This is a genomic window from Acinetobacter sp. YH12131, from assembly GCF_013418635.1.
GTDB lineage: Bacteria > Pseudomonadota > Gammaproteobacteria > Pseudomonadales > Moraxellaceae > Acinetobacter > Acinetobacter towneri.
Window position 1 is genome coordinate 57,672 of record NZ_VPBQ01000010.1, and the last position, 40,579, is coordinate 98,250.

General features: G+C 40.8%; 45 protein-coding genes and 1 pseudogene (1 of these 46 running past the window's edge). 26 read left to right on the forward strand and 20 right to left on the reverse strand.

What is annotated here, in order from left to right:
- From FTU66_RS08800 to gmk, 3 genes are all read right to left on the reverse strand, one after another.
- Positions 1-281: the start of a bifunctional (p)ppGpp synthetase/guanosine-3',5'-bis(diphosphate) 3'-pyrophosphohydrolase gene (locus FTU66_RS08800; protein WP_180112677.1), read on the reverse strand. Its footprint begins 1,822 nt before the window's first position; 281 of the gene's 2,103 nt are visible here — the first part of the coding sequence; it begins with the start codon at positions 279-281; its stop codon lies beyond the left edge, outside the window.
- 223 nt (positions 282-504) lie between these two features.
- A complete protein-coding gene (rpoZ, locus tag FTU66_RS08805) occupies positions 505-786 on the reverse strand; it encodes a DNA-directed RNA polymerase subunit omega (RefSeq protein WP_004809957.1) in 282 nt (93 codons plus the stop codon).
- A gap of 76 nt (positions 787-862) precedes the next feature.
- On the reverse strand, positions 863-1,486 hold the full coding sequence (gene gmk, locus FTU66_RS08810) for a guanylate kinase (RefSeq protein ID WP_004974513.1): 624 nt from the start codon (positions 1,484-1,486) through the stop codon (positions 863-865).
- A gap of 133 nt (positions 1,487-1,619) precedes the next feature.
- Here gmk and ispH point away from each other — a divergent pair, with 133 nt between their 5' ends.
- From ispH to rplS, 12 genes are all read left to right on the forward strand, one after another.
- Positions 1,620-2,570, forward strand: a complete 951-nt coding sequence (gene ispH / locus FTU66_RS08815; protein ID WP_180112678.1) for a 4-hydroxy-3-methylbut-2-enyl diphosphate reductase — start codon at positions 1,620-1,622, stop codon at positions 2,568-2,570.
- A 163-nt stretch (positions 2,571-2,733) separates the two neighbouring features.
- Positions 2,734-3,219, forward strand: coding sequence for a Tfp pilus assembly protein FimT/FimU (locus FTU66_RS08820; protein ID WP_180112679.1), 486 nt, complete (start codon positions 2,734-2,736; stop codon positions 3,217-3,219).
- On the forward strand, positions 3,216-3,719 hold the full coding sequence (pilV, locus tag FTU66_RS08825) for a type IV pilus modification protein PilV (protein WP_180112680.1): 504 nt from the start codon (positions 3,216-3,218) through the stop codon (positions 3,717-3,719). Before FTU66_RS08820 ends, pilV begins: the two co-directional genes overlap by 4 nt.
- Before the next feature lies 1 nt (position 3,720).
- Positions 3,721-4,719 (forward strand): PilW family protein, encoded by a 999-nt coding sequence (locus FTU66_RS08830; protein WP_180112681.1) that lies wholly within the window; start codon positions 3,721-3,723, stop codon positions 4,717-4,719.
- Between the two features lie 10 nt (positions 4,720-4,729).
- Complete coding sequence (locus FTU66_RS08835; RefSeq protein WP_180112682.1) at positions 4,730-5,485, forward strand: hypothetical protein; 756 nt, start codon at positions 4,730-4,732, stop codon at positions 5,483-5,485.
- Between the two features lie 9 nt (positions 5,486-5,494).
- Positions 5,495-9,460: a hypothetical protein gene (locus tag FTU66_RS08840; RefSeq protein ID WP_180112683.1), complete on the forward strand. Its 3,966-nt coding sequence runs from the start codon at positions 5,495-5,497 to the stop codon at positions 9,458-9,460.
- A 5-nt stretch (positions 9,461-9,465) separates the two neighbouring features.
- On the forward strand, positions 9,466-10,101 hold the full coding sequence (locus FTU66_RS13725) for a type IV pilin protein (RefSeq protein WP_180112684.1): 636 nt from the start codon (positions 9,466-9,468) through the stop codon (positions 10,099-10,101).
- Positions 10,095-10,529 (forward strand): type IV pilin protein, encoded by a 435-nt coding sequence (locus FTU66_RS08850; protein WP_180112685.1) that lies wholly within the window; start codon positions 10,095-10,097, stop codon positions 10,527-10,529. The genes FTU66_RS13725 and FTU66_RS08850 overlap by 7 nt, the downstream gene beginning before the upstream one ends.
- 138 nt (positions 10,530-10,667) lie before the next feature.
- Entirely contained in the window at positions 10,668-10,925 is a 258-nt protein-coding gene (gene rpsP, locus FTU66_RS08855) for a 30S ribosomal protein S16 (RefSeq protein ID WP_004974526.1), read from the forward strand.
- Between the two features lie 27 nt (positions 10,926-10,952).
- Positions 10,953-11,501, forward strand: coding sequence for a ribosome maturation factor RimM (gene rimM, locus FTU66_RS08860; protein ID WP_180051418.1), 549 nt, complete (start codon positions 10,953-10,955; stop codon positions 11,499-11,501).
- A 42-nt stretch (positions 11,502-11,543) separates the two neighbouring features.
- Positions 11,544-12,284, forward strand: coding sequence for a tRNA (guanosine(37)-N1)-methyltransferase TrmD (gene trmD, locus FTU66_RS08865; protein ID WP_180112686.1), 741 nt, complete (start codon positions 11,544-11,546; stop codon positions 12,282-12,284).
- Between the two features lie 181 nt (positions 12,285-12,465).
- The gene (gene rplS / locus FTU66_RS08870) at positions 12,466-12,837 is read left to right on the forward strand and encodes a 50S ribosomal protein L19 (protein WP_004974529.1); all 372 of its coding nucleotides are present in this window, start codon (positions 12,466-12,468) and stop codon (positions 12,835-12,837) included.
- 68 nt (positions 12,838-12,905) lie between these two features.
- Here the strand turns inward: rplS and FTU66_RS08875 are convergent, their stop codons facing one another.
- From FTU66_RS08875 to FTU66_RS08890, 4 genes are all read right to left on the reverse strand, one after another.
- Positions 12,906-13,886, reverse strand: a complete 981-nt coding sequence (locus FTU66_RS08875) for a triacylglycerol lipase (protein ID WP_180112687.1) — start codon at positions 13,884-13,886, stop codon at positions 12,906-12,908.
- 102 nt (positions 13,887-13,988) lie between these two features.
- Positions 13,989-14,957 carry a triacylglycerol lipase gene (locus tag FTU66_RS08880; RefSeq protein WP_180112688.1) on the reverse strand — a complete coding sequence of 323 codons (969 nt, stop codon included), beginning with the start codon at positions 14,955-14,957 and terminating at the stop codon, positions 13,989-13,991.
- A gap of 208 nt (positions 14,958-15,165) precedes the next feature.
- Complete coding sequence (locus FTU66_RS08885) at positions 15,166-16,086, reverse strand: triacylglycerol lipase (protein ID WP_228278957.1); 921 nt, start codon at positions 16,084-16,086, stop codon at positions 15,166-15,168.
- 398 nt (positions 16,087-16,484) lie between these two features.
- Complete coding sequence (locus tag FTU66_RS08890) at positions 16,485-17,516, reverse strand: lipase secretion chaperone (protein WP_180112689.1); 1,032 nt, start codon at positions 17,514-17,516, stop codon at positions 16,485-16,487.
- A gap of 142 nt (positions 17,517-17,658) precedes the next feature.
- On the opposite strand from FTU66_RS08890, the gene truB reads away from it, so the two are divergent.
- Both truB and FTU66_RS08900 read left to right on the forward strand, forming a co-directional pair.
- Positions 17,659-18,564: a tRNA pseudouridine(55) synthase TruB gene (truB, locus tag FTU66_RS08895; RefSeq protein ID WP_168460794.1), complete on the forward strand. Its 906-nt coding sequence runs from the start codon at positions 17,659-17,661 to the stop codon at positions 18,562-18,564.
- A 203-nt stretch (positions 18,565-18,767) separates the two neighbouring features.
- Entirely contained in the window at positions 18,768-19,226 is a 459-nt protein-coding gene (locus tag FTU66_RS08900; protein ID WP_168418489.1) for a hemerythrin domain-containing protein, read from the forward strand.
- A 20-nt stretch (positions 19,227-19,246) separates the two neighbouring features.
- Here the strand turns inward: FTU66_RS08900 and FTU66_RS08905 are convergent, their stop codons facing one another.
- Both FTU66_RS08905 and serA read right to left on the reverse strand, forming a co-directional pair.
- On the reverse strand, positions 19,247-20,125 hold the full coding sequence (locus FTU66_RS08905; RefSeq protein WP_180112690.1) for a DMT family transporter: 879 nt from the start codon (positions 20,123-20,125) through the stop codon (positions 19,247-19,249).
- 159 nt (positions 20,126-20,284) lie between these two features.
- The gene (gene serA, locus FTU66_RS08910; RefSeq protein WP_168418491.1) at positions 20,285-21,517 is read right to left on the reverse strand and encodes a phosphoglycerate dehydrogenase; all 1,233 of its coding nucleotides are present in this window, start codon (positions 21,515-21,517) and stop codon (positions 20,285-20,287) included.
- A 341-nt stretch (positions 21,518-21,858) separates the two neighbouring features.
- On the opposite strand from serA, the gene FTU66_RS08915 reads away from it, so the two are divergent.
- From FTU66_RS08915 to FTU66_RS08930, 4 genes and pseudogenes are all read left to right on the forward strand, one after another.
- Entirely contained in the window at positions 21,859-23,268 is a 1,410-nt protein-coding gene (locus tag FTU66_RS08915; protein ID WP_154320282.1) for an FAD-binding oxidoreductase, read from the forward strand.
- Positions 23,269-23,467: 199 nt separating this feature from the next.
- A complete protein-coding gene (locus tag FTU66_RS08920) occupies positions 23,468-23,839 on the forward strand; it encodes a hypothetical protein (RefSeq protein WP_180112691.1) in 372 nt (123 codons plus the stop codon).
- A 138-nt stretch (positions 23,840-23,977) separates the two neighbouring features.
- Positions 23,978-24,088: pseudogene (locus tag FTU66_RS08925) on the forward strand (pirin family protein); the annotation flags it as partial.
- 181 nt (positions 24,089-24,269) lie between these two features.
- Positions 24,270-25,499 carry an MFS transporter gene (locus FTU66_RS08930; protein WP_180112692.1) on the forward strand — a complete coding sequence of 410 codons (1,230 nt, stop codon included), beginning with the start codon at positions 24,270-24,272 and terminating at the stop codon, positions 25,497-25,499.
- 123 nt (positions 25,500-25,622) lie between these two features.
- On the opposite strand, the gene FTU66_RS08935 is transcribed toward FTU66_RS08930, so the two are convergent.
- The 4 genes from FTU66_RS08935 to FTU66_RS08950 all read right to left on the reverse strand — a co-directional run bounded on the left by FTU66_RS08935 (position 25,623) and on the right by FTU66_RS08950 (position 28,858).
- On the reverse strand, positions 25,623-25,919 hold the full coding sequence (locus FTU66_RS08935; protein ID WP_179989060.1) for a DUF3817 domain-containing protein: 297 nt from the start codon (positions 25,917-25,919) through the stop codon (positions 25,623-25,625).
- A 340-nt stretch (positions 25,920-26,259) separates the two neighbouring features.
- Positions 26,260-26,802, reverse strand: coding sequence for a superoxide dismutase family protein (sodC, locus tag FTU66_RS08940; RefSeq protein ID WP_179989059.1), 543 nt, complete (start codon positions 26,800-26,802; stop codon positions 26,260-26,262).
- Positions 26,803-26,965: 163 nt separating this feature from the next.
- Complete coding sequence (locus tag FTU66_RS08945; protein ID WP_131260611.1) at positions 26,966-28,105, reverse strand: AI-2E family transporter; 1,140 nt, start codon at positions 28,103-28,105, stop codon at positions 26,966-26,968.
- A 108-nt stretch (positions 28,106-28,213) separates the two neighbouring features.
- On the reverse strand, positions 28,214-28,858 hold the full coding sequence (locus tag FTU66_RS08950; protein ID WP_004974554.1) for a ParA family protein: 645 nt from the start codon (positions 28,856-28,858) through the stop codon (positions 28,214-28,216).
- A gap of 115 nt (positions 28,859-28,973) precedes the next feature.
- On the opposite strand from FTU66_RS08950, the gene FTU66_RS08955 reads away from it, so the two are divergent.
- Positions 28,974-29,447 (forward strand): Holliday junction resolvase-like protein, encoded by a 474-nt coding sequence (locus FTU66_RS08955; protein ID WP_004974557.1) that lies wholly within the window; start codon positions 28,974-28,976, stop codon positions 29,445-29,447.
- On the opposite strand, the gene FTU66_RS08960 is transcribed toward FTU66_RS08955, so the two are convergent.
- A complete protein-coding gene (locus tag FTU66_RS08960; protein ID WP_179989058.1) occupies positions 29,444-30,070 on the reverse strand; it encodes a class I SAM-dependent methyltransferase in 627 nt (208 codons plus the stop codon). The two genes, FTU66_RS08955 and FTU66_RS08960, sit on opposite strands and share 4 nt — an antisense overlap.
- A gap of 171 nt (positions 30,071-30,241) precedes the next feature.
- Between FTU66_RS08960 and FTU66_RS08965 the strand changes: the two genes are divergently transcribed.
- On the forward strand, positions 30,242-30,808 hold the full coding sequence (locus FTU66_RS08965; RefSeq protein WP_179989057.1) for a hypothetical protein: 567 nt from the start codon (positions 30,242-30,244) through the stop codon (positions 30,806-30,808).
- 166 nt (positions 30,809-30,974) lie between these two features.
- Here the strand turns inward: FTU66_RS08965 and FTU66_RS08970 are convergent, their stop codons facing one another.
- On the reverse strand, positions 30,975-31,307 hold the full coding sequence (locus FTU66_RS08970) for a HopJ type III effector protein (RefSeq protein WP_179989056.1): 333 nt from the start codon (positions 31,305-31,307) through the stop codon (positions 30,975-30,977).
- A 181-nt stretch (positions 31,308-31,488) separates the two neighbouring features.
- Here FTU66_RS08970 and crcB point away from each other — a divergent pair, with 181 nt between their 5' ends.
- Positions 31,489-31,866: a fluoride efflux transporter CrcB gene (crcB, locus tag FTU66_RS08975; RefSeq protein ID WP_131260607.1), complete on the forward strand. Its 378-nt coding sequence runs from the start codon at positions 31,489-31,491 to the stop codon at positions 31,864-31,866.
- 213 nt (positions 31,867-32,079) lie between these two features.
- On the opposite strand, the gene FTU66_RS08980 is transcribed toward crcB, so the two are convergent.
- The gene (locus tag FTU66_RS08980) at positions 32,080-32,328 is read right to left on the reverse strand and encodes a type B 50S ribosomal protein L31 (protein WP_180112693.1); all 249 of its coding nucleotides are present in this window, start codon (positions 32,326-32,328) and stop codon (positions 32,080-32,082) included.
- A gap of 278 nt (positions 32,329-32,606) precedes the next feature.
- On the opposite strand from FTU66_RS08980, the gene FTU66_RS08985 reads away from it, so the two are divergent.
- Positions 32,607-32,888: a type II toxin-antitoxin system RelB/DinJ family antitoxin gene (locus FTU66_RS08985; RefSeq protein WP_136144463.1), complete on the forward strand. Its 282-nt coding sequence runs from the start codon at positions 32,607-32,609 to the stop codon at positions 32,886-32,888.
- On the forward strand, positions 32,888-33,208 hold the full coding sequence (locus tag FTU66_RS08990) for a type II toxin-antitoxin system PemK/MazF family toxin (protein WP_004974601.1): 321 nt from the start codon (positions 32,888-32,890) through the stop codon (positions 33,206-33,208). The genes FTU66_RS08985 and FTU66_RS08990 overlap by 1 nt, the downstream gene beginning before the upstream one ends.
- Positions 33,209-33,366: 158 nt before the next feature.
- Here FTU66_RS08990 and FTU66_RS08995 read toward each other — a convergent pair whose 3' ends face one another.
- The 3 genes from FTU66_RS08995 to FTU66_RS09005 form a co-directional block, all read right to left on the reverse strand.
- On the reverse strand, positions 33,367-34,665 hold the full coding sequence (locus FTU66_RS08995; RefSeq protein ID WP_180112694.1) for an AarF/ABC1/UbiB kinase family protein: 1,299 nt from the start codon (positions 34,663-34,665) through the stop codon (positions 33,367-33,369).
- A 145-nt stretch (positions 34,666-34,810) separates the two neighbouring features.
- Positions 34,811-36,175, reverse strand: a complete 1,365-nt coding sequence (locus FTU66_RS09000; RefSeq protein WP_131260604.1) for an MATE family efflux transporter — start codon at positions 36,173-36,175, stop codon at positions 34,811-34,813.
- A 38-nt stretch (positions 36,176-36,213) separates the two neighbouring features.
- On the reverse strand, positions 36,214-36,675 hold the full coding sequence (locus tag FTU66_RS09005) for a DMT family transporter (protein ID WP_131260603.1): 462 nt from the start codon (positions 36,673-36,675) through the stop codon (positions 36,214-36,216).
- A gap of 122 nt (positions 36,676-36,797) precedes the next feature.
- Here FTU66_RS09005 and hemW point away from each other — a divergent pair, with 122 nt between their 5' ends.
- The 3 genes from hemW to FTU66_RS09020 all read left to right on the forward strand — a co-directional run bounded on the left by hemW (position 36,798) and on the right by FTU66_RS09020 (position 40,275).
- Positions 36,798-37,952 (forward strand): radical SAM family heme chaperone HemW, encoded by a 1,155-nt coding sequence (hemW, locus tag FTU66_RS09010; RefSeq protein WP_180112695.1) that lies wholly within the window; start codon positions 36,798-36,800, stop codon positions 37,950-37,952.
- 141 nt (positions 37,953-38,093) lie between these two features.
- The gene (locus FTU66_RS09015; protein WP_004974609.1) at positions 38,094-39,203 is read left to right on the forward strand and encodes a DNA cytosine methyltransferase; all 1,110 of its coding nucleotides are present in this window, start codon (positions 38,094-38,096) and stop codon (positions 39,201-39,203) included.
- Entirely contained in the window at positions 39,187-40,275 is a 1,089-nt protein-coding gene (locus FTU66_RS09020) for an HpaII family restriction endonuclease (RefSeq protein ID WP_131260601.1), read from the forward strand. The genes FTU66_RS09015 and FTU66_RS09020 overlap by 17 nt, the downstream gene beginning before the upstream one ends.
- Before the next feature lie 35 nt (positions 40,276-40,310).
- Here FTU66_RS09020 and FTU66_RS09025 read toward each other — a convergent pair.
- A partial coding sequence (locus tag FTU66_RS09025) for a transposase (RefSeq protein ID WP_306669751.1) occupies positions 40,311-40,579 on the reverse strand: 269 nt, incomplete at its 5' end.

Here is a 40,579-nt window from a genome sequence, read left to right on the forward strand (position 1 = left end):
TTTTCTGTGATGTCATCTTTGCTGTAGTCGGTATCTTCTATGACATCGTGCAATAGCGCAGCAATGAGCGTGTCGGCATCCAAACGCATGTGTGCCAAAATACAACTCACCGCAATCGGGTGTAACACATAAGGTTCACCACTTTTACGGGTAACGCCATCATGCGCATGCTCAGCATAATCGCAAGCCGTAAGCACCTGTTCGACTTCACTTACGTTAAGGTAAGGTTCGATCATGGCTTGAAGCTGTTGTTTGGCTTGGCTGACCATCGTGCCTGGCATATAACACCCTTTAAAATACAAGTGATAACGAATCTAGAGTTAGACCTTATAATGAAAAGCATATTGCATGACTTGTCAATTTTTTTTCATGCCAAAATAGTGATAAATTTGGCACTAATAAACAGGGTCTTACTCCTTATGTTATAACGGTTTTTGGCCCAAGATTAAAGTTCAGGCAACAAAAAAGCCTAGTAAAAAACTAGGCTTTTTCAGAAAGTTGTTCTTATTGGAAAGAAAAACCATCTAAATTCAAATTATTTGCAGAAAGTGCAAGGTCAAGACTCGAAGTTTGATAGTCTTGATCACGTTGTTTCAAAATGTCTTTAGAAACGTGACCTTCTGCAATTTCACGTAAAGCAACAACGGTAGGTTTGTCGTTGTCCCACTCAACGGTAGGTTCTATGCCTTGACGTGCCAATTGACGCGCGCGCTTGCTTGCCACTAGTACAAGCTCAAAGCGGTTGTCTACATGGTCTAAACAATCTTCAACGGTAACGCGTGCCATAAGAATTCTCGTTCGAATAATAAATTTAAACAGACTGTGCAGTATAAGGTGCTTTGCTTATAGACTCAAGTTTTAATCACGCGCTTGGCGGGCTAATTAACTTTTGAATCAAGGCTTGATGACGATGTGCCTGCTGCGCCATCACCAAACGATTAGCCGTAATCACCGATTCTAAATCGTGCAGAGCCTTATTAAAGTCATCATTAATAATCACATAGTCAAAATTGACATATTGTTGCATGTCTTCAACTGCGCAGCCTAGACGATGCTCAATCACATCGACAGCATCGGTGCCACGGTTAGATAAACGCTCGCGTAAATCAAACTGACTTGGTGGAAGAATAAAAATTTGCTTCGATTCAGGAAAAAGATTGCGTACTTGCTGAGCGCCTTGCCAGTCAATTTCAAGTAACACATCGTGACCTTTGGCTAACTGCTCTTTAACCGTGGCTTGCGCGGTACCATAATAGTTGCCAAACACTTCTGCATACTCAATAAAACCGCCTTGCTCTACCAAGTCGATAAAATCTTGTTTTTGCGTGAAGTGATAATGCACACCATCGAGTTCGCCGGGACGTTGACCACGTGTTGTGTGAGAAACTGAAACGTGTAAATTATTCACACGCTCAAGCAGGGCTTTAACGAGGGATGTTTTGCCTGTTCCTGAAGCGGCAGAAACGACAAACAATAGACCCGACATGATATTTTTCCTGATATGATAAAATATCTTCTCTATTTTAGAGTAGACGCCCCTTAAACAAAATAGCCAAGATGGCTTTTGTTGGCATAAATTTTAAAACATCCCACCTATTAACTTCAACATAGAGGGTTCTATGGAAATTGTATTGGCGAATCCACGTGGTTTTTGTGCAGGTGTAGACCGAGCAATTGCGATTGTAAATCGTGCCCTTGAGTGTTTTAACCCACCTATTTATGTGCGTCACGAAGTGGTTCACAACAAATTTGTGGTAGATGACTTGCGTCAGCGCGGTGCAATTTTTGTCGATGAGCTAGATGAAGTGCCAGATGACAATATCGTGATTTTTAGTGCACATGGCGTATCTAAAGCGGTGCAGCAAGAAGCGGAGCGTCGCGGCTTAAAAGTATTTGATGCCACTTGTCCGTTGGTCACCAAAGTACATATTGAAGTCACCAAATATGCGCGTGAAGGCACAGAGGCGATTTTAATTGGTCACGAAGGACACCCCGAAGTTGAAGGGACGATGGGGCAGTACGATAAGAAAAATGGCGGTGACATTTATTTGGTGGAAGATGAGGATGATGTGGCTGCACTTACGGTTCAGCATCCAGATAAAGTGGCTTTTGTGACGCAAACTACTTTGTCGATTGATGACACTGCCAAAGTGATTGATGCCTTGCGCCAAAAATATCCAAATATTCAAGGACCGCGTAAAGACGATATTTGCTACGCCACTCAAAACCGTCAGGATGCAGTGCGTGACTTAGCCAATCAGTGTGATGTGGTGTTGGTGGTTGGTTCTCCAAACTCATCTAACTCTAATCGTTTACGCGAACTTGCAGAGCGTATGGGGAAACAAGCCTACTTGGTGGATAATGCCGATGAATTAAACCAAGCATGGTTTAAAGCAAATACAAAAATTGGTGTGACTGCGGGCGCATCTGCACCTGAAATTTTAATTAAACAGGTGATTCAACGCTTGCAGGATTGGGGCGCAACAGCACCTGAAGAGTTGGCTGGACGTGAAGAAAATATTACCTTTAGTTTGCCCAAAGAGTTACGTATTCCTGTAACACAGGCTTAAACTGCGAAGCATATAACACTTTAAAAAACTGATTAAAAATAGGCAGATAACCGTTGAATGACGGTTATCTGCTTTTTTATGCCTTTTATCCTGAAGTGTGAGGGTTTTGTAAAGTTGTTGGTTACTATTTTTAATAGGGCAAAGTCTGTGTCTTGGGGGGAGTATGCGAAAAAAAGAAAACGGGTTCACCTTAATTGAGTTGATGGTGACGATTGCGGTGATGGCGATTATCGCGATGATAGCGGCTCCTTCGTTTGGGGATTTGATTGCAAAACGACATTTAGATACCTCAATTCGTGAGCTGTCTTTGGTGCTAAGTGATGCACGAGCGCAAGCTACAACTTTAAGAAAAAATGTGACGGTAAAATTTGAAAGTGGAACAAACACAGCAGAAGTTCGTTACTGGATACCCAAATATGACGATGTGGATATGAATTCAAATGCCATGGATGTTGATTTTTCTGATGTTGTTTATAGTCCAGTCGGGATTCCACAGCAGAGAACTAAAACGATTAATAATCCAGGAACATTACAGGTGTTGTTACCGCTCAAATTTGAATTATGTAATTCAAAAATAAATCAAAGTCGAACGATTACACTTTCAATGAATGGCACTGTAGAAAAAATCGAATTAGGAGTGTGCTCATGAGCAATATGAATACACAAAAAGGTGTTGGCTTAATGGAGGTCTTGGTTGCCTTGCTTTTGTTAGCTATTGGTATTTTAGGCTTTGTTGGTTTGCAGTTGAGAGCTATGGATGCAGCAAATGAGGCAACCGATCGCACAGTTGCTATTAATATTGCGCGTGATTTAGCTGAACGTATGAGGGTAAATAGGTTGGCCTTACCTGAGTATAAAGCAGCAATCAATGCCAAGACTGAAAAAAGTGGCTGTGTAGGAAGTGAGCAAGACTATTTGCCGAATTGTTCTAGTGAAGAAATGGCAGAGGTTGATTCTAGTCAGATTACTGAGAAAGCAGCTGAAGTTGGCCATACTGTAAAAATCAATAATTGTGTTGGTAGTAGTTTGAACTGTATTTATGTTGCTTGGGGCGATACCAATATAGACAGTAACTTAGATGCTTGTATTGATGCTTCGACTGGAGCATATGTAGCGAATTCTAAATGCTTGGTTATGGAGGCTTTTTAAAATGAGTTTGAATAAAAAGCTTTTTTCATTTTCCAAACAAAGCGGCTTCACTCTTTTAGAACTTATGATTGCGCTTACCCTAGGGCTGATTGTTAGTGCAATTGCGATTCAGTTGGCTTTAACAGGGCAAAAAGGTGTATCTACTCAACAGGCACTTTCTGACTTGCAGAATGATTCATTGTTTGGCTTGGAAACATTTGTTCGTGAAATACGCTTGGCTAATTTAAATGCGGTTGAACCAATGATTAACGATACGGTTCTTCATGGGGGAATCGTGTTAGACGCACGCAACTATACCCAAAAAATTAAAATTGATGAGGATGGCAAACCTACTACAACTTTAGACATTACACTTAAAAATGCTTTGTCTGAGGGTGCGGTAAGTGAATCATCTAACTTAGTGGGGCAAGCAAGTGACCAATTGGTGATCCAATATAAAAATTCAATGGGTAATCAATTTGATTGTGAGGGTCGCCAAATTGTAAAAGATGCGTATGTGGTACAACGCTATTTTTTAAGAAATGACACGAATAAGGGAGACCCAAATAAACCATTGGCTTTGGCATGTAAAGCTTTTAGCTATATGGGGGACGAGCCTGCAGAAATTGATTTATCTGGTGATGGCCAAATTATGATTCCTAGAGTGGATCATTTAAGTGTGCAATTGGTTGTTGCAAGAGATGGAATGAATAGCACTTGTTCGGCAGATGCAGATGCAGATGGGCAGTTAGATTGTTTTGGTCAAATTTCAATTGATGATTATAAAAAGCTTACGGGTGCCGTGAAACCGCAGATTGTCGCAGTCAAAGTAGGGCTGTTAGTTCGTTCTAAGAATACCGTGGGAAATAATGACTTATTTAATGCTGATAAAGAATATCAAGTTTTAAATACCGGGGATACCGGGGCGAAATTAATTCCACATGACAAAAATAAGTTGTATATGCGAAATGTAGTTACACAAACCATTGCGATACGTAATGGTTTCGGTATCGCGAAGTAAGGAGTTGAGAATGAATCTACCAAAAGTAAATCATAGACACTCCCAAAATGGTTCAGTACTCATTGTCGTGCTGGTCATGTTGATTGTGATTGCAATTGCGGGTACATGGGCAATTCGTTCCAGTATTACCTCTTTAAATATTTCAACCAATGCCCAAGCGAGTGCATTATTGGTTCAAAACAGTGACTCTGTTTTTTTTACTTTAGAGAACAAAACCAGTAATGCTTTGCAATTTGCTGAAATGCGTATTGGTGATGGTATGTTGGCTTATGCGCTACGTCCTGAAAATAAAGGTAAAGAATTAGTATTTTGTGTACGAGGCAATGTGACAGATAACTTTTCTGGGAGTCGTATTGCCAGCGCTGTGTATTGGCAGAATAAGAAAATTGTAAATACCGATTTGGGACAAAATGGTTTTTGTCAAACAACTCGTGGTGATTTTATCAGTGGTCGCCAAGCTGTAATGACTCAGGTTACTGTGCGTGCAGCAGATACAGATCGAGATTGGGAACACATGATGGAAGGCGATGACAAAGAAAGCTCAAAGAGTACGGGAATTCAGCGTGTGGTGATTACTGCAACCTCTTTACTTCCAAATTTAAGTTCAGCCAGTGTTCAACAAGTCAATAATTGTTTGAAAAATCACACCAGTTTTGTTGATCCTTTGGTTGAAAACGATACCGTGACCGATTGTTTGGCAAGAAATAATGTTCCATATAGTACTCAAGATATGGAATACAGTTTGCGTTCACTGAAAGCCTCTTAGGAGATGAATATGAAAACTTTAAAAAATCATCAGGCTAATGTGCTAGATGTGAAGGCACGAGCTAAAGAATTTGGACATCAGTTCAAGTTAACTACTTTGGCAGGTGCAATGACCTTGCTTATTGCTCAAAGCAGTACCAGTTACGCCAGTGATATTGAAATCTATACTAAGCCAAGCGAGTCATCCGCTTCTGGTGTAGTAGTTATGATGTTGGATACATCTGGTAGTATGGATGTATCTGAAGCAGGAAGCAGCGCATGTGATTATCCTGAAGGTTCTACAGATAAAAAGTATTCAAACACAGCATCATATAGAGAAACATTGTCGGCATCTGCTGGTGGTTACACACGGAGATTTTGTACAGCTGATGTAAAAACTTATTATTATCGACAAATACCTAAAAAGACATGTAGTTGGTATGACTACTGGTGCACTCCTGTACCTGTCGAAAAGTGGTACTCATGCGGTGAAAATGGTTCATTTAAAACCTCTGTATGTACAACAGAAATTCCTAAACCTGAAATCCCTTCTAATATGTTGAAGGATGGTAGTAATTATTATTATAAGCAAGAAAATGATAAAAAAATTTACGATCGTTTAAGTCGTCTAAAAGATGCTTTATATACGCTAGCGACTATGCCTGTATATGATCCTACTACAGAGGAAGGTGAAAAAGGAATTAAAAAAGATGTCAAGATAGGTATAGGGTTATTTCCGTATATTGGTACAGGAATAGATATTAATAGAAGAGGCTATATTCGTATTCCTGCAAAAGCTTGGGGTGACCTAAATTCTCCACAAAGACAGGCTGTTATTAATCTAATTAAAAGTAGTGACTTTAAAGGAGGAGGAGGGACGCCTACATCGGCTGCATATGCTGAAGCGGCTGCCTATTTGTTAGGCACTACTACTGGTGGAGGGGCTTATAGTGGAATTGATATTTCTAAACTCCAAGATGCTACTTTAGTAGATATACATAATAATTATGTATCGCCATTAGATAAATCTGCAAGCGCTGCAGAATGCAGTGGTCAGGGAATTTATTTTTTAACTGATGGTAAGCCTCAAACACCTCAATCTACAGACACATCTAATCTAATGGCAAAAGCCTTAAAGCGTACAAGTTATAGTTTCAGTAGTGGACTTTCTGGAGGAGAAAATGAAAACGCTTATTTAGGCAGTGGATATGGATATGCGAAATCTGATTGGCAAGCTATTGGTTCATTTTCCAAGTCTTTAAATGATCCACAAGTTATTAAAAATGCTTTAGGTGTTGATGAAGCTAAACGTTCTGTACTAACGGCAGTAGTTGGTTTTGGTTCAGACTTTGATGGCTCTTATGATGAAATGAATCAAGATGCTAAAAATGCCTATGACTGGGGTACCCAAGGTCGTGGTTATGGTGAGGGTGGATTTATTGCTGCAAAAGAGTCTGAGGAAATTGTTGAAAGCTTAAATGAATTTATTGGGAATGTCAGTGGCACAATTGGCGGTATTAGTACAGGTTCTTCCACTATTCCGACGGATGCTTTAAACCCAGAATCGCTTCAGGCATTTTCATATTTCCCTCAATTTGAACCTAAAGTGGATGATGGAGATGATCAACAACTTTGGTTTGGTAATTTAAAAAAATACTATGTGGTTAATAATGGTGTTTATGCCTCAGAAGCAGGGTCTGCTAGTTCATTAGTAGTCAAAAAAAGTGTTTTACAGGATTTAAAAGATATTTGGGGGGATAGCACCAGTTACCCTTCAGGAACAGCGACCTTTGCGAAATGGGGAGCATTATCTAAACTTCCGCTGGGTACACAGCAAAATGATGATACATTTACAGGACGTAAACTGTTAACCGATTATGATTTTAATGAGGCTGCTTCTGGTACAGAAAAAGTTTCTCAAAATTTACAGCTAGTAAGAATTACCCATCAATACACCACAGATGAAAAAACCAAAACAGACAACCCAGAACGCATTAAAGGTTTAATGAGCTTGTTAGGTTATAACATCGCTTCAGCAAGTGAAAACTTGGAAGGCGCAACAGCAAACTTAAGACAAATGGGCAGTATTTTACACTCATTGCCAGTGTTACTTACCCAAAGTGGTAAAGCCGTTGCTGTGAAAGATGCAACATCAGGTAATGTCTATGTCGATACTACAGACCGTAAAGACTATGTGCTATTTGGGACAACACAAGGTTTACTGCACGTTGTAGACGCCAAAACCGGGGTAGAAAAATTTAGCTTTTTACCTAAAGAAATGGCTGAAAAACAATATGAATTGTTTAAGTCAGGGGCTGGTGCTTGGGATAATGGTAAAAATGCTCTTTATTATGGGGTAGATGGTGAATGGGCAGCCCATACCGTTTATGTGAGTAAAGATGATGGAACTCTAACCGTTGATGGGGTTGTGCGCGATGTTGCAGGCGGTTTAGAAGGGGAAAAAGAAAATTTACAAGGTAAACAGTGGGTTTATGGTGGTCTGCGGATGGGAGGACGTAGTTATTACGCTTTAGATTTAACCGGTTTAGATGATTCATCCAGCAGCAGTCCTAAAATTAAATTCCATATTGATCCTACATCAAGTTCAGTCAAACGTTTGGGGTATGATGAAGATGGCAACCCGGTTGTGATCACAAAAGAATATGCTGCTTTGGCTAAAATGGGGCAAAGTTGGTCTAAGCCAAAACTTGATTACGTGAACTGGAATGGAGAGCGTAAATTAGTCATGTTTGTGGGCGGTGGTTATGATGCTGGCGGTGATGATGGTGATGGCCTGTATGATGGTGATGGTGTAAGAACAGGCTATGCGGGTTATGAGCACTATAATTATAAACAAGACAATGAAATCGGTGCGGGTGTGTATATGTTTGATGCCGATAATGGCGAGTTATTATGGTATGCCAGTAAAACAGAAGCGAATGGTGATGTGGAGCATACACAACATGACGCTTTGAAATATAGTGTCGTGAGTGAAATTAAAACCATTGACCGTAATAATGATGGTGTTGTCGATCATGTTTACTTTGGTGATTTGGCTGGACAGGCGTTTCGTGTTGACTTAAATCAACCTCAAGGTGATGGTTCTTTTGTGTTTAATCCTCAGATTACCCGTATTTTAAATTTACATAAAGATGATAAAGGTACCAGTCCTCGCTTTTACTACCCGCCAGTCTTTACTGCTCACCATAGCGCAGGGGGAACCGAAGGGGGGAATATTGTCGTAGCATCCTTCCTTTCAGGAAATAAAAGCTCTCCTTTATTAGCCACTAACGATTCACCGACGACTACAGGAACGACTAGTTCTTCAGGATTGGAGTTCGATGGTGTTTATGCGTTGTATGAATATGATATCCATCCGACGGGTACATATTATCCAGCTTCATCACGCGCAGATAAAACTATAGCAGCAGCGGGTGAAGGTATAAGTCTAGATAAGTTAATGCCTTTATCTGTCTTGGTAAATAGTAAAACTGCAACGACGAATCGTGGTGCAGCCATTAGCCCGACCAGTGGTTGGGGAGGGTGGTATTATAAATTTGAGCATAAATTTGAAAGTACTACTGGTGCAGCTAAAACAGAAGGTGCGGGTGTGATAAAAGGTCTTACCCCACTGGTTGCAATGGAAGGAAATCTTTATGTGACTATGTTTGATGCAGCAGAAGCTGGTACAACCTCAACATGTGGTGCAGGTGTTAAAGGGCAAAGTTTTACCCAGCGTATTTGTTTACCTACAGGTGTTTGTCCTGAAATGGCGAACTATAAATACAATTTGGGTTCAGGTATTGTGAGCTTAAATGTTGGACCAATGTCTGAACCAACAAGTGGTAAGGGTATTGTTATTCCAGACCCTAATTCAACGAATGTAACCTGCGTAGGGGATGATTGTCTTGCACCTGGTAAGCGCTTTATACCTGCAGGTGGACCATTGAATTTTATTCCACATCGTTGGTATGAACGATATTCGACTAAGGAGTGAAAAGAATGAAACCAGTTTTTTCACTGAATAAGTCACATTTAGGTTTTACTTTAATTGAGTTGATGGTGGTAGTGGTGATTGTGGCGTTACTTGCTGCAATCGCTTTGCCGAGTTATCAGCTTTATATACAACGTTCACATTTGGCTCAAGCACAACAGGAAATGCAAAAGCTTGCTGAGCAATTGGAGCGGCATAAAGCTAAAAACTTTAGTTATAAAGGTTTTGAAGCAAGTTATTTATACAGAGATAAAGATGGTGTTTTGAGTTCTAACTTTGATACGGTAAAACAGCAAATATCACTCCCTATTCATTCGACTAATCCCAGCTATAAATTAAGTATTATTGGTTTTTATATAGTTAGCGAGTTTGGCAAAGATGAAGAAGGGAATGTAACCAATACCATCAAGGATCCTGAAATTAAAACGGATTTATTGAATAAAAAGATAGATTTTAATAAATCAACACAGGCTGACATGTTTGCAATAGGAAGTAGTTGGGCAATAAAAGCAGAAAGTTTAGATCAAAAGAACTATGGTCTTTTATTAAATAGCTTGGGTACTAAGTGTATGAATAAAAAAGATTACACGAAAGTAAGTTATACCTCATGCGGTACTGAAGAAGATGGAGCAGAATCATGGTAAAGCAAGGGTTTACGCTTATAGAATTGATGATTGTTGTTGCAATTATTGCAATATTGGCAGCTATCGCTTATCCCTCTTATCAACAATATAAAATCAAGGTAAACCGAGCAGAAGCCCAGTCAGAGATGACATCCATTGCAGAAAGAATGAATGCTTATAAAGGGATGAATGGTTCTTTTTCGGGGGCAACAATTTCTAAAATATATGGATCAACGGTTACTCCTAAACAAGGTACTGCTTTGTATAGTTTAAGTTTTGACGCGGCTTTGACGAATGCAACAAGTTGGACTTTAATTGCAAAGCCAATCACAGGAACCTTGCAGGCGGGTGATGGGTGGATGTGTTTGAACAATAAATCTGAAAAATACTGGGCGAAAGGAGCAGTAAGTTGTGCATTGTCGCCAAATTCCAACTGGGACGGTAAATAAATTCAAATCTGCGGATAAATACGTTTTGATCTTTCATTCAGGGCAAATTTCACGTAAAATACTGCCCTCTATGAAAGGGGTTTGAAATGTATCGATGGTCGATACAGGGATAATCCGTAAAAACTATAAGGTTGTATCATGGTAGTTATTCGTCTTACTCGTGGTGGTGCTAAAAAGCGTCCATTCTATCAAATCGTTGTAACTGACAGCCGCAATGCGCGTGACGGTCGTTTCATCGAACGTATCGGTTTCTTTAACCCAACAGCTCAAGGTAAAGCAGAAAAACTTCGTTTAGATGCTGACCGTTTTGCTCACTGGGTTGCACAAGGTGCTCAACCTTCTGAACGTGTTGCTTCTTTAGCTGCTCAAGCGAAGAAAGCTGCAGCTGCTGCATAATTTAATTAATTAAGTAGTAGGTAGCCCATGACACCAACACAGAATGTGCCCGAAGATCGTATTCAGATTGGACAGCTACGTTCAGCTTATGGATTAAATGGGTGGCTCTGGGTCTATTCCAATACAGAACCAATGAGCAATATATTTGACTACCTGCCTTGGTACATCGAAACCAAAGCAGGTTGGCAAGTCGCAGATGTAAAACGTTGGAAACCACATGGCAAAGGCTTGGTGGTCAGCTTAAAAGGTGTGAGTGATCGTACCGCAGCAGACAACTTGGTTGGCGCAAATATCTGGATTTCAAAAGCGCAACTGCCTCAACCAGGCGTGGACGAGTATTATTGGTCTGATTTAAAAGGTCTAACAGTGTTAGGTCTGGACGATGACGAACAAGAAGTAAACCTCGGTCAAATCCATGAATTGTTTGAAACAGGTGCCAATGACGTGATGGTAGTTCGCGCAACTGCCGATAGCGTCGATAGCGAAGAGCGTATGATTCCATGGCATAAAGATGTGGTACAACGCGTTGATCTCGAAGCGGGTCGCATCTACGTAAATTGGGGCGTAGATTATTAATCCATTCAGGATTCGCAGAGCAGGAAAATAGAGGAGTCTGCGGTGTTTTTTGCAGTCATTACGCTTTTTCCTGAAATGTTTGAAGCGATTACAGCTTACGGTATTAGCGGACGTGCAGCAAAACGTGAATTGATGCAAATTCATTGCATTAATCCACGTGATTATGCACAGGGCAACTACAAAAGGGTGGATGAACGTCCATTTGGTGGTGGTCCAGGTATGGTGATGATGGCAGAGCCTTTGGCGCAAGCAATCCAGCATGCCAAAAATCTTGCACAGCAAGCGGGTGCAGTTCATGTGCCAGTGGTGTATATGTCACCACAAGGCAAAACCCTAAATGAGACTGCAGTACAGCAATTCGTTGAATATGATGGATTAATTGTATTGTGTGGTCGTTATGAGGGTGTCGATGAGCGTTTAATTCAGCATTATGTCGATCAGGAATGGTCAATTGGAGATTACGTTTTATCGGGCGGTGAACTACCAGCGATGGTGTTGTTAGACAGTATTATCCGGAGACTTCCGGGTGCAATGTCTGATGAACAATCTCATGTGCAAGACTCATTTGTGGATGGTCTTTTAGATTGCCCACAATATACCAAGCCAGACCATTTTGAAGGGTTGGATGTGCCTGAAGTATTAAAGTCGGGTCATCATGCCAATATTGAAAAATGGCGGTTTTTGCAGCGTTATCAACGGACTTTAGAGCGTCGACCTGAGTTGATTGAAAAAGTTGAGTTGAGCAAGCAGCAAAAAAAATGGCTAAAAGATTCGCAAGGGTAGACCAAATAATTGGTTTATCTAAGCACCATGGCTACAGGCAGTTGGTTTGTAGTCTTAAATAGGCTCTTTATGCATTGAAGCGGTCAGGCATAAAGGGAAAGTCAATCGGGCCTATGCGCTTTAGCCTCTAGACCCAGTGGAAATCAGACCTCTTCTGACCCACACATACTGGAGATACCCCATGAGTGGTAAGCATCCTTTAGTACAAGCTGTTGAAAATGCACAGCTTAAGCAAGACATCCCAGCTTTTGCACCAGGCGATACAGTTATCGTTCAAGTAAAAGTAAAAGAAGGTGATCGTGAGCGTCTTCAAGCATTTGAAGGTGTGGTAATTGCGAAGAAAAACCGTGGTTTGAACTCTGCGTTCACAGTACGTAAAATTTCTAGCGGTGTTGGTGTTGAGCGTGTTTTCCAAACTCACTCTCCAATCGTTGCTAAAATCGAAGTGAAACGTCGTGGTGACGTTCGTCGTGCTAAACTTTACTACCTACGCGAATTGTCTGGTAAAGCTGCACGTATTCGTGAGAAATTACCAGCACGTAAACAAGGTTAATTTTAACTTTGCTTTACAGCTAAAAAATGCGCCGTCTAGGCGCATTTTTTTATGTCTGAAATTTGAGTTTATAAGCCTTTTAATTTTAAGCGGTTGGCATGTTGGCGATAGATGGCAACAGGGTCGGGTGCAAATGTTCCTTTAAGGCCGAACAATAAATTAATTTCATCTAGGTGATTCCAGGCAAAATCATCACGGATGGTTTTGCCAAATTTAGCACTGCATACAGATACAATTCCATCATTTTTACCTGCTTTATGGGCAGAGAGCAAATCAAGGGCTTGCATCGCTGCATCACTCGGGTCTAATGGATTGGTAACGGCTTTATTGCCTGTCATTGAATACAAATACATGCCTTGTTCATAGGCTTTGCCCTCGCCACATGCAGTTAAGGGTAAGCCTACACGAAAGCGTTGGTTAAATTCGGCTGTACCTTCAATGGAGGTGCTTTGCCCTGCAGCAAGTGCATCATGTGGAAAGGCATCGCCATCTAAACCTTGTGCCCACAAAATAACTTTACCAAAGCTGCTGATGAGTAGATTGAGGAGTTCAGACGTACCTGTGCTGTTGGCAACTTGAAGCACATCGGAAGCTACGACAGTCCCTTGATTGGCACCGCCCATGGTCATGACCGATGCAACGTGTTGTGGCATTACGCCTGCAGCATAACGAACAGCATGTGCTCCATGACTATGTCCAATTAAATTAAGCTTGTTTGCACCTGTAGTGGCCATAACTTCTTGGAGTTGTTGAATATATTGTTCACCACGGACTTCGCTAGAATTAAAGGGTGACATGCGTGCCGCCCAAGGTTGTGCGCCATGCCGTGCTAGATCAGGCAAAATTTGATACCAGTAATCCATACCCAGTGCATCGCTGCCAAGTCGATTAAAACCGACCATACCGTGTGCAAACACAATTGGATATTTGGTTTTGGCGTAACTGGAAAGTATGAAAGGTGCATCCACTTTTTGTAAATTGGATGCATGGCTAAAGTTGCTGCTGAGTAATAAACAACCCGCAACAGTGAGAAGGTGCGTTATTTTCATAGGCTTTTTTATTCTTAGATAAGTTATTGGTGTGTTGTTGAGGTGGAGATATAAAAAATCCCTGCTAGAGCATTTGGCAATAGCAGGGATTTGAGGTGATTTTTATAAACCTTGTAGTTTTAAACGGTTGGCATGCTGACGATAGACATCAACTGGGTCTGGAGCAAAAATGCTTTTTAAACCTAACAGTTGGTTGACTTCATCTAAGTGATTCCAATGGTAATTGTCGCGAACAGTTTGACCAAATTTAGCACTACAGCGTGAAACCAGACCATCGTTATCGCGACCATTATCAATGAGTAAACTGGTGGCTAACATGGCTGAATCTGGATCAAGTAAGTTGGTGACTGCACTGGTACCTGTAAATGAATAGAAATGGATACCTTTTTCTTGATAAGCGCCCTCACCACAACTGGTGGTTGGCATACCCATTGGGAATTTTTTGTTGAATTCTGCTGAGCCAGCTAAAGTTAAGCTGTTTGCTCCTGCCAATGAGTCATGTGGATAGCTGTTTGGGTCTAAACCTTGTGCCCAAGTAATCGTTTTGGAAACCAAATTGACCATATCAATTAAGGGCTGTTCAAGTGGTGTGCCTTGTGCTTTTAAAATAAAGTCAGCCACTGGTGAACCTTTGTTTGGTGCACCTACCGCAGTGAGTGAAGCTACTTTAGATGGCATTACACCTGCTACATAACGAATTGTTGGTCCGCCATGTGAGTGACCAATTAAGTTCACTTTGCTTGCACCCGTAATTGCCAGAATTTCATCCACTTGTTGAGCCAGTTGCTCACCACGAATTTCTGATGAGTTAAACGGAGATACGCGGGTTGCCCAAGTGTTCGCACCATTACGTGCTAAATTCGGTAAAATTTGATACCAGTAGTCGACACCAAGTTGGTCGTTACCAATCGTTGTAAATCCAGCCATGCCGTGAGTAAACACAATTGGATATTTGGTTTTGGCATAATTAGAGTAAACAAAGTTGGATTTCACTTGGTCTGCATTTGATGCATGTGCAGTGGTGAATGTGCTTGCTGCAATTAAGCCTGCAATGAATAGTCCATATTTCATATAACATCCTCTATTTTTATTGTGCTTTCCTAGCATGACAACATCTATTGTCAATTTTTATTATTCAGGAAACTTGCCATAAAGCAAGCCCTGAATGATAAATGGTGTTCAAAAAAGCATTGTGGTGGTACAACTTTTTTGGATATTCAAGTGATACCCGTGACAACACGTTTAATGGGCAAAATCAAACCTGAGGTAGATAAACACCTTATAAACCTTGAAGTTTCAAACGGTTGGCATGTTGTCTGAATAAAGTTACAGGGTCTGGTGAAAATATCCCTGTTAAGCCAAACATCATATTGGCTAGGTCAGTATGGTTCAGTCGGTAGTTGTCTCGAATCACATGGCCAATATGGGTACTACAACGCGCGACCATTCCGTCATTATCTTTGTGGCCATAAGACAACGGCCCTAATTGCATTAAAATACTATCAATGTCCAGTAAATTGGTGGTTTGTGAAACACCTGTCCAAGAATAGTAATGAATCCCACGATCTACTTTGGCACCGCTGGTATTACAGTTGGCAGCAAGCGCTGTGGTTGGGAAACGTCTGTTAAAATCGGCAGAGGCCGTTTCAGTGAGTGATGCCATTGAAGCATCAAAATCAATAGGCATGTCGGGTTGAGCTTGTGCCCAGCTAATCAGTGGTGCGACCATATAATCGCCCAAAATATTAAAAGCGGTACGTGATAAACGATTGTTCTGAATATCATCGGCAACTTTTGAACCGCGGAATGTACCTGCTACACCTGTAATTGAGGCAACATATTCAGGTTTGGTAGCAGCCACATAACGCACCGTTGGACCGCCATGCGAGTGACCAATTAAATTGACTTTGGCCTTGCCTGTGATGGCCATGACTTCTTCGACTTGGGCAATTAACTGTTCACCGCGAAATTCTGTACGATGTGCAGGCGAGAGCTGTGCTGCAAAAACGGTAGAGCCATTGCGTGCCAGATCAGGCAAAATTTGATACCAATAATCCATATTAAAGGTTTCATTGCCAATGCGTGACCAGCCTAGCCAGCCATGCACCATTAACAATGGATATTTGGTTTTGGCATAGTCTGATTTGACTCGTTCCTGAACAGCTAAAACGCTTGGCGCTGCTTGGGCTGTGCTTGTCATTCCGTATAGACAGCCGATTGCTGCCAGTGAAAGGGCACGTGTGTAATTGATCATGGTCATAACAATCCTGTGTTCTTTATTTTTATGGTGAAAAATTGTGATCTAAGCGCCTCCCTTACAGCTTAGTCTTTGTTGCCTGTTGGTAGTCATCTACGACTATTTTTTGTACGATTCGATATTTTTCCATGTGCCATACATAAAAAACATATCATTTGAGGACAGTTCTAGGCTGTGAATAAACAGATTTGTAAAAATAATTTAATATACAAATGTCTTTAAATATTAAGTATATGCGTAACTTAATATCTTGCTTGAAATGTGTGAAAGGGTACACTGAAACAATAAAAAATAGGGCAGTGATGTGCCCTATTTCTTTGCAGTTGAATACAGCAGATTGTTCAATCTGCAAAAGGTAGTTTGCCGCCTTGATCATGCACTTGTTCAAAAGTGTCTAAACGTAATTGTTCTTGAGGGTTGCTAAAATGCTGGGTGCGCAGTTGTTGTACCGCTTGTTGTTTGGCATTTTGGCTCATACCGCTTTTCATGATCTGATCACGCTCAGTCAAATAGCCTTGTACCCGAGATTTCCACTGACTACGTTGTCCATCTAACTGTTCTAAACGCTGAGTAGCTTCTGGGCCTACCAAGTTTAGACGCATGTCACGAATTTCTGCGGCAGAACCGCCACGTGCTTTAATTGCTGCGGTTAAACTGCGCAAATCCTGTAAAGTATTTAACTGCTCTAAATTCTCCTGCCAATCTTGCGGGAGTTGTTTAAATAATTCCTGTAATTTTTGCGCTTTTTCAGCTTCGGACAATTTTTTATCATCCATCACCGCCATGCGTTTTAAGGTGTATTCGTGGTAGATATCTTCCGTACCAAATAAACCTTCAATTTCATAATCTGAAAAATACTGTTTACGCAGATTTTGCATATTGCTAAAAATGCTGCGGTAATATTGCGGATCTTCCTGACTCAAGTTCGGTGTTTGCAGTTGCCCCAACGCATTTCTGTAGTCTAAATAACGCTGCCATAAATCTAAAATTTGCGATAAAGCAGGCTCTTTATGGCTTTGCGTAATATAGGCTTTAAAATCTGTACTGATTGCTTCAAGGCTCTTTTCGCCATATTGGGTAATAAAATATTCAAAACAATTGCGGGTTTGTTCATTAACGATCAGGCGGTTGCTTGAATCTAGTCGGAGCTGACAATTGATTTCGGTATCTTGCTGGCTTGGACTTAAAAATGACGCAGCAGCGTTATTGTGCATGGCCTGCTGCATGCGTATCTGTTCAGCACTTTGTGTATCTGCAGTCTGTTCATGAGAAGTAGATTCAGATGTGCTTGACTGCGGCATCAGCCAATACACCAAAGCGGCGATGGCTAGAATCACAACAGCTAAAACAATCCATATTTTATTTTTCTGCATTCCGATGCACCTGTTTCATCCGTTTTATTTTTTTAATCGGGTTTCAATATGCCATAAAAGTTGGTAGCTGTTCTAGAAAAGTTGTCATTTATCTCGGCAGATTGTTACCATGACGCAGTTTTGCTTTGACTTACTTTTTGCTATGAAATCATCTGCGGCTAAAATTCAGCGTCGTGCCATTAGTGGTGTGTTTTTATTAAATAAACCTTTGGGGATTAGTTCCAATGCGGCTTTGCAAAAAGTACGCTGGTTGTATCGGGCGCAAAAAGCAGGGCATACGGGGGCATTAGACCCATTGGCTTCAGGTTTGTTGCCTATTTGTTTAGGTGAGGCCACCAAGTTTTCACATTATTTACTCGATTCTGTAAAACGCTATCAGACCACCATTCAATTCGGGCATAGCACCACGACAGGTGATGTAGAAGGTGAAGTCTTGTTACAGCAAGTTGTGCCAGCATTGAGCCAAGAAAAAATTGAACAGGTTTTGACGCAGTTTCAGGGCGATATTATGCAAGTTCCGCCCATGTATTCTGCCTTAAAAAAAGAAGGTCGTCCGTTATATGAGTTAGCTCGTCAAGGCATAGAAATTGAACGTGAAGCGCGCCCAGTTACCATTTATGCGATTGAGTTACTGTCCTTTACCGAAAACAGTATCACGCTGGATGTTACCTGTTCCAAAGGCACGTATATCCGTGTGTTGGGTGAAGATATTGCCAAAGCTTTAGGTACTTATGGACACCTGACTTATTTGCATCGGATTAAAACGGGGCATTTTGACCTGATTCCGAGCTATAGCATTGAATATTTAGAAAGTTTAAGTGAAGCAGAACGCGAGGCTTTATTGCTGCCTGCGTATGCACCTGTACAGCATTTTCCACAGGTTCAGGTGCCTGAAGGTCGGGCTGAATATTTTAGCCGAGGCATGGAAAGTAATATCGAGCATCCTGCTGTTGCACAAGTATTGGTGTTTGATGGTGAGCGTTGTTTAGGCTTGGCAGAAATTACCGACAAAAAACGCTTGGTGCCTAAACGAGTGTTAAATCTTTAAAATGCAGTGAGATAGCTTATTTAAACTTGTGCTATGAAGACGTAAAGTTTCTCATACAAATCTTTGCAGGATTTCAGCTTCATGCCCTATACAGTAATTAGAGCTAAAAACTGAAATTAAAAACCGACAATAAAACCGAGCGTTGCGTTAGCCAGTGACATTTGCTTGCCAGCCAGCATCGGTTTAAAACAAGAGGTCTGCATATGAATATTTTTGAAGCTTTGCGCCAGAGTCACGAGATTCAACGAGATTTAGCCACCCAACTCATTCAAACTTCGGGTGATAGTCCTGAGCGCAGAGCTTATTTTGAACAACTCAAAAACGAATTGTTTGCCCATGCCGTGGCAGAAGACCGTTATTTTTATATCCCTTTGATGATGATGGATGCAGGGTTGAATATTACCCGCCATGCCTTGTCTGAACATCATGAAATTGATGAGTTGCTGGAACAGTTGACCGAAACTGAAATGAGCAATACAGGCTGGTTGGCTGTGGCCAAACAATTGTCAGAAAAAGTCCATCACCATTTAAAAGAAGAAGAACACGGTTTTTTCCAACAGGCAGGCAAAATTTTATCTGAATCGCAAAAACAAAGTTTGGCCAAACAATACTTGGCAGAGTATGAAAAATATAAACAAATGTCTAAAGACAGTTTGGTTTAAGTTTTCATTCAAAATGCCATTTAAGCACTGTGTGGCTGTTTGGATTTTTTCACGGCTCTAAAGGTCACACCAACTGAAGCCAGCATAATGCAGCACAAAGCCAGCCATTGCAGGCTGGTGATTTTCTCACCCAATAAAACCAAACCTGTAAGTGCAGCCAAAGCAGGCGACAAACTGGACAGTGTGCCATAGCTCATTTTGCTGAGTTGTTTCAGCGCTTGTAAATCTAAAGCATAAGGAATGGCGGTGGCGAGTACTGCAATGGCAAGTGCTTTGCCCCAATATTGAGTTTCAAACATTGCGGGTGCATTGTTATACAATCCAAATGGAATTAGGGCCAAAGCCGAAATACTGATGGCGATGGTTAGTGCATGCATGCCAATATTTTGCTGTACCACTTTTTGGCCAAAGTAAATATAAAAGGCCCAGCATAGACCTGCACCCAAAGCGAAGGCTGCGCCCAAGATGCTAAAATTATCGCCGTGAGCTTGTCCCCATGGCACCATGAAAATAATGCCTAAAATGGCCAAGAACACCCAGATATAATCTTTACGGTTTTGAATGGACAATAACGCCAAACCCAAAGGCCCGACAAATTCCAAACCCACCGCAATGCCTTGCGGTAATTTGCCCAAAGACAGATAAAACAAAATATTCATGCAGCCCAAGGCTGCGCTATAACACAATAAATCACGCCATTTTAAATACGACAGCCGCGAAAGAATTTGCCATGAGCGAAACATGATTGCCACAATCACGCTGGCAAAGCACAGCCGTAAAATTGTCACGCTAAGCGGGTCGAGTACCTGAAAGAGTTGTTTGGCAAATGAGGCACTGATTTGATAGGAGATCATGGACAGAACCATGAACAACACCGCAGTGAGTTGGGCGTTTGGCATGAGGCAGGAAAATACTCTAAAGCGTCAGAATAGGAATACGGGGGAGATTATACCAAGTTTAAAATACTAGCGGGTTGCAGCACGATGCTGTGTAGATGCAGCAGACATAAAAAACCACAGTACGCTGACTGTGGTTTTTTGTAGCATGCGCTGGTGGTATTAGAACAATACACGTACGCGAATTGTGCCTTCAACTTCATGCAAGGTATCAAGCGCTTCTTTAGATGCCGTTGCATCAACGTCCATTACCAAGTAACCGACATCACCTTTGGTCATAAGTGACTGACCAGAGATGTTGATGCCGTGTTCAGCAAACAGGTTGTTAATTTTAGACAATACACCTGGAATATTTTGGTGAATGTGTAATAAACGGTGTTTGCCTTCGGTTAATGGTAGTGCAATTTCTGGGAAGTTCACTGCAGATAAAGTCATACCTTTATCTGAATATGCAACGAATTTCTCTGCAACTTCTAAACCAATGTTCGCTTGTGCTTCCATTGTCGAACCACCCACGTGCGGTGTTAAAATCACGTTTGGCAGGTTGCGTAGTGGAGAAACAAACTCTTCACCATTGGCTTTTGGTTCTTTCGGGAACACGTCAACTGCAGCACCTGCAATATGACCTGATTTGATCGCATCAGCCAAATCTTCAATAACGACACAGGTACCACGTGCTGCGTTAATGAAAATAGAGCCTTCTTTCATTTGTGCAAATTGTTCTTTTGCCATGAAATTACGGGTAGATGGCACATCTGGAACGTGTAAAGAAACCACGTCTGCATTTGCCAATAATTCGCCCATTGAGCCAACTTGACGTGCATTACCTAAAGGTAATTTGGTTACTGCATCATAATAAATCACGTGCATACCCATGCTTTCAGCTAAAACTGAAAGTTGAGAACCAATTGAACCGTAACCCACGATACCTAAAGTTTTGCCACGTGTTTCAAATGAACCTACAGCAGACTTGTTCCAGCCACCTGCATGTGTATCGGTTGATTTTTCAGGTACGCGACGTAGCAATAAAATTGCTTCAGCCAATACCAATTCTGCAACCGAACGGGTGTTTGAATAAGGGGCATTGAAAACTGGAATACCACGTTCCATTGCTGCAGTTAAGTTCACTTGGTTTGTACCAATACAGAAACAACCTACCGCAATTAGTTTGTTCGCAGCTTCAAAAACTTCTTCAGTTAGCTGTGTACGTGAACGAATTCCAATGAAATGCGCATCTTTAATCGCTTCTTTTAACGCATCGCCCTCAAGCGCCGTTTTACGATAATCGATGTTGGTATAACCCGCTGCATTTAACACGTCGATTGCGTTCTGGTGTACGCCTTCTAACAACAAGAAACGAATTTTATCTTTAGGTAGTGAAAGATGTTGGCTCATTACGGCTCCGCTACAAAGGCCAAATTTAGTGGCGGTATGATAACATAGGAGATGGGTCGATATACATTTCCTTTATGACCAAGAGTGCAGGTATTTTTTGTCAGATATAATCTCTTTCAGAAATATTGCCCAAAATTACCCTGTTCTTACCACGTTATATTATCGGAATTGCCAATATTCACAGGTTTTTCAAAAAAATCGCTTATAATAAGCGGCACACATGAAAGCCAACCCACGCTGTTGCTTTGATGCACATATTTAGTCTGCAGTATCTTCAAATTGATCAAGATATGCAGACAGTCGCTTTTCTTCCTGTTTAATTCTTGCTAGGTCTGCAAACGATGAATGCTCCAGTCGCTTTAACCCCTGAGTTATTGACCCAATTAACGGCAATAGTCGGTGAAAACCGTATTAAAACGGATGCCGATAGCCTCCAAAACTGGGGTCGTGACCATACAAAGCATTTTGATCCGAACCCATCGGTCATCGTTTTCCCATCAAGCACAGAGCAAGTACAAGCCATTGTAAAACTGGCGAATCAGTTTAATGTGGCCATTACTCCATCGGGCGGACGTACAGGTTTATCTGCGGGTGCGGTGGCAGCCAATGGTGAAATTGTAGTCAGCATGGACAAGATGAACCAAATCTTGGAATTTTTCCCTGCAGACCGTATGGTACGTGTGCAAGCGGGTGTGGTGACTGAGCAACTACAAAACTATGCCGAAGAACAAGGCATGTATTATCCAGTCGATTTTGCATCTTCAGGTTCTTCACAAATTGGCGGTAATATTGGTACCAATGCGGGCGGTATTAAAGTCATTAAATACGGCATGACCCGTAACTGGGTGTTGGGTCTGACTGTGGTAACAGGCAAAGGAGATATCCTGCGTCTGAACAAAGGCATGATCAAAAACGCAACAGGTTATGCGCTGCAACATTTATTTATTGGCGGTGAAGGCACACTTGGCTTAGTGACCGAAGCTGAAATTAAGCTAGAACGCCAACCGCAAGATTTGCAAGTGATGGTGTTGGGCGTACCTGATTTTAATTCGGTGATGCCTGTATTACATGCTTTCCAAGCTAAAATTGATCTGACTGCATTTGAATTCTTTGGTGAATTGGCGATGCAAAAAGTCTTGGATCATGGTCATGTGCAACGTCCATTTGAAACCGAATGTCCATTTTACGTGTTACTTGAATTTGAAGCGCCATTTGAGCCAATTATGGACAAGGCGATGGAAATTTTTGAACACTGTATGGAACAAGGCTGGGTGATGGATGGCGTATTGAGCCAAAGCCTAGACCAAGTTGAAAGTTTATGGCGTTTGCGTGAAGACATTTCTGAGTCGATTGCACCGTTTATTCCATATAAAAACGATATTTCAGTATTGATTACTCATGTTCCTGCATTTATTCAGGAAATTGATGCAATTGTGGCAGAAAACTATCCTGACTTTGAAATTTGCTGGTTCGGCCATATTGGTGATGGTAACTTGCACCTGAACATTCTAAAACCTGCAGATTTAAGCAAAGATGAATTCTTTGCCAAATGTCAGGTAGTGAATAAGTATGTATTTGATACTGTAAAGAAATATGATGGTTCAATTTCTGCAGAACACGGTGTAGGCATGACCAAAAAACCATATTTGGAATATTCACGTTCGGCTGAAGAAATTGAATATATGAAAGCGCTGAAAAAAGTGTTTGATCCTCAAGGCATTATGAATCCAGGCAAATTATTTGATTTGTAATTCATTGCGCCTTTCATTTATTCGCGTGGTTAGATTTTCGTGAATGAGATGTAGCAAATTAATTGTAGTGAATTGAAAAACGCATCCTCGTGATGCGTTTTTTTATGCCGCTGTTTTAATTTTACATTTCTGTTCTAGCGTTTCTGCTCGAACAAGGCATCATAGAAGCATAAATAATAATCAACATTTTGGAGGAGTTATGTTGCGTTTAATCACGGTTTCCGCATTGGGTGTTGCGTTATTGTCAGGCTGTGCGACTACACAGAATATTATTTCACAAGTTACGCCTGCAGAAACACCTTTGGCGCAGGTACTCAAACAACGTCCAGATTTGCGTAAAGAATTGGCTACCGTTGAAATTCGTCAATACTTTAACCGTGTCGAAGCACCAACTGTGGCAGAAGTAAAAATTACCGAAACAGGCTTAATGGATGATTCGGTACGTTCAATTCGTAGTATTTATCACTTTAAAAATATTAATGGACAATGGCAGCAGGGTGATGTGCAAACCGCTTACTTATGCGCACGTGGTAAAAATACCAAGACTTTCCAAAGCAAAAAATGTCCTTAAATTGCTGTAGGGCTTAGGTAAATCTTGCATGATGTTCTAAAAATGCAACAAAGCGTCTGTGGATAATACTCGTGTTATCCACAGCTTTTATTTAGGATGACTTCATTCGATTCAAAAACGTGTGAGCGCAGCATGTCCATCAAAACTCTAGCATTTCTACACCGCAATGATAGCCGTTTTGCCGTGGGTGATTTTTATCCTGTGCTTTCGGTATTTTCACATTATGAATTGGGCAATACTGTATCGCCTTAACCCGCTGAAGGAGGTGATGCCTAACTTGGTCTGATGTCACATCAAGTGCCGCAATTTATTTAACGGACTTAAAAAATGCGCCATAAATTTGCCATTCAACTCTGTTAAACTGCAGCTCAATTTTCTATTTTTATGGGCTAAACGCGGCTGACTTGCATCGTTTTGTCCTTTATAACTCATGCCACAGCAGCAAAAAAATACCATTCAACGTGCCACACTCATGTTTCCCTTGGCTTTGGTCTTGTTTGAGTTCGCGGTTTATATTGGCAATGACTTGGTTCAACCCGCGATGTTGGCCGTCACACAAGATTTTGGTGTCAGTAGTGCATGGGCAGCTTCGTCCATGTCATTTTATTTGCTGGGGGGTGCTTGTGTGGCGTGGTTATTGGGGCCACTCTCTGACCGTTTGGGACGCAAAAAAGTATTATTGGGCGGCGTGGCATTTTTTACCCTAACCTGTTTATTGATTTTATTGACTCAGAACATTGAAAGCTTCCTTGTTCTTCGTTTTTTTCAAGGTTTTGGTTTGTCAGTCATTAGTGCAGTCGGTTATGCGGCTATTCAGGAAAACTTTGCAGAACGTGATGCAATTAAAGTCATGGCGCTCATGGCGAACGTCTCTTTACTTGCTCCCTTGCTCGGCCCAGTCTTAGGTGCATTTATGATTGAGCATGTTTCTTGGCATTGGGGTTTTATCGGCATAGCACTGTTGGCATTTTTGAGTTGGTTTGGACTGAAAGCCAAAATGCCTGAAAATCAGCAGCGTATTCCCAAACCTCCATTTCGAGATGTATGGGATGATTTTAAACAAGTTTTTCAAAATACCAGATTCTTAGGTTTGACATTGGCGCTGCCCTTATTGAGCATGCCTTTAATGTTGTGGATTGCGTTATCTCCTGTGATGTTGGTGGAAGAGTTAGGCTTTAGTAGTCTGCAATACGGTTTGGCGCAGTTTCCTGTTTTGGGTGGTTTGATTTTAGGCAATCTGGTACTGATGAAAGTCATTGACCGTTTACCTTTAGGAAAAACAGTCTTGATTGGTTTACCTTTAATGTTGTTGGGTAGTGTGCTGATCGTATTGGGGGCAATTTGGCATAGCTATTTTGTTTGGTGTTTGGTGATTGGTATGAGCTTGATTAGTTTTGGTGAGGGAATGAGCTTCTCAGTCTTATACCGTTTCGCCTTAATGTCATCGGAAGTGTCTAAAGGTACTGTTGCTGCTAGTGTTTCAATGCTATTGATGCTGTGCTTTTTTATTGTGATTGAACTGGTGCGTGTTTTATATATGCGGTTTGATATTTGGGCGTATAGTTTGGCTTGTTTGGTGCTGATAGCGCTCTGGTTTAGTTTGCCACGCATGATGCTTAAACAGGTGATGCAGGAGCGAGTTGCTGCAGGGCAGTTTTAAGGGGTTAAATTTTTCAGCTGCATCATAAAACAAGGTGATGTGGCATCACCTTGCAAACATTTGATTTATAAATTAAAGTTGAGAAAATGTGCAATATGATGAAAGCTGAAAAGGACTTGCAGATTAAGCTTGTACTGGTTGTTCCATCTTTTTCAATTTAGCATCAAAAACAAATGGGCCAAAAGGTAAAATTGAAGCAATTAAGCCCAAAATAAACATTTTAAGAGACCATTTTTGTTTTTCGCAAACCACAAAAAGCACTACTAAAAATGCGATAAACAATACGCCGTGTCCCATACCTACATATTTCACTAAAATTGGGTTATCGAACAAATATTTCATGGGCATAGCAATAAATAACAACAATAAGAATGAAATACCTTCTAGGAACCCAACCCAACGTAATGTTTTAATATTCATGCCCAAATCTTTTTCATGTCGATAAAACAGCAGTGTAGCGCAAATAGTGACAATAGCAAAGACGAGCTGTTGCGAGCTCTGCACATTGATGAACTAGATACGATGGCTGCAAAATTGAGCTAATTTTGTGCAAGTTAGTAGCAAGTTATTCAAAAACGAGTAAGTGTGGTTATGAAATACGACCGATATAAAGCAAGAAGAGCTGCATTGAGTGTCGTTTGAGAATAATCCTAAAAAAGATAAATTTTACTTTTTGCGGATAAGTCGAAAGGCATGTGTATAACCCTTAACTTATCCACAATTGGTAATAAATGTTTTATTGAAAATGCATCATGCTCGCTTAAATAATCCCACAGGCAATTCGCTCACCGCCGCCGCCCAATGGTTTTGGATGGTCAGCATAGTTATCACCGCCTGCATGAATCATCAAGGCCAACCCTTCAACTTGTGCCAATGTTAAACGGGGTGCAATCACAGTCACTTTGGCTGTTCCGTCGTTTGCAACACTTAAAGCCGGTAAGTCCCCTAAATGTCCTGTCAGCGGTGTACCATGATTCGGGATATTTTTGGGATTAAAATGTCCGCCCGCTGCCAAAGCAGCAACCATTTTTCCATCTTTTTCTGCTACTGCACATGAACCTTTTTCATGGATATGAAAACCTCGTTCGCCTGCAGGGAGTTGTTGGAGTTGGGGGTGAATGACTAAGCCTGCTGCACTGTCACGCAGTTCAACCGTACCTAATTCCTTGCCAATCCCTTGTGCTGAAACAGCATGCATTTTTAAGATTTTAGATTTTTGTTGTGTGGTCGCGGTGGTGCTGCAACCCATAAGTACTAGGCTGCTAAAAGCAGCAAGACTGGCAAATTTGAGTATTGAGCGCATAAAAGACATCCTGTTTGTTGTGCATAATATTTAGGGATGTCTTGATTGAAGCAAAGTTAGCTCCGTTACAATACAACGTTTGCGTAGTAGTATGTATGTACTGTGTTGAGCTGATTTATTCAGATCAACACAGCCATGTGAGCAATATGATCAGTAAAACAGCTTAATCAAGCTTTGAATTGGATGATGAATCGTCTTCAGGGAGATCATGCGCAAGCGTGGCTTTGGGCAACATTAAAGCTTCGGGCTGGTTGTTTTCATGCAACCATTCACGCCAAATGGCCAGTAACACGGCCAAAATCACAGGGCCAATAAATAGACCAATTAGACCAAAACTGGCAATTCCACCTAAAACTCCAAACATGATTAACAGGAATGGAATTTGAGTTGCACCTGAAATCACCAAAGGACGAATCACGTTATCGGCAGTGCTGACCACACATACGCCCCATGCCATCACGCCAATCGCTTCCATCGTATGCCCTTGGCTAAATAACCACAGCGAAACCGAACCATAAGCTAAAGGTGGGCCAAACGGAATTAAGGCAAATAAGAAAGTCACAATGGTTAGCACCATTGGGTTAGGTACCCCAGCGACAAAATAGCTCACGCCTGCGAGTAAAGCCTGCGCAATTGCAGTGAGTCCAACGCCATAAACCACAGCACGTGTGGTTTCAGAAATAGTATCTAAATAGTGATGAATACGTGGCCCAATCACCATTTCTAGCGCTTTGCTGACTTGATGCAAGATGGTGTGACCATCGCGGTAGAAAAAGAATAATGACAGCAGGGCAAAACCCAGTTTGATCAGGTTTTTGCTGACTTCATTAATCACCACTTTACCGTAATTCAAATGCCCTTGAATCCATAAGGAAATGGATTGCACAATGCTGTTCGGATCGTGATTAATTTCTTTAAGGGTGCGGGTGACTTCTTTACCAATAATAGGTAAATTGCGAATGAAATCAGGGACATTTAAGTGTCCAGAAAAGACCTGTTTTTGTAATTCGTAATATAAGTTGCGACCTTCATGTTGCAGGATAAAAATGGCAAAAGTGAGTGGAATGCCGACCACCAACGTGACCATCAGCATCATTAAGGCTGCGCTAAGCGTAGGACGATGACCGCATAAACGTAGCACCGACTGATATAGTGGCCAGCTCATATAGGCAATGATTGCTGCCCAAACAACAGGAACAATAAAATATTTGAGTATGTGAAAACCCAAAAAGATCAGGACAAAAAACAGTCCAAACAATAAAATTTTTTGTAATGTTGGCGCGTACTGTTGCACTGAATTCACTGAAACATTCCTAAGGTCATGTGCCATATTAACTGAAAAAAAAGCTCCCGAAAACGAGAGCTTGGTAAGTTCTGGTGAATAAGTTCTAAACGGTGGCGATTCTAGGCTTTAAAACCATTGAGCAGGGTCATCTACAATGGCATTCAGTACAGGCTGCCATTGATCTTGCATTTGCAGATAAGTTTTTTGGGTTTTATCAAAAATACTTAAACCTTGCATTGCCAATTGTCCATAGGCTGCACGTTCTGAAATCCATGCCACAGGCTGTTGCTCGATTTTCTGGAAAAAATCCTGAATATCTTTAGAGCTGGCAGAGTTGGGTTTGACCCGATTGGCCAACAGCAAAATTTGGACTTTGCCTTTACGAATCCGCTTAATGTCTTGTAAGTGTTTTAAGAAGCGACGGGTGGAGTCAATGTCAAAAAATGAAGGCTGTAGAGGTGTGATAATGGCATGTGCTTCGCTAATCAGCTGCTCGGCATGCTCACCCGATAACGCACCAGGTGCATCAATAATTAAATATTCAATGTTTTTGGGTGCATCGCCAATCGACTTTTCATGACGCCAATCTAAACTTTGAATTGGAGCGGCTGTTTCTGGTCGTTGTTTTAACCATTGCAGCGCAGATTTTTGATTGTCGGCATCCGCCAAAGCAACTTTATAGCCTTTTTGTGCAAGCGCAGATGCTAAACTAATAGCCGTAATGGTTTTTCCACAGCCACCTTTTTGGTTGGCAATTAATATAGTTTTCATGACCCTCGAATCGATTTTAATCTGCTCATCCCTAGCATATCATTGTTTTGTGCTCGGAATATGACAGTTGACAAAAGTCGTATCGAGTTCTGCAAAAAAGGTTTAGGAAGGTTTTATGTCAATCTGGATGGCGATGCTGATTGGTGCCTGTATAGGCGTGGTGCTGACCACCTTAATTTTAAGCAATAGCCGCAATGGACGGATTAAAGCCGAGTATGAACAATATATTGCAGAAATTGAACTGTCACATCAGCAGGCATTATTGCAGGCACAAAAGCGCAGTGTAAATACCAGTCGTGCGGTACTGAAAGGCAAAATGGCAGAGCAATTAGCACCGATTATGCCTGAATTTCAGTATTTACCGAGCGATGCCAAATTTTTAGGTGATCCTGTTGATTATATCGTGTTTGATGGCTATACCGATTATCGGGATGGCAATGGGCATGCCGAAGATATTGCAATCGTCCTAATTGATATTAAAAGTGGTGGCGCACGTTTGACCAAAGGTCAGCAAGCAATTGCGCAGGCCATTCAGCAGGGCAGACTGCGTTTTGAAACCATTCGGATTGATTTTGAGGATTGTGATTAAAGAGGTTTATGTACTCGCGCCAATAACATGCGCTGTGCAAGACTGGGGATATCTGCAGCATCAACATATTGGATTTCACCCAACTCAAAACCAGTTTCCAGTAGGGCAATTTCAATGTCACGGTTTAAGTGACAGCCATCTGCAACTTTCTTTTGAATTGGTGTGAGCAGATGTTGTAAACGCTGAACATTCAAATTTTGTCGATTTAAAACGTGTTCTACGAGGTGCAAAGTGCCGCCCGGTTGTAAGACACGATAAATCTCTCGCAAGCTTTGTTCTAGGTCTGGAATACTGCACAACGTCCAAGTGGATACCACATGCTGTAATTGATTATTTGCAAAAGGCAGTTGTTCTGCACTTGCGGTGATCTGCTCAACCACGAACGGTGCTGCATCAATTCGTTCCTGCGCCAATTGGAAAATTGCTGCATTGGATTCTAAGGCATACAGGGTATCTACACCTTGATAAAAAGGTAAATTTAAACCCGTACCAAAGCCAATTTCCAAAACCTCGCCCGATACGCCCAATAAAAGCTCACGTCGTAAATCCATTAAGGATGGAGTTTGCATGACCTGATTCAGCAAGTGCGGGAAAATATGTTTTTGATAAAATTTATAGAGCATGTGCAGATCTAATTATTGATTTTTATGCCGATAAGCTTAGCTGAAATTACAGGGTTTTTGCCATGTCAGAATGAGCCAATGACTGCATTTTGTTACCAATTTCAACTATTGTATTCATGATATGTGATTAAGATAAATATAGATAGATGAATTTAATAGGCAGATTTTAAGATGAACACGCATATTTCGCTAAAACTCACGGCATTGTTACTGACTCTGGCTTTGCCATGTTCCGTCTATGCTGCGGTCGAGCGTAATATTGCCAAAGGCTTGCCTCCTGTCATGAAAGGTCAGTCGATTGAAGTGTTGCAACCTTTTAAGGGTGATTTTCGAATTTTGGGTTCAAAAACCTATCAAGATGATGCCCAAGCCAAATTTTCTCCGATTGATTATGCGGTGAGTTGGGGCTTGTTTGCTGAGCCTGAAATTGCCCGTCATATCACAGTCAATCAATATGACCGCTATTTAAACTGGAAAATAGACCGTTTACCTGTGCCTGCTGAACAAGCCATGCAAATGGTATCTAATATGCACATCATTCCTGCCAACCCAAAAATTGCCAAAGACATTCAAAAAGTAAAACGAGGTGATTTGGTACGTTTAAAAGGTGAGTTGGTTGAAGTGAAAGATCACGACTTGGTTTGGACATCCTCTCTTACACCCACCGATACGGGGGATGGTGCTTGTGAAGTATTTCGCGTTAGTTCAATTCAGTGGATTGAAAAAGTCAAAAGCTGAGTGTGATGTTTAGTTTAGAGTTTGAATTGTAGATACTTGCCGAAACTGTATCTCATACACGGTAAACAGCTTGAGTATTGCTCCACGTGAAACGTACACATCCCTAATAAAAAACCGCATGATTAGGTTTAACTTTCATGCGGTTTTTGCTTGGTTAAAGTTGTTTTTATTTGGCGCTGAGGGCTAGCGTTTCAAACTGAACGCCATCCCAACCGTGCTGCATAAACTGGCGGATATTTTGATGATCAGTTCCATCAGGTGTTGCAAGTACTGAAGCATAATGTTCTGCAAATAGGCTGAGGGTTTGCGCCTGATCTAAGCCATTGAGTTTCGCAAATGAAAATATTTTGGCACTGCCCTGATTTTCATTGGCGGCGTTGAGCTGTTGCCCATTTTTGAAAGCAGTTGGCGTGTAGGTGTAACGTGCTTCAATAAATGAGAGCACATCGGTAAATATTGCAGTGCCTGCTTCAAGTTGCGCCAATAATTCCTGAGCCATCCTGTCCTCCATTGCGCCTAAAAATAACATGCAGACTAGCGCAATTTTTATGGCAAAGTCTATGTGTTTTTTGAGTGTACATTCGCATTTAAAATCATGATTCTTGTATAGTGTGATCAGGTTTTAATTGTGCGGTGATGGTTCATTCATCTCACTTTTTTTCATTAGGATTCAAAACACAATGAATTGGCTTTTGGTAGCAATGGGCGGTGCAATTGGCGCAAGTTTACGTTATGCCGCAAGCCTGTATTTATTTAAATCGGCACAGCATTTTCCATGGGCAACGTGGTCGGTCAATCTGTTTGGCTGCTTTTTGGCAGGTGTATTTTTTGCATTGAGTCAGAAATATCCTGTGTTGCAGCAGGAAGCCCGCTTATTACTGATGGTAGGTATTTTAGGTGGCTTTACCACTTTTTCCAGTTTTAGTTTGGAAACTTGGCAACTCTTAAGACATGGACAGCAAGGTATGGCGTTTAGTTATGCGCTTTCCAGTGTGGTTTTGGGAGTGATGTTGCTGGGATTGGGTTTTTATGTGATTCAACAGTTTTTAAAACATTAGATTAGGGTCTGTACCAAATCAATCGTTGAGTAGAAAAATCCATTAGATAAAAATTATAAATAAAAAGAAGCCCAAGCTGGAGGAGAGTGCTTGGGCTTTGAAGATAGAGGATATCCCATCGTTTCGATGAGCAATCTTGCTATGTTTAAAATATAAAACAGAAAACTTAACTGAATATGAAGTGATTGTGAGATTTTGCAATAAAACTCAAGCTTAGCGTTTGAAACGTGCAAAGCGTTTGTTGAAGCTCGCGACACGTCCTTCATTACTGGTTTGACGTTGTTCACCTGTGTAGAACGGATGCGATGCGCTTGAAATATCCAAAGTCACATAAGGATATACCTTGCCTTCATATTCTTTACTTTGGCTGCTTTGCAAGGTGCTGCCAATCACCAAATAGGCATTGGCGTTGGTGTCGTGGAATAAAACTTCACGATATTCTGGGTGGATATTCGGACGCATGAGATTTCTCCAAACTAAGTGTGTAATTTGTGAAATGTTATAACATAACAATTAATTTGGCAAATAAAACCCACATGCATTCTTTCTAGTGAGTTTTACATCAAAAATTATCCAATCCCTTTTTAAACCTGTTGTATAAGGGCTGTCATTGAGGGAATAGTGTCTGCACAGATTAAATAATTTTTTCTATTGGAAGTGAAAAGGCATCGTAAGAACAAGTTTGACCCATGCCATTTTAAGGCATAAAATGGCATTCAGTGGTATGTATGGAGTAGATGATGACAACATTGGTAAAAAAACGAGTTCAATACACGGTTGATCAGGCAATTATGGAATCGGCAGAATACATTATGACAAAAGTTGGTCTGACGCCTGCCACTGTAATGAGCATGGTTTACGCTGAAATTGCACGAACTGGAAAAATACCTGTCACGACTCAAGTGAGTGACGAGGATTTGAATACAGCAAGATTAATCGCGATGAGCCATAATGTTCCTAGTGTAAAAGTGTCTAGCGCTGCGGATACTGCTGCTTTTTTAGAAGATGATGGCGGCTACTAATGACCCAACAACTCTATTGGGCTTATGTTGGCTTTACAGATATTGCCGATGGTAAGACCAGACCTGTGTTGTATATTCGCCAAACGGACACCGACTATGTTGTATTCCGTTTAAGTAGTCAGTACGAAAATAAGTCTGCTTTTATTAAAAGCAAATATGTGGAAATTAAAAACTGGCAACAGGCTGGTTTAAAAAAGCCATCGTGGATTGATACAGTACAAACATATCAGCTGCCTATCCAAAAAACACAACTCACTTATATTGGACAACTGTCTGCCGATGATCTGGAATGCTTAATCAAACACCTTGAAATTCAATAATTTGAATTTCATCGTTTCAACTTGAATGAATCGGTTTAGATAACAAAAAATCCTCCTACATTTGGGAGGATTTTTTGTCTGGATTATAATTTTAGTTACGGAGCATAAAACAGATTGGGCTTTATTTTCAGCATCCTTTGCTGAGTCCAAAGTTGAGTCTAAGCTCGCGGTGGAACCAACTCCTCAAAAATATCATTTAAATTATCATGTACTTTTAAATGAATTAAATTCCAATAATGCCCTGAAACAGTTCGATTCACCATTAAGGTATCGGGAGAAGGCTTAAACACATCCCAATATTTCAATGAACTTTTGACCAACTCAACGCCATCATGATGGGCAGAATTTTCAGCAAAATCATAATGTGTGGTTAGCGGACGCGTCAGCACTTCTAACCATTGCAAATATAAATCTTCAGGGAATTTACCCAATGCAGAAATTGCCTGCAGTGCATCTAGATGCTGTTCAATTTCGGCAATATCTTGCGCACGCGCAGCATGAATCAGTTGTCGAAAATGATGCACTACATCATTCGATAGAGTTTTGACGCCGCCGTAATCATAAATCACCACAGAACCATCTTGGCGGAACGCAAAGTTGCCCGGATGCGGGTCGCAATGAAAGCGTTTTAAATAAAAGATTTCTTGACCCATGGCACGCAATAAACGTCGTCCCAAAGTGTTGCGGGTACGCTGTGACCATGTGCTTGCCGTTTCTATATTTTCACCTTGTTCCAAACTTAAGGTGAGAATATGCCGCGAAGAATAGTCTTTAAACACTTGTGGGATAATAATTTTATCATCCAAAGCCGCGTGAAAGGTACGCGCTACTTCTAGGTTTTGTGCCTCAATCTGGTAGTTCAGCTCATTGTCTAAACTTTCCTGAATTTCCTGAAATAGACGGTCTTGTAATTTACGGTCTATTTTAAGTACACCCATTAAACGCAGTGCCAAACGGACTTGTTTCAGGTCACTTTCGCAGGCTTCATCGACCCCAGGATATTGCACTTTGACCACCACTTGCTCGCCATTGGGTAAAATGGCTTTATGCACTTGCCCAATAGATGCGGCTGCAAACGGAGTTTCATCAAAGTGTTTAAAAATTTTGTCGAGCGGTTTACCGAGTTCTTTTTCAACTTGTGCCTTAATTTCAGCAAATGGCATGGCAGGTGCTTGCCGCTGTAATTTACTGATGGCTTTGGCAACTTCAGGCGGAAAAATATCTTTATATTGCGAGGCAATTTGCCCGACTTTCATCACCGCACCTTTCATTTCGCCTAAGGTATCAGCAATTTGGATACCAATATCCTGAAACAATTGGCTGCGTGCCGCATTTTTTTGTTCTTCATCTGCGGTGAGGTTTTTAATCGAGTTCGATACCGTTTTGGTTGCAATACTTGCTGTCATGCTCGCAAGTTTCATAAAGCGACGACCAGGTGTACGCGCCGTTTTTGCCATGCGATGTTCCTCAAGATCATCTTTACTATCTTTTGATCATAAGTGTTCGTGAGCAAAATGCCTACTTTTAATTGTTAAAGTATTTTTTGATCACAAGACCCACGTGCCAAAACGTATTTTGGCATGTAGGTGAGTAGGCTGAGGTTTATGCTGTAAATTGGCGTTCCAGTCGTTGATTGTTGAAATATAAACGGGTCAGAAGTAACACACAGGCAATGCTTAAACCGACAATCAGCCCGACCCAAACCCCTGCAGCGCCCATACTGCTGTAACGAGTTAAATACACGCCAATGGGGAACGCCACAACCCAATAAGCAAGCATGGTAATCCACATTGGGCCCTGAGTGTCTTGCATGCCACGCAAACAACCTGCTGCGCTAATTTGCCATGCATCCATGAGTTGATAGGCAATCGCAAATAATAATAGAGACATCGTCACTTGCGCCACTTGCGGGTCGCGGGTGTAAATTGAAATGATTTCAGGACGGAAAAACCACATCAGCGTCATTGTAGAAAAGGCAAATACAGTTGCAGTTGCAAAGCCTAAGCCTTGTACTTTACGCATGGCGTGAATATTTTGTTCGCCATAATATGTGCCAATACGAATGGTCAGGGCAATTGCCAAAGACATGGGAATCATAAATAACTGAGATGTGACTGACATGGCAATTTGATGGGCTGCCAGTTTGGTTTCTCCCAAAGGACTGATTACAATGGCGGCAGTACTAAAAATACTCACTTCAAAGAAAATGGCTAAACCAATGGGCAGTCCTAACAGCAAAATACGTTTAATCCAGACCGCATCAATCGCTTCCCATTGGCTAAATACCTGCGTGCTTTGATAGGCGCGACTTTTAAAAATATAAAATGCCAAACTTATGAACATTAACCATTGCAAAATGGCGGTGGCAAAACCGCAACCCGCACTGCCCAGTTCAGGCAGAGGCCCCCAGCCATACATAAACATAAAGTTCAGCGGAACCAATAAAACCAATGCCAACAGACTAATTACAGTCACAGGGCGTGGATAGCCCAGTGCTTCCGAATAACCGCGCAAGGCAGCATACATGGTCACGGCAGGCATCCCAAAACCAATGGCATGTAAAAATAAGCCTGCTTTGGGCTGTAAATTTTCAGGCACACCAAATAATGGCAATAGTGCAGGCATGAGCTGTAAAATCAGCCCTGCAATCACACCTAAAATAAACGCAATCCATAAAGACTGACGGGCGATGGTTGCAATTTTTTCTGGGGTACGCGCGCCTTTAGCCTCGGCGACTAAGGGTGTGGTAGCAATCATAATGCCACTGAACAGCAGCATAATGGGCATCCACAAACCGACCCCAACAGCAATAGCAGCTAAGTCGGTGGCAGACATGTGACCTGCCATAATGGTATCAATCAGACCTAAACCTGCTTGCGCAAATTGTGTGACCAAAATTGGAATCATCAGTTGAAAAAGCTGTTTTAATTCAAAACGGGTCGTGGTCACAGAATGTATATTTGACACAAAAAATCTCAATGCATGAGGTGCTTAGCGTTTGGGTATTAGCGTTGTAAAGTGAGAAGCACACCAATAAAAATCACCACGCTACCTAAAAGACGTTGCCAATTGATACTGACTTTTTCAGTGCCCAAGAACCCAAAATGATCAATCAGCATTGATGTGACCATTTGTCCAAAAATAATCACCCCAGATAAAGTGAGTAAACTTAGTTTTGGAGCACTATAAATACTCATGCTGATGGCATAAACCCCTAGACATCCGCCAATCCATAAATACCATGGGATGTTGAGCAAGGTGCTGAGGTTGGGTTTTTCGACTTGCTGAAAAAATACCAGTATGGCTAAAACTATTGTACCAACCAAAAAAGAGAAAAGGGCAGCTTGTAACGGAGAATATAAATATTCACGCAATTGGCTGTTGATTGCAGTTTGAAAGGCCATTGCAATCCCGATGCCCATCGCCAGTGGCAAAATTAAGAGTAATTGGCTGGATATCTTCATCATTTTCACATTTTTTCTTATTAAACAGATTCTAGTCTAAAGTAAATTCTAGGGAATAGATCAGTGTCCTGCTGTAGTCATGTTAAAATCTGTATCACTGTTTTGATTTTGCATTGAGTCTGTCTTTGAATCCACTTCAACCCATTGATATTCCTTTATCTTTATATATTCACATGCCGTGGTGCGTGCGTAAGTGTCCGTATTGTGATTTTAATTCACATGCTGTGCCTGACGGTAAGTTGAGTTTAGATTTAGAACAGGAATATCTACAGGCTTTGCTGGAAGATTTTAAAACCCAGACTCAGTTTGCGCAGGGGCGGAAAATTCACAGTGTTTTTATTGGCGGTGGCACACCTTCGCTAATTTCAGCACAGGGGTATCAATGGTTATTTACACAGCTGAAAGCCGTGCTAGCTTTTGAAGATGACTGCGAAATTACGTTGGAAGCTAATCCGGGAACAGTGGAGCATGATCCCTTTGCAGATTATTTGGCTGCAGGCATTAACCGTTTGTCGATTGGCGTGCAGAGTTTTAATACTGAGCATTTAAAAAAATTAGGGCGTATTCATTCTAATGATGATGCGATTGCCGCAATTGACTTGGCGCGTGAAGCGGGCTTTCAGCGAATTAATGTCGATTTAATGCATGGCTTGCCTGAACAGACTTTGCAGCAAGCACTGCAGGATTTAAAACTGGCAGTGGAACATGGTGCAACGCATATTTCATGGTATCAATTGACTATTGAGCCTAATACTGTTTTTTTCCGCACTCAGCCAATTTTACCTGTAGATGATGTCTTGGAAGAAATTCAAGCGCAGGGTGAAGCCTATTTAACTGCGCAAGGTTTTGTGAATTATGAAGTGTCTGCATGGCGTAAAGAGTTGCCGTCTGCACATAATTTAAATTATTGGCAGTTTGGCGATTATTTGGCGATAGGTGCGGGGGCGCATGGCAAAGTGACTTTGCATGATGGTGTGTATCGCTTCCAAAAAACCCGTTTGCCGAAAGATTACTTAGCCAAAGTACCTGCGGAAAACTTGCAGTTTAAAGCAATTGCAGCCGATGAGTTGCCATTTGAATTTATGATGAATGCACTGCGCCTGAATGATGGGGTTGAGGCAAACTTGTATACTGCCCGCACAGGTTTAAACTTGGATGATTTGCAGGATATTTTAAATACATTGCGTCAGCGGCAATTGTTGCAGGATGATCCGAAGCGATTGGCATGTACTGCGCAAGGGCATGTGTTTTTAAATTCGGTGTTGGAAGCGTTTTTGTGATTTGAGTTCAGCTCAGGCATCTGTCCTAACGCTTATCGAATATTGTGCTAGAGCGACAGCTTGTGTCTTGCACTGCATGCTATTTAAGGTAAATTTTGTTATTGTAATGGCTTTGTTATTGTATCGCCTTGAAGGTTTGAGATGAACTCTACTAGTCCAAAAGTTTTAAAGGCTCATGGTGAATTAGTGGTAAACAAAGAGGAAAACCTTTCCCTCTTTGAATCAATCCCTTTTTATCCAGAATACCCAAGTAAATTTAAATTTATTGACCTATTCGCAGGAATTGGTGGATTTCGGCTAGCGTTACAAAATCTTGGTGGCGAGTGCGTATTTTCATCAGAAATAGACCTATATGCCCAAAAAACATATTCCGTCAATTTTGGTGAAACGCCTTATGGTGATATCACTTTAGAGTCTACTAAAAATGCGATACCTGATCATTTCGATATTTTATGTGGAGGCTTCCCTTGTCAGGCTTTTTCAATTGCAGGTAAAAGATCTGGATTTGAAGATACACGCGGTACGCTATTTTTTGACGTTGCGGATATTATAAAACGGAAACAACCTAAAGCTTTCTTTTTAGAAAATGTTAAAGGCTTAATTAGTCATGATAAGGGAAATACACTTAAAACTATTTTAAAAACATTAAGAGATGATTTAGGTTACTACGTTGCTGAGCCTCAAATTATAAATGCTAAAGATTTTGGTGTTCCCCAAAATAGAGAGCGAATTTTTATTGTAGGCTTCCATAAAGATACTGGAATTCAAAATTTCTCTTATCCACAACCATTAAATAAAAAAACCTGTTTTGCCGATATAAAGGAAACTCAGGTTGTACCTACTAAATATTACTTATCTACACAGTATTTAGATACCTTGGAAAAGCATAAAGCTCGACATGAAAATAAAGGAAATGGTTTTGGTTACGCTATTATTCCAGATCACGCAATTGCCAATGCCATAGTTGTAGGTGGAATGGGGAGAGAGCGTAATTTAGTTATAGATCATAGAATTACAGACTTTACTCCAACTACTAGAATTAAAGGAGAGGTAAATCGGAAAGGTATTCGGAAAATGACGCCAAGAGAATGGGCACGGTTGCAGGGGTTTCCAGATCATTTCAAAATCGTGGTTTCAGATGCCTCAGCCTATAAACAATTTGGAAATTCTGTTGCTATTCCAGCGATACAGGCAACTGCAAAAGAAATATTAAAAGCATTGAAGATTGGTGAGTATGATTACAGCAAATAAGGGGGAATGGAGTGAACTCTATGCCCTTTTTAAATTACTATGTGATGGGGAGTTAAGTGCGGGTGATGAAAACTTAAATAAAATAAATAATTTAATTTATCCTGTAATTAGAATTTTACGTCAAGAACATCATCATTTATTCACTTATGTACCGCATAAATCAGAGGGTATAGTAGAGATTTTGCGGGGCGAAGATGTTTTTCAGATACCATTACAGGAACTCAGAGATATTACTCAGTTTTTGCTGGCAGAATTACAGAAAAAGCAAACGGCATCATTTACTATTCCAGATGTGGAAAACTTTATATCCAGATACCAATCAAATAAGATTAAAGCAAAATCTAGTGCGAAAAGTGATATTAGAATCGTAATTTATGATGCAAAAATTGGAACAATGCCTGAATTGGGATTTAGCATAAAGTCAAAATTAGGTAAACCATCCACATTGTTAAATGCAGGAAAGACAACAAATTTTATTTTTGAAATAAAAAATATTTGCCTAACCGAAAAAGAGATTGAAGATTTTAATCAGCTTGCATTGCCACAACCAATTATTAAATCTCGTATAGCACATTTAAAAATGTTGGGAGCCGATATTAAATTTTCCCATTTAAATAATGCTGTATTTGAGAATAATTTAATTTTGTTGGATAGTTTACTACCAAAAATTATGGCAGAAGCTATATTTAAATATTACACATCAACTCTTAATTCAGTTAAAGATATTTTTAATGAAATTTCTTATGAAAATCCAATGAAATATTCTTTTGAACATCAGCATCCTTTTTATCAGTTTAAAATTAAAAAATTATTGTGTGAAATAGCAATTGGAATGATGCCTGGTACAGTTTGGACAGGTAACGAAATTGATTCTACAGGTGGATATTTAGTAATTAAAGAAGATGGCGAGATCATTTGCTATCATCTGTATCATCGCCATGAATTTGAAGAGTATTTATACAATAATACAAAGTTTGAGATGGCAAGTAAAACCAAGCATGATTTTGGTCAATTATTTCTAAAGGACAATAAATTGTATCTGTCTTTAAATCTACAAATTCGCTTTAAATGATTAAAAATATATCTTTTATCTTAATATAACCCCAGTTACGGATAAGCCAAAGATTTAATCACATGAATTTTAGGCTTATTCTTTTGGCAAAGTTGATACGCACATAGTGAAGAAAATACGCCTGCTAAAAAACCAGCAATCGAACGATGTTTACTCGTAACTAAGTGATATTTTTCTTTCAATAATCCTATCAATGTTTCAATTCTTTTACGTTGTCGTAGATGAAATTCATCAGAAAATGGCAATAAGGTCACTCTCATATTTTTTCTTGGATAAGTAATTAAATCAATGCCTTGCTCTTTAA

Excerpts from the sequence above, each read along its gene's own strand:
- FTU66_RS08850 (WP_180112685.1), top strand. The coding sequence starts at position 10,095 with ATGGTAAAGCAAGGGTTTACGCTTATAGAATTGATGATTGTTGTTGCA.
- FTU66_RS08955 (WP_004974557.1), top strand. The coding sequence starts at position 28,974 with ATGTCAATCTGGATGGCGATGCTGATTGGTGCCTGTATAGGCGTGGTG.
- FTU66_RS08885 (WP_228278957.1), bottom strand. The coding sequence starts at position 16,086 with ATGACAAGCACAGCCCAAGCAGCGCCAAGCGTTTTAGCTGTTCAGGAA.
- FTU66_RS09005 (WP_131260603.1), bottom strand. The coding sequence starts at position 36,675 with ATGATGAAGATATCCAGCCAATTACTCTTAATTTTGCCACTGGCGATG.
- FTU66_RS08985 (WP_136144463.1), top strand. The coding sequence starts at position 32,607 with ATGACAACATTGGTAAAAAAACGAGTTCAATACACGGTTGATCAGGCA.
- crcB (WP_131260607.1), top strand. The coding sequence starts at position 31,489 with ATGAATTGGCTTTTGGTAGCAATGGGCGGTGCAATTGGCGCAAGTTTA.
- truB (WP_168460794.1), top strand. The coding sequence starts at position 17,659 with ATGAAATCATCTGCGGCTAAAATTCAGCGTCGTGCCATTAGTGGTGTG.
- FTU66_RS08950 (WP_004974554.1), bottom strand. The coding sequence starts at position 28,858 with ATGAAAACTATATTAATTGCCAACCAAAAAGGTGGCTGTGGAAAAACC.
- FTU66_RS08820 (WP_180112679.1), top strand. The coding sequence starts at position 2,734 with ATGCGAAAAAAAGAAAACGGGTTCACCTTAATTGAGTTGATGGTGACG.
- sodC (WP_179989059.1), bottom strand. The coding sequence starts at position 26,802 with ATGCGCTCAATACTCAAATTTGCCAGTCTTGCTGCTTTTAGCAGCCTA.
- FTU66_RS08960 (WP_179989058.1), bottom strand. The coding sequence starts at position 30,070 with ATGCTCTATAAATTTTATCAAAAACATATTTTCCCGCACTTGCTGAAT.
- FTU66_RS08970 (WP_179989056.1), bottom strand. The coding sequence starts at position 31,307 with ATGGCTCAGGAATTATTGGCGCAACTTGAAGCAGGCACTGCAATATTT.
- rplS (WP_004974529.1), top strand. The coding sequence starts at position 12,466 with ATGAGTGGTAAGCATCCTTTAGTACAAGCTGTTGAAAATGCACAGCTT.
- FTU66_RS08840 (WP_180112683.1), top strand. The coding sequence starts at position 5,495 with ATGAAAACTTTAAAAAATCATCAGGCTAATGTGCTAGATGTGAAGGCA.
- FTU66_RS08995 (WP_180112694.1), bottom strand. The coding sequence starts at position 34,665 with ATGGCAAAAACGGCGCGTACACCTGGTCGTCGCTTTATGAAACTTGCG.
- pilV (WP_180112680.1), top strand. The coding sequence starts at position 3,216 with ATGAGCAATATGAATACACAAAAAGGTGTTGGCTTAATGGAGGTCTTG.
- serA (WP_168418491.1), bottom strand. The coding sequence starts at position 21,517 with ATGAGCCAACATCTTTCACTACCTAAAGATAAAATTCGTTTCTTGTTG.
- FTU66_RS08905 (WP_180112690.1), bottom strand. The coding sequence starts at position 20,125 with ATGCCAAACGCCCAACTCACTGCGGTGTTGTTCATGGTTCTGTCCATG.
- FTU66_RS08880 (WP_180112688.1), bottom strand. The coding sequence starts at position 14,957 with ATGAAATATGGACTATTCATTGCAGGCTTAATTGCAGCAAGCACATTC.
- rpsP (WP_004974526.1), top strand. The coding sequence starts at position 10,668 with ATGGTAGTTATTCGTCTTACTCGTGGTGGTGCTAAAAAGCGTCCATTC.
- FTU66_RS08930 (WP_180112692.1), top strand. The coding sequence starts at position 24,270 with ATGCCACAGCAGCAAAAAAATACCATTCAACGTGCCACACTCATGTTT.
- ispH (WP_180112678.1), top strand. The coding sequence starts at position 1,620 with ATGGAAATTGTATTGGCGAATCCACGTGGTTTTTGTGCAGGTGTAGAC.
- FTU66_RS08890 (WP_180112689.1), bottom strand. The coding sequence starts at position 17,516 with ATGCAGAAAAATAAAATATGGATTGTTTTAGCTGTTGTGATTCTAGCC.
- FTU66_RS08835 (WP_180112682.1), top strand. The coding sequence starts at position 4,730 with ATGAATCTACCAAAAGTAAATCATAGACACTCCCAAAATGGTTCAGTA.
- rpoZ (WP_004809957.1), bottom strand. The coding sequence starts at position 786 with ATGGCACGCGTTACCGTTGAAGATTGTTTAGACCATGTAGACAACCGC.
- FTU66_RS08935 (WP_179989060.1), bottom strand. The coding sequence starts at position 25,919 with ATGAATATTAAAACATTACGTTGGGTTGGGTTCCTAGAAGGTATTTCA.
- FTU66_RS08830 (WP_180112681.1), top strand. The coding sequence starts at position 3,721 with ATGAGTTTGAATAAAAAGCTTTTTTCATTTTCCAAACAAAGCGGCTTC.
- FTU66_RS08965 (WP_179989057.1), top strand. The coding sequence starts at position 30,242 with ATGAACACGCATATTTCGCTAAAACTCACGGCATTGTTACTGACTCTG.
- FTU66_RS08980 (WP_180112693.1), bottom strand. The coding sequence starts at position 32,328 with ATGCGTCCGAATATCCACCCAGAATATCGTGAAGTTTTATTCCACGAC.
- gmk (WP_004974513.1), bottom strand. The coding sequence starts at position 1,486 with ATGTCGGGTCTATTGTTTGTCGTTTCTGCCGCTTCAGGAACAGGCAAA.
- FTU66_RS08990 (WP_004974601.1), top strand. The coding sequence starts at position 32,888 with ATGACCCAACAACTCTATTGGGCTTATGTTGGCTTTACAGATATTGCC.
- FTU66_RS09020 (WP_131260601.1), top strand. The coding sequence starts at position 39,187 with ATGATTACAGCAAATAAGGGGGAATGGAGTGAACTCTATGCCCTTTTT.
- FTU66_RS08875 (WP_180112687.1), bottom strand. The coding sequence starts at position 13,886 with ATGAAAATAACGCACCTTCTCACTGTTGCGGGTTGTTTATTACTCAGC.
- FTU66_RS08915 (WP_154320282.1), top strand. The coding sequence starts at position 21,859 with ATGAATGCTCCAGTCGCTTTAACCCCTGAGTTATTGACCCAATTAACG.
- FTU66_RS09015 (WP_004974609.1), top strand. The coding sequence starts at position 38,094 with ATGAACTCTACTAGTCCAAAAGTTTTAAAGGCTCATGGTGAATTAGTG.
- FTU66_RS08920 (WP_180112691.1), top strand. The coding sequence starts at position 23,468 with ATGTTGCGTTTAATCACGGTTTCCGCATTGGGTGTTGCGTTATTGTCA.
- FTU66_RS08900 (WP_168418489.1), top strand. The coding sequence starts at position 18,768 with ATGAATATTTTTGAAGCTTTGCGCCAGAGTCACGAGATTCAACGAGAT.
- rimM (WP_180051418.1), top strand. The coding sequence starts at position 10,953 with ATGACACCAACACAGAATGTGCCCGAAGATCGTATTCAGATTGGACAG.
- FTU66_RS13725 (WP_180112684.1), top strand. The coding sequence starts at position 9,466 with ATGAAACCAGTTTTTTCACTGAATAAGTCACATTTAGGTTTTACTTTA.